Here is a 56,687-nt window from a genome sequence, read left to right as displayed (position 1 = left end):
GCCTCATTGATCGCGAGCTGCATCGTGACCGGGTCACCGAGGCCGATCCCCGCGGGGGTGCGTGTCACGAACCGTGACAGTTGCTTGGCGGCGAAAGACGGCTTGATTTCCCACACGAACCACGAACGGCCCTGCATGATCGCAATGATTTTCTCCGACACCGTGAAATTCCAGCGGCGGTTCTCGGTTGCGTGACGATCCTCGTTCGTGCCCCGCTCGTCAAGGTCCTTGAAGAACTGCTTGACGTAGCCCGCAATTTCCTCATCCATGCGCGAATCCTTGGAGAACTTCGCCGTCTGAATCGGGTAGCGGCGTGCTAGCGTCCCGTCGTTCAGCTCGAGATCGAGCTGTTTGCCCGCGTTAGCGGTGAGCGGGGTGTGCGGATCGGGCGGCAGCGACTGACCGTTATCGTCGGCCAGCACGTCGGAATCCTCATGCGCGTCGAGAGCCTCGAGGTCATCCGCGTCGAAGAAAACGCGCGCCCACAGTTCCGCACACGCGAAGCGCCACAACTGGGCGGCGCTGACGCTCGAACGGCCATTGATGTGCGCATCGAAAGCCTTGAGAACCTCGGCTTGGTCAAACCATCCGCGGGTGCCAAAGGTCTGCGACGAGAACAAAGAAAAGTACGTGCCTTTAATGCGCTTAAACCAGGCTGTTTCTCGCTCCTGCATGGAAAGCGACGGGGCTTTTTCGTGTGCCTGGTCGTAGGCCGCCTCGATGAGGGAGCGTGTCCCTGCGCCCCCGAAGGCGGTCTCCTCAAGCGACGCATAGAAACGGAGAACTTCGAGATCGGTGAACGGGGAGCGCACCATGACGTGACCGCCAAGCGCGTGCGCGGCTTTTGCGCGCTGCTCCGCTTCATGAGACCCGGAGGTCGCCAGGGGAGCGAGAGGGCCCTCGTATTCGGGAGAGGGTTCGAAGCCAATCGCCCGTTCCCTTTCGCCGCTTCGCAGCGAGGGGCCGAGGAGGGATTCGCATCGATCACGTGCGCTCCCTCGCGCAGCACCCATAACGCGGGACAGAAGTGTGGATCGAGTGTCGGAAGCCCTGTGGAGCGCCGAGGCGCCATAGGTATCGAGAGCGAGCTGCTGTTCACCCTGAATGCACGCGCGAAGGTGAAGCCACCCAAAGTAGGACTCAAGCGAAGCCGGAGGTTCTTCATACGTGCGAAGCACAAGCGGGAGATCCTTCTTCAAGCTTTGTGGCGTGCCCGTCACGACGCCCTGGTGCTCGCGGGCATCGCTGGATGGGCCACCCGCGCTAGGTACACAGCGCAGGACCTCAAGCGGCGAATCCGTTGAGCGAACGGCATGCTCGAGGGCTTGTGAAGCAACCGGATCGAGCTCATTCACGAGGGCCGCCCCCTCGCCGGTGGCGCGTCGCGTGACCGCATCTGTAAGCCGCGTCCGGAACTCTTCAATGCATGAGTGGTCGGCGCGGCGCGGGTTCGAGGGAGCAGCGAAAACGTCTTGATGCGCATCCAGGAGAGGAGTGCGCACGAGCCCCTCGCGTGCGAATTTCACCGACTCTCCCGGCAATACGCGAGCGATGCCAGAGAAGAATGTTTCACTACCGCGCTGAGTATCGCCGAGAAGGTAGCGGCGCAGCACGTCGGTGTTGGGCTCGCGCGGGATATCCGTGTGACGAAGGAGGTCGGCGATCGTGGAGGCAAACGCGATTCCCGTTGACGTGCGCGCGTAATAAAGAGGCCGCGATCCGAAAACGTCTCGCGCGAGGACGAGCGAGGAGTCAGCGTCCATGAAAGCCAGAGCAAACTCGCCGTTGAGCGTGGCGAGGCTGCCTACACCCTCCGCCTCGATGAGACGCGACGTAGCGTCGGACCCTTCGGAGCCCGTGAGAGCGCAGCGTGCCCCTGACGGCAATACGTACCCCTCGAGTGCACACCTCCCGCTTTCGATGACCTCTGGCCACGCCTTGATGTCCCCTTCGTGAGTCACATGACCGAAAAATGTGGGCATTGCACCAACCTCCATAAGCCTCATTTTGCTCTCGACTATAAGTCAGAGACATCGGGCGAAATACAAAGAAATGGGCGAGGCACCCGAAGTGCCTCGCCCATTGATCCGCGTCGGGCTGACAGGATTTGAACCTGCGACCCCACGACCCCCAGTCGTGTGCGCTACCAAACTGCGCCACAGCCCGCGGTTTTCGACTTGTCCACTATAGCCGAGGTGTTTGCCGAATCGCGAATTCACAAGGGTGAGGCGTGCCACGCTTGCCGCTTGGTCAAGAACAGCTAAAAGGTTCGCAGTGTTGGGCCAAAAAACGAACATATGCGCAAAACGCGGTGGCAAAATGGGATCGGAAGTTTTGGACTCTCATGCCGGTTCGCGGGATGGGGCGTGTGAAGAAAGAAGGTCTGCGCCATGAATGAACACGTGTTTGACTCCACCCCAGAGCAGACCACCAAACTTTCCCCCATCGACGGCAAGATTGAGTTCACCGAAGACGCCGAGCACGGTCTCTCTGCCCAGGATCGCCAGGCTGTTGAGGCGCTGCCCGCAGGCACGGCACTCCTGATCGTGCGCAAGGGTCCGAATATGGGGGCGCGCTTCCTGCTCGACTCGGAAAGCACCGTGGCCGGCCGTAACCCGGAATCGGAAATATTCCTCGACGACGTCACCGTGTCCCGCAAGCACGCGACGTTCGTGCGCACCGAAGGGGGCTTCCTGATTCTCGACATGGGGTCTCTCAACGGCACCTATGTGAACCGTGAGCTGACCGATGAAGCTCACCTGAGTAACGGCGACGAGATCCAGATCGGCAAGTACCGTTTCACGTTCTTCACGCTCTCGTGAAACCGTGGCGAGAAAAAATTCTCGCCACACTTCGGCGCGTTTAATCCCGCAAGCGTGCAGGGATGGGTATTCTGTCCTCGAGACTTTCTCCCTTCCCCGACACGAAAGTCCAACTGGAGGCACACGTGAGCAAGCGCGATAGCAGCACCTTTGGTGCGCAGAGCACAGTCCCGGCAACCGAAGCCCAGGGAGTCCTTTTCGACGATCTCGTCGACACCCCCGGCGAACTCGGCTACCGGGGCCCGGCGGCGTGCAAAGCTGCGGGCATTACGTACCGGCAGCTTGATTACTGGGCGCGCACCGGACTCGTTGAACCGAGCGTCCGTTCAGCCACGGGCTCGGGCTCGCAGCGCCTCTACGGCTTCCGCGACATCCTAGTGCTCAAGGTCGTCAAGCGACTACTCGACACGGGTGTCTCGCTCCAGCAGATTCGTGTCGCCGTCGATGCCATGCGTGCGCGCGGCGCCGACGACCTCGCACAGATCACTCTCATGAGCGACGGCGCCTCTGTCTACGAATGTACGAGTGCCGAAGATGTCTTCGACCTGGTCCAGGGTGGCCAGGGTGTGTTCGGTATCGCTGTTGGCCGAGTGGCGCGTGAGGTTGAAACCGATCTTGCGATTCTTCCGAGCGTCGACCCGCAGCACGATGCCGCTGAGGCTCTTCGCGACGAACTCGCCGCACGCCGCGCACGTAAAGCCAGCTAAGAGGGAAGCGCCGCTTCCGGTACTGAGCTGAACGTTAAGGCTTACTGACGCCCCTTTATACATGTCACGTCGGGATTTATCGACATGCGTAGAGGGGCGTTTGACATTGAGGCAACGAGGGGAACGGGCCCCGCGAAAGGCTGCGGCCCCTCGCGCCGGAAGCCCTAGGAGTTCTGACGCGAGTCCATGATCGTCGCGAGGAGGCGATCGAAATCCTCGGTGAGCTGCTTCGCGCTTGAACCTTCGTACGCGTGGAGGGGGATGGCCCCGCCCTGTGCCTGCTGAAGCCCCACGCGTTCTTCGAGAACGGGGTCGAGCACGCGATCCCCGAAGAGTTCGCGCAGCTCGTTGAGGCGAAACTGGTGTTCCACGCTGCGGGGGCGATAGCGGTTCACGAGGATCCCGAGCGGTTGCAAACGGGGAGCGATGCCGTTGTCATGGAGTTCATCGGCGAGCTTGAGTGCTCGGTCGGCAGCGGAAACGGCGAAGAACCCGGGTTCGGAGACGACGATGGAGCGATCCGAGGCTGCGAGAGCCATTTGCGTCAGGCCGTTGAGCGAGGGCGGGCAATCCACCAGGACGATGTCGTAGTGGTAGGAACGCTTGTTCAGCGCCTCCCGAAGGCGCCTTACGCTCCGTTGCGCGAGGGCGGGGGAGTCGAGCCTCGACGAGCGATGACTGCCCGGGATGATGTCGAGGTGGCTCGAGGCAGAAGCCTCGCCGTTTTCGCCAGCTACCCACGGAGATTGCACGATGGCACGGTCGACAGTCTCGGTTCGCCCTGACGCAATCACCTCGGCGATGTCGGGCTCACCTCCCGGGTGCCCGAGTAGGCCGAGAGTGGTATCGCCCTGAGGGTCGAGATCGAGGACAAGTGCGTTCACGCCCTGGTTGAGGGCCGCGGACGCGAGACCGAGAGTGACGGAGGTCTTTCCGACGCCGCCTTTGAGTGAATATACGCTGACGACAAACACGCTATTTAGCCTATCGAATCCGGGCCGGGGTCTTCGCCCTCCTCGCCCGTGTTTTCCGGCTCATCGAGGATTTCTTTGAGGAAGTCCTCGACTTCGGTCGTGAGGTTTTCGGCGCCGGGGAGGGGAGTGTCGGCACCGGGAGTGAGGTGCTGCACCATACCGTCCATGCGCGAATAGTTGTCCTCGAATCCCTTGATGAGTGAGGCAAGCTGCTCGTTCTCAGCCGCACTCTGGTCGAGGGCTTCGCGCACCTCGGCGATCTTCTCCTCAAGCTTCTTGTTTGGAGTGAAAGCCGGCCCGCCTTCAATGTCGAGCGCCGTAAATAGCGCTGGCAGGGCGGGGTAATACTCGATCTCGTGCGCATAGGACGGCACGTGCGCCGCGAGGCCGATGATGGGGTGGCCGGCCTCGGCCATGCGCACGATGAGCAAAGCCGGGAACGACGCTCGCATTTCGATGGTGCCCGGGAACGGGCTCGCGAGAACCAGGTCCTTGGGATCGCCCGCGTACCTGCTCACCGCGACGGGGCGCGTGTGCGGCGTAGCGCCGGGAAAACTCGTGGCGACGAGCGTGCGTGTCACGCCGAGCTGTTCAACGATGATCCTGACCGCGTGCGCCACGCGCTCCCACTGGAAATTAGGCTCGGGGCCGCTGAGAAGCAGGAACGGCGCTTCGCCTTCGGGCGAGACCTCGCGGAGGGTGAGTGCGGGGGAGGAGTACCCCGTGAGGTGATCCTGCTCGAGCGAAATGGGCGGCCGCACCGCCGTGTAGTCGATGACTTGATCGGAGTCGAACGTCCCCACGATGCGATTGGGAAAGTTGTCCGTGATGAACTCGTCGAGTTTCTCCTGGACACGCCCGGAGTCGACAAAAGAGCCGAGAGTCACGACGAGCGTGCTCGCGTGAAGGGAACGTGAGTCGACATCGCGTTCATAGCTGAAGAGCGTGGTGGGATCGAGCACGGAAAACCTCCTAGTGTGCACGGTTATACACCCTAGAACGCCCGGCTGGCGAAGAGTTATTCCGCTGCCGATTAGACTTGTGACGTGGCTGTTCACAAAATCGTTCTCTTTTATGTTTTTACTCCGCTCGCCGACCCGGAGGCAGTGAAGCTGTGGCAGTTTGCACTCGCCGATTCACTGGGTCTCAAGGGCCGCGTGATCGTCTCGAAAGACGGCATCAACGCGACGGTGGGCGGTGAGATCGGCGCGGTGAAGCAGTACGTCAAGCGTACGCGAGGTTACGCGCCGTTCCGAGACGCCGACATCAAATGGTCCGAGGGGACAGGCCACGACTTTCCAAAGCTCTCCGTGAAGGTCAGGGAAGAACTCGTGACGTTCACCGTTCCCGAGGAAGTCAAGGTGGGAGCTGAGGGCGTCATTGGCGGGGGAGAGCACCTGAGCCCCGAGGCTCTGCACGCCCTCGTCGACGCCCGAGGGTCGGACGTCGTCTTTTTCGATGGTCGTAACCGCATGGAGGCGGAAATCGGTCGTTTCCGCGGCGCCGTCGTTCCCCAGACGGAAACGACGCGCGATTTCGTCGGCGAGCTCGAATCCGGCATGTACGACGACCTCAAGGATCGCCCCGTGGTCACGTACTGCACGGGCGGTATTCGCTGCGAGGTGCTCACGGTACTTATGAAGAATCGCGGCTTTAGCGAGGTGTACCAACTCGACGGCGGGATCGTCCGCTACGGGGAAAAATACGGCAACGATGGCCTGTGGGATGGCTCCCTTTACGTCTTCGATGGGCGCATGCACATGGAGTTTGGCGACGGTGCCGAGTCGCTTGGGTCATGCGTCGCGTGCGGAGAAAAGACGCCGGTGTATGTCAATTGCGTGAATCCTGCGTGCCGCCAGCAGTTCTTGCGCTGTGAGGCGTGCACGAGCAAAGGTCTTGCGCCTGCGTGCGGTCAGTGCGAGCACTAGGTTGTGCGTCACTGGCGCGGTGAGGGTTGGTGTTGTTGTGCGGGGTGGGGGTCCGACGATTGCTGAGCATCCGTCGGACCTAGACCCGTGAGGCGCTTTCCACACTGACTTTACATAACGTACATTATCGGCGTAATGCATGTGGTGGGGCGGAACTGCGCCGATGCCAAACCCCCACAACTTCTATGCAATTCGCGTGAGGGCTTCTTGGTAGCTAGGTTCCGCTTTCTTGAGTCGTGCGATCACGTAAGCCGTGACGGGAATTGCCGCGTACTGCACGATGACCTTGTACAGGAAGCCGAAGGCCGTGTAGTTCAGCCACTGGCCGAATGTCGTAATCCCGAGCACCGGCGCGGCAATCGTGCAGAAAATGATCGTGTCGACGAGCTCGCCCGTGCCGCTTGACATGAGTAGTCGAGCGACGATGCCGGGCTCGCCCGTGCGGCGCTTCATTCGGCTCACAATGAACGAGTTCAGGCTCTGCCCGGCAAGAAAGCCGCACAGAGAAGCAAGAACGATCTGCCATACAGGCCCAATCGCGAGCTCGAGCGCTCCCTGTTTCGCAACTCCATAGTCGTCATAGAAGCCCGGGAGCCAAATGATGACGGCGTAACACACGACCGCAAAAACGTTGAGGGCGAACGACGTTAGGATGGCGCGGCGCGCTGCACTCGGTCCATACAGCTCGGTAATGATGTCGCCGAGGATATAGGCAAGAGGAAAAAGGAAGAACGCCGCGTCGGTAATCACGAATCCGATCGTGACGCCCTTGGCGGCGCCAATGCCGGAAATGACGACGACGACTGCCATGAGCGCGCTCAGGACGTCATAGTGGGAGTTCCCTCGTGTCGCATACACGGCCTTGCCGCGCGCAGAGCGATCTCCCGCTTGTGGAAGGTGTTCGTTCATTGCCTCACTCCAGAGATTTTTTCACGGAAAACGGGTTCCACGGCGTGCGGTGGCCGTGGCCATCATGCCCGTGCACAAACGTTTCGAGGATGGCCTCAATAATGGTGGAGGTTTCTTTCTCGAGCCTCTCCCCCGTGGCTAACTCTGCAACCATGCGATTGAGATATACGCCAAGGAGTGTTTCAGCAATTGCCTCAGGCTGTGCCGAAAGCGCGATGGGTTCCGTTTTTTCGAGCTCACGAAAAGTATCGGCGATTCCCGTGATAAGCCGGCCACGCTCGCGCGCGAGCCGGGGCCTCGCACTTTCGTCATGGAGCGCAAGGGCGACCGCCTCGGTGTGCATGAGGTACCAGGCGAGGCCGAGCGGGCGAAGCGCTTCAAGAGTTTCAAAGAGCCCCTGTACTTGCCTGTCGGTGTTTCATGGCACGGAGGAAGTTGCCTGCAGTGAACGACTCGTGACGACGGCGAAGGCCTCCCAAAAGACTTCCTCTTTGGACGTGAAGTTCGAGTAGAACGCTCCGCGCGTGAAGCCTGCCGCTCGCGTGAGGTCGTCAACGGTCGCGCCCTGGGCGCCTTTTTGGGTGAAAACCTCAATCGAGGCTTCAATCAGCTTGCGGCGGGTATGGGTTTTTGACCGCAGCTGTGGGGTGTCATTGGGTGTTGTGAGGTTCACAATAGGGGCTCCGCAGGGTCTTTGGATGGCCAGCTGAGACATTCTAATATCAAACTCGATACGAAATCGTATTGACGGACCTTGACCATGTGGAGGAGCCCGCGTGTCATCGACTCTCTATCGCCTCGGCCTGTGGGCCTCGCGTTCGCCGTGGAAGGTCATCGGTGCCTGGTTGGCCATCATTGTTCTTGCAGCGGCGGGCGCAATCACGGCCGGAAAGGGGCTCGACGACGCCTTCAGTGTTCCGGGCACCGAAGCGCAAGAGGGGCTCGACTCTCTCGCGACGCGCTTCCCGCAGCTCGGTGGTACGGGTGGCCAAATCATCTTTGTGAGTGAAGACGGCTCCCCCATCGACGCGCATGAAAAAGAGGTCGCGAATGCGATGGGTGAGGCCCGTCATGTCCAGGGGGTAGAAACAGCGACGAACCCCTTCGATAAAGATACGCCGGGCGAAAAAAGCGACGACGGCACAGCGATCATCGCGAACATTCAACTCGATCCTGACCTTGATGCCGTCCCCAAAAAGACCCTGGACTCTCTCACCGACATCGTCGATTCCACGACCGAGGCGGACAACGGCCTCCATGCCTACATCGGAGGCCAGGTCACGATGACCCCCGAAATGGGGATGAGCATCATGGAGGTTCTCGGCGTTATTGCGGCCCTCATCGTGCTCAGCATCGTGTTCCGTGCAGTTCGCTCCGCATTCATCCCGATCGTCACCGCCATCACGGGCATCATCGTTTCGATGATCGTGATGTTCATGGGTACGAGCATCTTCACCATTTCCTCGGCGACCCCGACGCTTGCACTCATGCTCGGTCTCGCCGTGGGCATCGACTACTCGCTGTTCATCGTGTCGCGTCACCTCGATCAACTGCGAAGCGGCCTCGACCCGTATGAATCCATCGCACGCGCGACCGCTACAAGCGGAAGCGCCGTGATCTTCGCAGGCCTCACCGTCGTCATCGCCCTCGTGGGCCTTTTCATCACAGGCATCCCGTTCATCACCGTCATGGGCGTTGTCTCCGCCGTCGCGGTTGCCTGCAACGTGCTCGCCGCGCTCACACTGCTGCCCGCCATCCTTGGGCTCTTCGGTGAGCGGATTCGCCCCAAACGTCAGCGTCAACGCACAGCCACGCAAGCGTCGGACCCCTCCGCACGCCCTCGCCGCACGCCCCTACTCGAGCGTTGGGTTCGTGCCGCCATTCGCTTCCCTCTCGTGACGATTCTCGTGGTGATCGTGGGACTCGGCGCGGTGGCCCTTCCCTTCAAAGATCTCGAGCTCGCGCTTCCCGACCAGGGCACGGAAGACCCGGGCTCCTACGGCCGCGAAGCTTACGACATTGTGACCGAGAAGTTCGGCGCGGGTCATAACGCGACGATCATGCTCACGGCAGACATCATCAACACCGAGGACCCACTCGGCGTCATGGATGAGCTCAAACGTGATGTTCTCGCGATCGACGGCGTTGATAGCGTGCAGATCGCCACGCCCAACATGGGTGCCGACATGGGGGTCGTGGTACTTCGACCGACGGAAGGCCCCACTTCGGAGCGCACGAAGAGCGTCGTTGATGAGCTCCGTGCCGATGCACCTCAGTGGGAAAAGGACCTCGGCATCTCCGACATCAAAGTCACGGGCTCCACCGCCGTTGCGATCGACATTGCCGACCGCCTCGACAAGGCGCTCTTGCCCTTCACGATCTTCGTTGTGGGGCTCTCCCTCGTGCTTCTCGCGATGGTGTTCCGAAGTATCTGGGTGCCCCTCAAGGCTGCGGCCGGATTCCTTCTTTCCGCAGGTGCTGCCTTCGGCGTGACCTCCATGGTGTTCACCTACGGATGGGGTGCGGACCTCCTTCAGGCGAAAGCCACGGGCCCCGTGATTGCGTTTTTGCCGATCATGACGCTCGGCGTGCTCTTCGGCCTCGCGATGGACTACGAAGTTTTCCTCGTGACCCGCATGCGTGAGGAGTACATGCACACCCGTGATGCCCGTCAGGCCATCATGAGAGGGTTCACGGCATCGGCGCCCGTGGTGATCGCGGCCGCGGCAATCATGATCTTCATCTTCGCGGGTTTCATTCCCGGGTCGATGTACATGATTCAACCGATCGCCCTCTCCCTTGCTGTCGGTGTCTTCGTGGACGCTTTCGTTGTGCGCATGACACTCGTACCGGCCGTTCTCGCGCTTCTCGGCGATCGCGCTTGGCACTTCCCCGCTGTGCTCGACCGCCTTCTCCCCCACCTTGACGTCGAAGGTGAGGGACTCGGGGTTGCCCTCGAGCACCGTGAATGGACGGCAGCGAAGGGCACCAGTGCGCTTCGGCTTCGCGACGTTGAAATTCCGCGCATGAGCGGCCGCGGGCAGCTCGGCCCTCTCTCGGGTGCAATCTCCCCGGGATCGATCACTCTCATCGCAAGCGAAGATGTGGACGCGCGCGCAAGTGTGCTTGCGCTATTCTCGGCGCGCCTCGAGCCCTCAGCAGGCACACTCTTCGTCTATGACCGTCAGGTTCCCGGCGAAACGGGAGCGGCCCAATCACACGTTGAGCTCTACCCCGAAGGCCGCGGAGGCGCAAGTGCCCACGCACTCGTGCGAGAACGAGACTCGCGGATTATTGTCATCGAATCCCTTTCCGACCTTCTTGAGGCCGATGACGCGACGCCGCAGCGGCTCGAATTGCTCGCTGCGCACGGGGCGACAATCGTGATTGGCCAAGACGCTCTTACCGCGAGCTTCACCGAACGCCTGCGGGATCCCGCGCGTGTACAGGTCCTGCCCCTGACAGCCCTCGTCACCGACCACACCGACCCCCTGCCATTGAATACAGATGCGGAGGCATACGCATGAAAACTCTCGCTCGCTTCCCAAAGCCCCTCCTCATCGTTGTGCTTTTGCCGCTCCTTGTCGCGAGCGTGGGTATTTGGGCGCTCAAAGACCGCGCGGAAGGCTTCGACAACGTCCCCGCTGCCGTGGTGAACCTCGATGAAGGAACGGAAATGGAGGTGGACGGCAAAACGCAGACCGTCCCCTTCGGAAGGCTTCTCGCGGGCGCACTCACGCAGCCGGGTACCATGAAGAACGAGAATTCCGACGGCAGCTTGGCGAACCTCGACTCCGCGGGCTTTGATTGGCAGCTCACCACCCAGAAAGACGCTGAATCCGGGCTTGAGAACGGCACCTATTCCGCGGTCGTGGTGATCCCCAAGGACTTCAGCGACGCTGTGGGAACCATGGGTAAGGCCGATGCTCGCCAGGCTACCGTGATCGTCAACACGAATGACTCCTCGGGCATGCTCGACTCGATGGTGGGTCAGGCCATTACTCAGGTCATCGCGAGCGAGTTTAACGGCACGATGGCGAAGCAATACCTCGATGGCGTGTACGTGGGCTTTAACAGTCTCAAGGACGGCTTCACCAAGTCCGCCGACGGCGCGGGGGAACTGTCCGATGGCGCCCACGAACTCGCGGACGGTGCGAAAGGGCTCGACGACGGCGCAGGTAAGCTCGCCACAGGAGTCGATGAGCTGAACCGCGGCGTGGTCGCGCTCGACGACGGAGCCGGGGAGCTTGCCAATGGCGTGCGCGGGCTTGATCAGGGAACGAAGAAACTCTCTGATGGAGCGCACAAGCTTACGGGCGGTACAGGCGCACTCGCTTCTGGAACAGATGATCTTTCCGGTGGTGCGGATGACCTTTCGAACGGTCTAGGTGCGCTGTCCGAAGGCGCGCACAAAGTTTCTGGAGGCGTTGCCCAGCTTGCCGACGGACTCAACGGCACCGACGCGCAGCCCGGGCTTCGCCAAGGCGCCGAAAAGCTCGCGTCGGGGGTCAACGGCGACGGGAGCGCGGAAAACCCCGGACTCGCCGAGGGCGCGCAGCAGCTGGCGGAAGGCCTCGATCAGTACGCTTCAGGACTCCCCCAAGCCCAAGAGGGACTCACGCAGGGTCTTCAGCACGGTATCGATCAAGCATTCGACACGGGGCGCGACGGTCAACCGGGCTTCGCGGAATCGATGAACACACTCGCCGCGAGCTGTACGGAACTCGAACAGGCCTTTAGCGTCGACCCACGCTTGAGCGGGGACCCGCGTGTCGCGGGACTGGAGGACATGTGTAGCGGGCTCACTCAGATGAGTGAGGAAGGCGTGAACGGAGTGCGGTCGGCACTGTCCGATCACGTTGTTCCAAAGGCCGTCGACACCGTTTTCGAGGGCGACGGATCACGCGAAAACCCGGGCCTTACACCAAGCGCGCAAATGCTCGCCGACGGTGCGATGGCCTCCGCCGACGCTGCACCTCAGCTCGTAGACGGCATCAATCAGCTGAACGGTGGGATCGCGAAGCTCGGAGATGGCGCGGCGCAGCTCGCCCCTGGAGCGGCGCAGGTCGCCGATGGCGTAGATGCCTCTCGCGGCGGGGCAGCGCAACTTGCTGACGGTGCCGCAAAGCTTTCGACTGGCGCCGCCCAGGTCGATGAGGGAGCCAAGGGGCTCGCAGAGGGCACGAGTGAGCTTTCCTCGGGCACGGGCCAGCTTGCCGACGGCGCCGACGAGCTCGCGAACGGTACCTCGAAGCTCGCCAGGGGCACTGCCCCCCTTTCAGAAGGTGCGCATGGTCTTGCCGAGGGAACAACTCAGCTTTCCGACGGCACTCGCCGCCTCGCGGACGGCAGCGGCGAACTCTCGACTGGACTTCGGGACGGTGCCGATCAGGTGCCGAGCTACTCCGAAAGTGAACGTACGCATCTCGCAGAGGTGAGCACGAAGGCTGTGACGCTTTCGACCTCGCGTGAAAACGAAGCCGATGGCGGCGCGGTGGCCACGTTCCCGTTTGTCGCGGCCCTCGGCCTGTGGCTCGGAGCATTCGGGATCTTCCTTGTATGGCCGGCGCTTCGCGAGCGGTTCCTCAATTCGGCTCGTCCCATGTGGCGGGTGGCGCTGCTCTCGCTTCTGTGGCCCCTCGTCCTTGCCGCTCTCCAAGCGCTTTTGGTGATCGGCCTGCTCGTGGTCTTTGGCGTCCCCGTTGCCTCGCTCGCTTCAGTTGCTGCCATCACGATTGCCGCGGCTCTGTGCTTCGCGATCGTGCATCAGATGCTCCTGACCGTGTTTGGCGCGCGAGCAGGCCGAGTTGTGTCAATCATCGTCCTCGTGCTCCAGGTCGTTTCCCTCGTGGGGATCCTCCCCCTCGAGAGCGCCCCCTCGCTCTTGCAATCTCTCACCGCGTTCATGCCGCTCACCGTTGCCTCCCAGGGCCTCGTGAGTGCTGCCCTCGGTGGTGCGATCGTCTCGACCGGAACGACACTCGCGGAACTCGCCCTCTTTGCCGCCGTAAGCTTCGCAGTGACGCTCGTGTTTTCGCGCGGGGCTCGCCGAGTGAAGCCTTCTTCGGCCCCCCATCAGTCGCCGAGCATAGGGGTTGCACGCACCGCGGGCTAGCAAAAGTTCCTCGAGGTCGTGGTCGCGTCGAGCGACTGTGATTCGACGGCATCGGCGAGGAAGCTTACGACGCCATCCTCATTGCGCTCCACGAGGCCGCGCAAACGGACCGCGGGCGCCGTGCGAAGGAGTGCCTTGTTGGCCCTCCAGAAGCCGTGTGAGCACACGACGTTGAGAATCCCGGTTTCATCTTCGAGGCCAAGGAACGTGATGCCCGTGGCGGTCGCGGGACGCTGGCGATGCGTGATGAGTCCTGCCGTCCATACCCGCGTGCCGTGCTCGACTTTCTTGGCGTCCTCGATGCGAAGCACGCTGCTTTCGAGGAGTTCCTCGCGAGCAAGCGTGAACGGGTGGCGCGTGGGAGAGACTCCCGTGGCCCACGTGTCTGCTGCCATGAGTTCGGCATCGCTCATTCCGGGAAGCGTGGGAGCGTTGTGCGCGAGGGCGAGGCCGGGAATCGTCCCGGGTTTCACGCCTCCCGCCGCACCCGCACTCCACAAAGCTGCGCGCCTTGAGGGGGCGAGTGAGTCAAGCGCCCCCGCCGTCGCAAGCGCCTCGAGCTGATGTGTGTTCACGCCCGTGCGATGCGCAAGATCGGCAATTGACCGAAAGGGAGCGCGCGCACGCTCCTCGCATATCTCCTTGGCGAATGCGCGCGAGATTCCGCGCACCGACTCGAGTCCAAGGCGAATCACCGGCCCGCGCGCGGCCTCGCTGCCACAGACCTGCGGTGGATGCCCGCCCTCGCACGCCTCTGCGCGCTCGGCGAAAGTTGCGGCTGAGTGCTCGGCATCGACCTCGAGATTTGCCCAGGCGTCGCTGTAGGCGATGTCCACTCCCCTCACCTCAACCCCGTGTCGGCGGGCGTCCGAGACGAGTGACTGAGGTGAATAAAACCCCATCGGCTGACTCCGCAGGAGCGCGGCGGTGAAGGCTGCAGGAAAGTGGCACTTGAGGAAAGCGCTCGCATACACGAGGTAGGCGAAAGAGTACGCATGCGACTCGGGAAAGCCATAGCTCGCGAATGCGAGAATTTTGCGGTAAACAAGCTCGCATTGCTCGGCGGTAAGGCCGTTTTTCGCCATTCCGTCAAACATTGCCTCGCGCATCGCCGCCATCTTTTGAGTTGAACGCTTCGACCCCATCGCGCGGCGTAGCTGGTCGGCTTGCGAAGGCGTAAAGTCCGCGAGGTCGACCATCATCTGCATGAGCTGCTCCTGGAAGAGCGGCACCCCGAGAGTGCGGCCGAGGGATTTCTCGAGAAGAGGGTGAAGATAGGTGACGTCCTCGGCGCCGGAACGCCTGCGCAAGTACGGGTGCACGCTTCCACCCTGGATGGGCCCAGGGCGAATGAGGGCGACCTCGACGACGAGGTCATAAAACTCACGCGGCTTGAGGCGAGGCAGAGTCGCGATTTGTGCGCGCGACTCCACTTGGAACACCCCCACGGCATCGCCCCTGCACAGCATGTCGTACAGCGCCGGGTCCTCTTGCGGGATGCTCGCGAGGGTCAACGACTCTTGGTGGGCTTGTTCGATGATCGAGAAAGCGTGGTCAATGGCCGTGAGCATACCGAGGCCAAGGAGATCGAATTTCACGAGTCCCGCATCCGCGCAATCGTCTTTGTCCCACTGCACGACCGTTCGGCCTTGCATGCGCGCGTGTTCGATCGGCACGACATCAATGACGGGCCGATCGCACAGCACCATCCCGCCCGAGTGGATCCCGAGGTGTCGCGGAGCATCCCGAAGCTGGGCGGCAAGGGTCTTCACGTCCTCGGGGATATTCGCCTCGCGTAAAGACGAAAAGGATCGTTCGATCATTTTTGCGTAGGCATCCTGCTGCCCCACGCTATAGCCGAGTGCTCGTGCCGCATCGCGGACCGCGAGCCTCGCCTTATACGAGATGACGTTCGCGACCTGCGCGGCGTTCTCGCGCCCGTAGCGTGTGAAGACGTATTGGATGACCTCCTCGCGCCGGTCCGCGGCGATATCGACGTCGATATCCGGTGGGCCATCGCGCTCGGGAGCGAGAAAACGCTCGAACAGTAGTCCGTGAAAGACCGGATCAACCGACGTGATACCGAGGCAGTAGCACACGGCGGAATTCGCGGCCGAGCCTCTCCCCTGGCACAGAATCTCGTGTGCGCGGCAAAACTCGACGATGTCGTAGACGATAAGAAAATAGCCGGGAAAGCCGAGCTCAGTGATGATGCGAAGCTCATGATCGATCTGTTCCCACGCTCCCTCGAGGCGCGGGTTCGCCCTCGGCCCGTAGCGCGCCTCGCCGAGACGTTCGGTGAGGGCCCGAAGCCAGCTTTCCTCGCTGTGGCCCTCGGGGGTGGGCGCAGGAGGAAGGTGTGGAGCGACGAGGGAGAGATCGAACGCGAGGCTCGAGGAGAGATGCGCGGCGGTCGTGATCGCGCGCGGGTAGCGCGGCACGAGTTGTGCAAGCTCCGCTCCGCTTCTGAGATGGGCCAGACGCGATGGGAGGAAAGGGTCCGCGTCAGCGAGGCTGCGCCGTGCGCGAAGTGCGGCGTGGACATCCGCGAGGTGCTTGTGTTCCGGGCGTGCGTAGTGCGCGTTGGAGGTGAGAGCGACGGGCAACTCGGCTTCGCTTAAACCGTGTTCTTCTCGCACGATGCGTGCACCTTGCACGAGCGCGTCGTGAAGTTCGGATTCGAGGGAATCGCCTGTGAGGGGAAGTTCCACGATCACACGCGGGGCTCCGCCATCGCGGGCGGGAGTACCCGCGGCTTCAAGCGTGCCGGTTGCGCGAAGTGCGGCCTCGATTCCGCGCGCGGCTGCATACGCCGATTGCTCTAGGTCGCCTTGCGGGAGGAGAGCAAGGAGCTCTTGCGTGAATGGGGATTTTCGGCACCCCGTGAGAACGACGATGTCGCCGCTTGTGAGCGCCTCGACCACGCCTGCAGCACTGTAGAGCGGCGTGCCCTTGCCGGGGCCGGCAAGGTGCGCACGCGCTATGAGGGACGAAAGCCTTCGGTACCCCGCCACCCCACGCGCGAGAAGCACGAGGTGTTCGCCCTCGGGATCAGCGCTGCCCGTGCGTGGCGCGCTTGCCGCAGCCGCACGAAGCGGAGAGGGGCATGCGGACGGCCCCGGGAGTCCGGCTGTAAACCCTGTGGGAAGCGTCAGTTCAGCGCCGTAGATCGTGGGCAGGCCGGCTTCCGACGCCGCCTTCATGAAGCGGATGGCTCCGTAAAATCCATCGTGGTCGATGAGTGCGAGGCCGCGCAGACCGAGCCGTGAAGCTTCGGCAACCATGTCCTCCGGGCTCGAGGCTCCGTCGAGAAAGCTGAAGTGCGAATGCGCGTGAAGCTCGGCAAAGGGGATGTCGAGCTCGGCATTGAGGGCTGGGGCATGCAGGCGTGAGCTTTGCCCTCGCGGGTGTTCCCTTTCGTGTGGAGTGCCCGCGTTCACAACCGTCACCGTGGGACGCACGGGAACCGGCCGATCGCTCAACACCGCCTCGAGGTCGCGCCACGATGGCGGGCCAAGAAACCACTTACTCATGCCTGTCCCTGCACTCATGTTCACCCGGCAAGACGCACAATCCACCACGTTCACGTGCGTCACATAGGACCCACGCAAAACAGTCGCCCGTCACGACACCCGCAGTCATCAAAACAGCCCTAGTCATAGAGTGCCTCCACCTCCCACGCGCGCTCGCGTGAGAGTAGGGCAAGTGCCTCCCCTCCCTCGAGCACGATCTGAAGCCGCGCGCTCCTACGGCTTCCCGCGCCTTCGGACCACCACCGCTGATCAAGGAGGATGGGAGGGCCGTAGTGCGCGATGGGGAGCAGCCTCTCGTAGCCGAGGTGGCGAAGCGCGGCGGGAAGCGGCGCAGGCTCCTCCCCTTTCCGGCTACGTCCAACGTCGCCTTTCGCGGCTACGGCTGCGCTCCTGGATCCTGCTGCATCGTGCGCGCAGGCGTTCGCGTGTGTCGCGCCCTCGGCGCTCACGCCATTTTCCGCATGCGTGAGAACGAGGTGTGCAGGGGTGCCGGTGAGCAGTCCCCGCGCACTCACGTAGACCGCTTGCCCCTCGCATAGGAGACGCGCGGTGATCCGCTCAGTAAAAACCGTGGCAGGCAAGGGGCGCGGAAAAGAGCCCACCCACGGCCCCTCGCGGTGCTCGCGTACGCGTACCGCGCGAAAGGGCAGCACCGTGATCGCCTCGCTCAAAAAACGGCCTGCCTTTTCGGCAGGGACAAGAACGGACTCCTCCCCCGCTAGTGATTGCACACGCGTGAGGGCCCGCGCGGCGCGCTTTTCGGCCGTGCTTGCGTGCCCCCACAGCCGCTGCGCGTACTCCCCCGCACTTTCGGTGTGCACGGGAATGAGTTGCACGTGAACGATGGGCGCAGCTGTTGTGCGGCCCTCGCGAGGATCGCCCGGGCGTGAGGCGCCCCGTTCGGCAGCGAGTATCCACCCGTCACACTGCCAACGCACGCGATCCACGACGTCATCGATGCTCAAGGCGCCCTCATGGCGCCACGTGCGCTCAACTTCGCTCCCGTTCTCACCGCGCGCGATAATGCGAAGCCGCGTGCACATAAGGCCGTGTTTTCGCAGCTTTTCGGCGAGCTCCTCGGCAAGGGGGCGCGCGATAAACGCAGCCTGATCGACGCGCTCGAGCGGCGGATCGAGGTGACGCTCGACGAGGATTGGCTGAGCTGGCCGCACGCGCTCCCCTTCGCCCGGTTCACCTCCGCACGCGAGGATGTGCAGGAGCGCGCCGAGCGGCCCAAAACGCTCACTCACCGAGGAGCGCGGAAGCTTGCTCAGCGCGCCGAGAGAGGTGATGCCGAGGCGGCGAAGCACGCTGATGAACTCAGCTACGTGCGCGGGCCCCTCGAAAACCCCGGGTGTGCAAAAGCGTTTCCCCGCCCCCACGGGGGCGTGCTCGAGCGCTTCTATGGGGAAGGGGGCGAGAAAACGCGCCGATTCTCCCGGAAGTATGATGCGCCCGGAGCGAGAGGCAAGAATGGCGGCGAGTGGGCCGTCGGCGATTCCCACGGAGCTCTCCCAGCCCGTATGATCGGCGACGGCATCGAGGAGAGCACGGACGAGAGCGTGTTCTCCCCCGGCGTGTCGAGATGGACCTCGCGCATGAAGCAAAAGCGTTCCCGGCCCAAGAGGTTCGATCCCCGAGGCAACCGTATCCACGGCGGCGCACACGCTTTCAAAAACGCGCCACTCGGCATCGAGATCGCGCTCTGCAACCGCGATGTGCGGGCACAAGGCCTCGGCAGAACGCTTCTTCATGCCAAGTGCGACACCGGCGTGCATGGCCGAGGGACTGGCAGCGACAACACGATGATGCTCCATAATCGCGATCTCGTTCGGCACTTTCTCGCCGGCGCGCTCGTACCTCTCAATCGCGGCAAGGACGGGCCAATTATCGATGTACACGCATGCGGTGCGCGTGGACTGCGCCATCATCGATTCCCCGATTGCACGAGTGTGAGCGTCGCGCGCGCCCGAGAGGGTGCTTTGCCCCTGCGTGAGGTGGGCACCGCCGTGCGCGGTGCGCTCGCGAGCACCCCGGCAGGCGTCGGAATACGAATCTCCATTGCTGAACCGGAACCCGCAGCACCCCTGCCACACGCCGCGACACGAGCGCTGCGAAACCTGAGCCTGCCCGAGCCGCGCGCAAGCCCCACCCAGCGTGGCGAGGAGGACTGCACGGCGAGGTCGCAGCGTGCTTCCCCCAGGCGAATGAGTAGGGACCCCTGTGTGCGCGCGCGATTTTTTGCCGTGCGCCACTGCGCGGGTGTGAGAGCGAGATCAGCACCGAGAACAATCACCTCGATGCCATCGATGAGCGCGGAGAGCACGGAAGAAAGTTGCGCCCCTGGATCGGGGATAAGAGCGGTGCGCCGCGGATCTACGCCGATATCGGCGCACGCGGCGATCCCCACGTGGGGCATACCCACGAGGGCACACCAGGACTCCTCCCCCATGGCGGCCGCCGCGAGTGCAAGGGCGAGCGACGTTCCGCACGGCCCCGTCACCTCGATGCTGCTACCCGCCCGCACCTCACCTCGCGAAATGAGTTCCTCGAGAGCCCGGGGAACGGGGAACGAGTGCCCGCTGCGCTCGAGTTCCTCCCCACGCACTGGGCCGCGCTCGCGCTGAGTTTTCGCCTCTGCCTGACCGAGGACTGACTGTGCGAGCGCGAGGCGCTGCGGATCCGCCGCGATGCGCGGCGCTACAGAAACCTGTACGGACATTGCCCTCTCCACTCACACAAAATAGAACGCGTGTTCGAATACTAGGGCGAAAAGGGTGCGGGATCAAGAGTGATCCGGGGGTCCTTGCGTCAGTATCGAACACATGTTCCCATTGTGGGGAGGGGTGAGACATTTAAACTTGCACGCACCTCACGCGCGCATAGATACCTCGCGCTGCCAGAACACGACTGCGCTCGCTGCGGCGACATTGAGTGAATCGACGCCACCGCTCATGGGGATAATCACGCTCTCATCTACGGCGCGAAGAGTCTGCTCGGTGAGCCCATGCCCCTCGGTGCCAAGAACGAAGGCCACCTTTCGTGAAGCCGAAAGATCAACCTCGTGCAGCGGGCGAGAATTCTCCGTGAGTGCAAGTGCGAGCGTATCGAAACCGCGCGCACGCAGGAGGTCCACTCCCCCGCGAGGCCATGACTCAAAGCGCGCCCACGGCACCTGAAAGACCGTGCCCATCGAGACTCGAATCGCGCGCCTGTACAGCGGGTCCGCTGCAGAAGGCGTGACGAGAACCGCATCCACGCCGAGGGCGGCCGCACTGCGGAACATCGCGCCGACGTTCGTGTGGTCCACGATGTTTTCGAGCACGGCGACGGTGCGCGCCCCCTCAATGACGGATTCGACGGAGCGCTCCTTCGGTCGCTGCATCGACGCGAGAGCGCCGCGATGCACGTGAAAGCCCGTCGTCTCCTCGAGCTCAGCTTCGCTGCCCACAAAAACGGGAGCATCAGGGAAGCGCGAAAAAAGAGGCGAGAATTTTTCGAGCCACTTCTCGCTCATCATGAACGATCGTGGCGTGGCGCCTGCCTCGAGGGCCCGTTCGATCACGTTGTAGCTTTCAGCCATGAACAAGCCGCGCTCAACCTCGAGGCACGAGCGCAGCTTGACGTCGGTCATCGACACGTAATCGGCGAGCAGCGGATGATCCGCGTGCGCGCTCATCGAGACGAGGCTCATTGCGTAAGCGGAACTGCCGTCGCGAAATAACGACCACCGCGCTCTTCAAGAGCGAGCGGGAGGCCGAAAGTGCGCGTGAGATTCTGCGAAGTAAGGGTCTCGGCGATTGGCCCCGAGGCGACAACCCGTCCCTCGCGCAGCAAAAGTGCATGGGTGAACCCCGTGGGGATCTCTTCAAGGTGGTGCGTCACCATGATCGTGACGGGGGTCGCGGGATCCTTTGCGAGAGCCCCGAGTGAGCGCACGAGTTCCTCTCGGCCTCCCACATCGAGGCCTGAAGCGGGCTCGTCGAGGAGAAGCAGCTCGGGATCGGTCATGAGCGCACGGGCGGAAAGCACGCGCTTCTTCTCCCCGGTGGAGAGAGAGCCAAACGTGCGCTCAGCGAGCGGGGCCACCCCAAACGCGCCAAGGAGCATGCGGGCACGCTGTTCATCCTCGCTCTCGTACGTTTCGCGCCAGCGGCCCACGACCGCGTAGCCGGCCGTCATAACAACATTGAGGCACGTCTCCTGTGCGGGAACCGTCTCGGCGAGCTCCTGGCTGGAGAGGCCAATCAGGGGTCGAAGCTCGAACACGTCAACGCGCCCGAGCTTTTCCTCGAGAATCTGCACGCTCCCGCTTGTGGGGTGCAATCGCGACGCGAGCAGGCGAATGAGGGTGGACTTGCCCGCACCATTCGGGCCAAGCACGACCCACCGCTCCCCCTCACGGGCACGGAAGTCGACGTGATCCAGAAGAGTCTTTGCGCCACGGCGCACTACAACATCGCTCAACGAGCACACAGCAACCATGCCTCCAGCCTACGGCAGGCGATGCTCACTACACTAAAACGGACCGTTATTCCAAGGAGTGAACTGTGCCCGTTCAACGCCTCTCAATGCCCGGCGACCGCAAGAAAGCGCCGCTCACCACAGTCGCGGCACGAATCGATGAGGCACTCGAAAAGTCTGGCATCGATACCACGTACCCCGAGGCCGCCCTCGCCGAGGCCGAGAGTGCAGCTCGCACCTGGAGAGAGCATGCGGCACAGCACGAGGACCTCACCGCAATCGAGTTCGTGACCCTTGATCCCGAAAGCTCAACGGATCTCGATCAGGCCCTCCACATTGAGCGTGACGGCACGGGCTACCGAGTGCGCTACGCGATTGCCGATCTCCCCCTCTTCGTCGAGCCTCACGGGCCTCTCGATGCCGAGACTCGTGAGCGTGGCCTCACGCTCTACCTACCCGATCGGCGCATCCCGCTGCACCCCGTCGTCCTCTGCGAAGACGAAGCCTCACTCCTACCGGGCAAAGACACTCCGGCCTTCGTCTGGGACTTCTCCCTCGACGAGCGCGCAAGCGTCACGCACGTGAACCTTACGCGCGCCATCGTGCGCAATCGTGAAAAGCTCGCCTACACCGAGGTTCAGCGCGCACTCGAACGCGGTGAAGCAGGCAGTGTGATGCAGCTGCTCGTCGAGGTGGGAGAGAAACGGGCGGCGCTCGAAATTGAACGCGGAGGAGCTTCGCTCAACTCGCCCGAACAGGAAGTCGTGACCGATGACGATTCCGTGCACCTTCAGTGGCGCCTGCCCGAGCCAATCGAAGAGCACAACGCGCAAATCTCCCTCATGACGGGGATGGCCGCCGCACAGATCATGATCGAGGGCAAGCTCGGCATTCTTCGCACGATGCCTCCGGCAGCTCCCGAGGCGATCGAGCGCTTTCGCGCGCAAGCTGCAGCCCTGAAAGAGCCGTGGCCACAGGACCTCCCCTATGGTGAATTCCTTCGCACGCTCGACTGGCGCAAGGGGCGCCACCTTGCCCTCCTTGACCAGGCGACATCACTCTTTCGAGGGGCGGGATACGAGGCGTTCGACGGCACGCTTCCGGAGGTTCTCGAACAATCGGCGATTGCGGCCCCGTATGCGCACACCACCGCGCCCCTGCGCCGCCTCGTCGACCGTTTCGTTCTCCATGTCTGCCACAGCCTCAAGACGGGAGCACCGCTCGATGAGCGTGTTCGTGCGGCGTTGCCGGAGCTCCCCTCGCTCATGCACAGCGCCCAGCAACGCCACTCGGCAGTGGAGAAGAAGGCGCGCGAAATCGCCGAAATCGGTGTTCTGTCGACGCTTGTGGGAAGTGAATTCGAGGGGACGGTGCTTGACTTCAGGCCCGCGACCGATGGCGGATCGAACCCCTCGAATGCTCGCCCCGATCGAATCGAGGTTCAATTCAGCAATCCCCCGGTGGCGCGGTGGATTGACGGGGAGAACCTTCCGATAGGCACGCGCGTGAAAGCGCGCCTTGAACGGGTGGAGGAGTCTCGGAACTGGGCGGAGTTCACGGTCGTGAGCGCAGGGCGCGCGCGTGGCACGGCCGGTGCGCAGGGTCCGACGCCCGCATGAGAATCATCGCCTCGACGTCCAAAGCGCCTACGTCTCTGCGCGACCTTATTCCGGCGCCCTACCTCGGTGCGCTGTCATTGTTTGCGGGAGCCGCACTGCGCCGGGACATGCCGATCGAGGAGGCCGCTGATCTCCTTGATGCGGGCGTTGGTCCTTTCGGTGGCGCGCACTTCGACACGCTCGCGTGGATTCTCGACGTGCGTGCCCTCGCCATCCCCACGCTCACGGTCGTCTTGCCCGAGCCCGGAAGGATCGCCGGAATCGCCGGCGGCCCGCGAGGTGTGATGGCAGCGCTCGCGGGCGGGCAGGCCCTCACGGTTGGAGACGGCGCTATCGCACAGCACCTGCTGACCGTCGCCCCTGCCCGGCATGCTGAGGCGCGCACTCTCGACATCGCAAGGCTCGACGTGTCGCCGACACCGATTCCCGTTGCGGCATCGGATGCGGCAAGTGCACGTGAGCGCCTCTATCGAGCCCTTTCACACACCCACGAACGGCTTGTCGAATACGACCTCATTCCCGAGGAACCCGTAAGGCCTGAGGCGCTCCCTCAGGGGTTTGTTTTAGTCGAGCCTCCACGGGGCATGCCCGATACACATGCGCACGCTGCGAGGCTCGCCGGGCGCATGGTGTCTCTTGCCGAGGTCGCGATCGCGCAGGCAACGACCTCGTCAGATGCAGGAGCGCAGAAGGCTTTAGAGGAGTTGCGAATTCTTGCACGGGAGGGGCGCGAGGTGCTTGCCCTCACGCTCAGCTACGCATCTACGCCAAGAACGGCGTTGTAAACCTCAACGGTGCGATCGGCGATGGATTCCCACGAGAAGTGATCGCGTGCGCGCTTTTGTGCGGCAGCGCCCCACGTGCGGGCGCGCTGCGGGTTCGAGAGGATCTCGTTGAGGGCGTCGGAAAGGTCCCCAACGAACTTATCCGGATTCACGGGCGCGCCGGTGCCGTCATTCACCTGGTCGATCGGCACGAGAATGCCGGTTTCGCCATCGACAATCACTTCGGGGATACCGCCGGTGGCGGTGCCCACGACGGGGATACCGCAGGCCATTGCTTCGAGATTAACGATGCCGAGCGGCTCGTACACAGACGGGCACACGAATGTGGTGGCGTGCGAGAGTACCTGCGTGAGTTCGTGACGCGGGAGCATCTCCGAAATAAGGAAAACGCCCTCTCGTTTAGATTTGAGCGTGGCGACGAGCTGCTCGACTTCGGCGGCGATTTCCGGAGTATCTGGAGCGCCGGCACACAGAATGACCTGGACGCTGTGATCGAGGGTGGCGAGGGCGCGCAGCAGGAACGGCAGCCCCTTTTGGCGCGTGATTCGTCCAACGAAGATGACGGTGGGGGCATGAGGGTCGATGCCGTATCGCTCGTGAACATCGGTCGAGGGATTCGGCTTCCACGCGGTGACATCGATGCCGTTATGCACGACGTGGACGCGCGCCGGATCTACTTTCGGGTACGAGCGGAGGATGTCCTCGCGCATTCCTCCGGAGACGGCGATGATGCCGTCGGCGTTCTCGTAAGCGGTTTTTTCCGCAAAAGAGCTAAGCCTGTACCCGCCTTGCAGCTGCTCGGCTTTCCAGGGGCGCAGTGGTTCGAGGGAGTGAGCAGATAGCACGTGCGGAATCGCGTGGAGTTGCTGCGCGGTGAACCCGGCAAAGTTTGCGTACCAGGTATGGGAGTGGACGAGGTCCGCACCAGCGCAGTCTTGCGCCATGGCGAGGTCGACACCGAAGGTCTGGAGGGCGGAGTTAGCGCTGGCGAGGGTTTCGGGGACGGAATAGGCCTGGACGCCGGCTTCGCTACGTTCCTCGCCGAAACAGCGTACGCGTACGTCGATGCGGCTTCGAAGAACCTTGCTGAGCTCATCGACGTGAACGCCGGCGCCTCCATAGATCGCGGGTGGGTATTCCTTCGTCAGGATGTCAACGCGCATTACGGAACTGCCTACCTAGGTGAGACGTCAAGGGCGAAACGGGCTGGGCGCTGCACCTGCTGGCTGTTCGCCCTCCGCATTGTCATGATAGTCACACGTACGAAAGCTCGCATGGCCGGTACGTTCCCGCGAAACAAAAGCTAAGCGGCTCCGAAATGAGCACGCGGTAAACGAGGACGTGATGCACCTAACTGTGCAGTACGATTGAAGCATGGTCGCAACGAAGGTCCTCGCAATTGTTCTCGCCGGCGGTGAAGGCAAGCGCCTCATGCCGCTCACACTCGATCGCGCAAAGCCCGCCGTGCCGTTTGGAGGCTCCTACAGGCTAATCGATTTTGCGCTTTCCAACATCGTGAACTCCGGTTATCTCCAGGTTGTCGTCCTTACTCAATACAAGTCGCATTCGCTTGACACACACATCGCAAAGACATGGCGCATGAGCTCACTGCTCGGCAATTACGTCGCCCCCGTGCCTGCTCAGCAGCGCATGGGTAAGCACTGGTACCTCGGGAGCGCCGATGCGATCTATCAGAACCTCAACATCATTGGTGATTCCAAGCCCGACTACATCGTGGTGGTGGGTGCAGACCACGTCTACCGGATGGATTTTTCGCAGATGGTAGAGGCCCACATCGAATCGGGTCGTTCGTGCACGGTGGCAGCGATCAGGCAGCCCATCGAGCAGTCCGATCAGTTCGGCGTGATCGAAGTCGATCCCGAAGATCCCACTCGCATTGCGCAGTTCGTCGAAAAGCCCAAGGAGACCCAGGGCCTGCCGGATGATCCGAACTCGGTGCTTGCCTCGATGGGGAACTACGTGTTTACCGCCGACGCCCTCGTTGAGGCCGTCACGAGGGACGCAGACAACGGCGAGTCAAACCACGACATGGGGGGCGACATCGTGCCCCACTTCGTGAACCTCAACGACGCGGGAGTCTACGACTTCATTCGCAACGACGTGCCTGGTTCTACGGACCGCGACCGCGACTACTGGCGAGACGTCGGAACGCTCGATGCTTTCTACGAAGCACACATGGATCTCATCTCGATCCACCCGATCTTCAATCTGTACAACACCGCGTGGCCGGTGTTTACGGAATCGCGATCGGCCCTCGCACCCGCGAAATTCGTTCACGCCGGCCCGGGTCGTGTGGGAACCGCGGTCGATTCGATCGTCTCAGCGGGCGTCGTGGTGTCGGGCGCGCAAATCTCCAACTCCGTCATCGGGCCGGGGGCCCAACTCCACTCGTGGTCCTCTATTTCCGATTCGGTGATTATGGACAATGTGACAGTTGGCCGTCACTCGCAAATCCACCGCGCGATCATCGACAAAGACATCGTGATTCCTCCGCGGACCCAAATCGGCCTCAACCGCGAGGAAGACCTCGCTCGCGGATGGACCGTGACGGATTCAGGAATCACGGTGATTGGCAAGGGCACAATCATCGCGCCGCAGCACTGACCTGAAAGAAAAAGGGAGGGTGCCCGTCGGGGCCCCTCCCTTTTTGCGTGAGCCGCGCTAGCCCCGCACGAGGGTGAGCAGATTGAGCTCCTCTTCTGCGACGTCTTTCCACGAATCGACACTCGAGGTAAGGACGCTCATGGAGCCGGTCGGCACACCGATGCGCACCTGGGCTAGGGAGGCGGGATCAGAGTCATCGTCATTGCCGAGGTAAGCAGCGAGTTGGCTCATGGTGGGCTCGTGCCCAACGACGAGGAGAACCCGGCAAGAATCATCGACGTCCCGGATGAGTGAGAGCACATCCCGAACACCTCCGTGGTACAGCTCGTCGAGCACACTCACGCTGCATTCAGGGCTCCCGAGTGACGCGTGGACATCGCTCCACGTTTCTTGCGTACGCGCCGCAGAGGAGACGAGCACACAGCTCGGCCGTACCCCCTGCGCGCAAAGGTAGTCACCGATGAGCCTGGCCTGCGAATGCCCTCGATCAGTGAGCACGCGTTCCATATCGCTTGCGGCATCCGATTCTGCTTTTCCATGCCGCATCAAAAGAAGGATGCGACTAGGAGGTTCATCACTCACGCGATTTCACCCGTTCTGCGCCCAAGGCGCGCTCGACATTAATTCTCGTTGTGGAAGTGCGCAGTTTTAGTGTCCCATGCCGAGGCCGCCGTCGACAGGAATGACGGCGCCCGAAATGTATGACGCATCGTCGCTCGCGAGGAACGCCGCAACTTTTGCGACCTCAGAGGGTGCTGCGAAGCGACCGACGGGAATCTGCGAGAGGTACTGCTCCTTGCGAGCCTCGTCGAGCCCGCGCGTCATTTCCGTCTCGATGTAGCCGGGGGCAATGACGTTGGTCGTGATGCCGCGCGAGCCAAGTTCGCGCGTGAGCGAGCGTGCCATACCGATGAGGCCAGCCTTCGACGAGGCATAGTTCACCTGGCCGGGCGAGCCGAGGAGGCTCACCACTGACGACAGGAGAATGATGCGGCCCTTCTTCTTACGCATCATGGCCCTGATGGCCCGCTTTACGGTGCGGAACGTACCGTTCAGGTTTGTATTGACGACATTGTCGAAGGAGTCGTCGCTCATGCGCAGCATGAGCTGGTCGTCAGTGATACCCGCGTTGGCAATGAGGACCTCGACGCTCCCGTGTGCTTCCTCGACTTCGGCAAAGGCCGCATCGAGCGATGACGGGTCGGTGACGTCCGCTTTAACGGTGAGCGCACCTTCGGGGCCGCCCTCCCCCGATCGCGAGGTGACGGCCACCTTGTCGCCGAGAGAAAGGAAGTGTTCGGCGAGCGCGTAGCCAATGCCACGGTTGCCGCCGGTAATCAACACGCTTCGAGAGGTCACAGTTGCCCTTTCACGCTGTGGAAGAATGAGGTTCGGCCCAAGCCTATCGCTAAAGATTGCGCGGCGGCGCATAGCCTACGATGGTAGGACGGCACGTCATAAGACACGATTGGCACGCGGGAGGAGAGCACCGGTGACGTCACGCTTTAATCCGCCTCCGTCATGGCCCGAGCCTCCCGAGGGTACCGGGACGCTTCCGCAGTCGTGGCAACCGAACCCTCAGTGGCCGGAAGTCCCCGCGGGATGGCGTCTTGACTATGACACTTCCACCGTCGGACCTTCCCCCACTGTTCCCGCTCCCGTTGTGCGCAGCGAAAACGTCCACGCAAGTGCGATCGTGGCTGAGCGTATCCGGCAGTACCCCGCGACCGTTGAACTTCCTGGGCACGTGAGTGCAAGCGAAGCCGGCTCTTCGCTCATCAATGGCTTTCCCCCGGAGAAGCCGCGAGCGTTTGGCCCCTACGATCCGCACGCTCGCCGCAGGCGGATCATCGTGAACGTGTGCCTGTGCGTGGTGGGCGCGCTCCTCGTGGCTGCCGCGGTCTATGGATTCTCGGAACTGTTCTCCTTTGCGATGAACGAGCTGCCGAAGGGTGAAAGCGCCGCGGCATCGTTGCTGCACTCGTCTTCGCTGTCAGGCGTTCATGCCCTCTGATCCCCTCGAGAACTCCGTCCCTCCCGCGAGCGTTCACACGTCTTTTTCGGCGCCACCCGCGGCGATTCCCATTGCGCGCTCTGCCGATGTGTCGCGCCGTTCACGGACGTACATCCTCGCCATGGCGATACGCATGGTGTGCCTCGCCCTGCTGATCGTTGTGCCTGGCGTATGGAAGCTTGTCGCGTTGATCGGAGCGGTTGTCCTGCCCCTTTTCGCGGTCCTCGTTGCCAACGACCAGGCGGTTCCCACACCACCGAACCGGGAGCAGCGCCTCGATGATCAGCCCGTTCCCTTTGTTCTTACGGCAGAGCCTTCTCAGCCGTTCATCACGGTTGACGAGGACGGCACGGTCCGCGAGACATGGGGCGGTGAGCACCTGTGAGGCGCGTCGATCTTCGCCCAATTGTGACGTGGCGGTGGGCGCTCGCATTCCTTTTTGTCGCGCTCGCGACGCTTACGTGCGTGCGGCTTGGCATCTGGCAATTGAATCGTTTTGAGGAAAAGCGGGCCCGGGCGGCGGTGATCGAGCAACACTACGATGCCGAGCCGATTGCGCTCGCTGACGCGCCCTCCTCGGCTCGGTCGAAATTAGCCGCAGCCGATGACTACACCGTCGTGCGCGCCCGCGGCCACTATTGCTCGCGCCCCGAATGTGTGCTGTACGTGAGAAACCGTGTTGAGGGTTCGAGCGTGGGGTTTTGGCAGCTCGTCCCGTTCGAGACGAACGACGGCAGTACTTTTCTGGCCGTACGCGGCTGGGTCACGACGGGGCAGACGGACTCGGTTCCTGCGTCCCGACCGAAAGTTCCCTCCGGCGAGGTCGAGCTCGTCGCGCGCTTGAGGCCGCGCGAACCCCGGCTCTCCGACAGACCAGAAGTCCCGGGGCAGCTCCACTCGGTGAATGCGACTGACGTCCTCTCTCAAGTACCGCAGCTCGAGAATGTCCTCGAGGGCGCCTACGGCGAAGTCGTAAGCGAGAACGGGGTAGCTCCGGAAGGGCTTTCCGCCCTGGAAAAACCCTCGACCTCGCTTGGCCCGCATTTGTCCTACGCGTTTCAGTGGTGGATTTTTTCGGCGTTTTTCGTGCTCGGTTTTGTGGTGGCGGCACGTCGTACGCTTCGCGACTACGAGGGCGAGGAGGAGTCCGACGCCGCCTTAGCCACCACCGTTGCCAACGATGTCGCCGCGGCGCCTGCTCGCGGTTCTGTGCGGCGGTACGGCGCCACTCGTCACACCCGACACCGCTCGCGCGGCACAGATGAGGACGAGGAAGATTCGCTGCTCGACGAAGGGTACGGGTCGTGAGCTCGCCAGTGCGTCGATACTTTTCGGGACCTCTTCCCCGCGCGATAGCCCACCGCGGTTTCGCGCCTGAAGGTGGAGAAAATACACTTGAGGCCTTTGCAGCCGCCTGCGCGCACGGGGCGGACGTCATGGAAACCGACGTACGCGCGAGCAGTGACAACGTGGCGCTGACCTTCCACGACCCTACGCTTGCGCGAGTCGCGGGCGGCGACCCACGCGCGATAGCCGAAACCCCGTGGTCGCGTCTGAGCACGGTCCGTGTGCACGATCGTGGCACGATCGCACGCCTCGATGATGCACTCGCGTCGTTCCCCGACCTCCCCTTCAACATCGATGTGAAGGCGGCCTCTGCCATAGAGCCCACCGTCGCAGCCATCGCGCGAACGGGCGCTGGTCGGCGGGTGTGCCTGACAAGCTTTGATCCCGCGGTCGCACATGAAGTCGTGTCACGAGCGAGCAGCGCCTGCGGGCATCAGGTCATGGCTAGCGCTTCTCGCACGACGGTCGCGGCGTTCCTTGCAGCCTCGTGGTTGGGGGCCGAGCGGCTGAGCACAAGGGTGCTCGCACGTTATGCGGCCCTCCAGGTCCCCATTCGCTATAGGGGGCTCCCGATCCTTACGCCCCGTTTCGTGGCCGCCGCACACCGGGCTGGGTGTGAGGTACACGCGTGGACAATCGATGACGAGCCGGCCATGCACGCCCTCCTCGACATGGGCGTGGATGGTATCGTAAGTAACCGTGTTGATCGGCTCGTGAAGGTTCGCGAGGCTCGTGCCAATCACCGCACGGGGCCCGGAAGGGAATAACACCACCGGCCGAGGCGTTCATAGGTCGTGAATGCTGGCGAAGATTCGCCAAAGGCGCCCACAACGGACAATGTAGGGAAGAAGGTCGCTCGATGAACTCTCGCTCACTGCGAGGCACCCGACTCGGTTCGCTTTCGATGGAAACGGATGACGGCGTTCTCGCCGCTCCGCGCCAGGAAGCAAAGTATGACTGCCCCAACAAGCACATCATCATCCTCCCGTTTTCGGTAGAGGCCGATGTGCCGCTCGTGTGGGAGTGCCGCTGCGGTGAGACCGCCGTTCTTCGCGATCACGAAAAGCCCGAAGGCAAGCCCGGTAAGCCTCAGCGCACCCACTGGGACATGCTCCTCGAGCGCCGCTCAGAAGAAGAGTTGCAGGAACTTCTCGACAAACGCCTGGAGCTTCTTCGCGCCGGTAAGCTCCACTCGAACCGCCACTTCCTGTAGTGGCCGTGGCGGCGGCCCTGTCCCCCGCCACCGTAGATCTTAGAGAACGTCGCCCTCGTAAGGGGGCGGCGTTTTTCCGTTTCCGCCCTCACTGCTTGAGCGATCATTCTCGGGGGCAGGCGGGAGCTGGCCGCTCGGGTGTGCGGTAGTGCCAGGGTGGGAGCCTTGGGGGTCCGACGCTTGCCCGGTCGTATCGATCACAATCTCGCTTTCAATGACCGATCCCCGATGCGAGGTGAAAAGAACTCGGCGCGAAGACTTTCCGGAGCCAAGCCCTACGGTATCGAGCGTCTTTTGCTGCACGGGCGTGAACAAGAGGATGAGTCCCGCGATGTCGGTGAGGACGCCGGGGAAAAAGAACAGCATGGCGGAGATCAGCGTGAAGGCTGGGCGAGACAGGTGCTTCTTACGTTCGCCGCGGCCGGTGGCGGCGCGCCACAGAGAGATGATTCGCGTGATCGACTGCTGTCCAGCGGACAGTATGAGAGCGAAGCCGACGACCCACCCGAGGGCAATAAGGAGCAGAGGTACCCACCAGTGAGTCGCAGAACCGATCCAGATGAGGATCGCGATCTCGACGATGCCGAGCAGGATTGCGCCGACGGGCAGCAGCCATGCCGGAAGGGAACGAGAGAGGCGAGCGTCGTTCATCATGCACCCTTTTTCACGAGCGAACGGGCTTGTGAGAGACGGTGGTGAATACCCCACTGCGTCACTCGAAGCATGGCCTCTTTGATGATTGCGGAACTCATTTTGGATTCACCGTATTCGCGTTCGTCGAAGTCAATCGGAACTTCCCGGATCACGAAGCCCGCGGCACGAACCCTGCGCGTCATATCGACCTGGAAGCAGTAGCCTTGGCTTGCGATGTGCTCGCCCGCGAGAACGCGTGTGAGGACGTGAGCGCGAAAGGCTCGAAAGCCTGCCGTTGCATCTTTCACGCCTAGCCCAAGAGCGAGATTTACGTAGGTGTTTGCGCCACGCGAGAGAAGCTCGCGATTGAGGGGCCAATTGTGGACCAATCCCCCAGGGACCCAACGCGAGCCGATCGCGAGGTCGGCGCCACGTTCGAGCGCCGTGAGGAGCGTTCCGAGTTGCTCGGGCCTATGGGAGGAATCGGCATCCATCTCGCACAGCACGTCATAGCCGTGCTCGAGACCCCATGCGAAACCCGCGAGGTATGCGGGCCCGAGACCGCCCTTTTGCGTACGGTGCAGGACGTGGACCTGCTCATCGCATTCGGCGAGGCGATCGGCCCACTGGCCAGTCCCATCCGGCGATCCATCGTCAACAACGAGTACGTGCGCCTCGGGGACTGCAGACCTGAGGCGCTCGAGCGTGGGCGGGAGCGCGTCGATCTCGTTGTAGGTGGGAATGATGACGAGCGTTGTCACGGACGGGAACGCCTTTCCTTGATGGTACGCGGCGGAGCAATAATGCTCCCTAGTAAGACAACGCCTGCACACGCCGCGATGATTCCGCGAATCGCGACACCGTGCTGCATGGCGGGGGTGAGCCCCGTGCGAACGGGAACGTCCGCCGTCATGGTGCCTGCGGTCCAGTGGCCAAGGCCCGCAAGCTTGCGACCTTCGGGAGTAAAGATCGCGGAATCTCCCACGGTGGAAATATGCACGACACTCCGTCCCGAAATGACGGCGAAGACCTTCGCTTGTGCGAGCTGCTGAACGGACTCGTGAGAATCGAGGAAGAGCGCATTGTTGGATTGGACGACGAGCAGTTCAGCCCCCGCGTTCACGGTATCGGCGACACTTTGCTCGTAGGCAATCTCAAAGCAAATGAGCACGCCAATTTTCGCTCCCGAGAGGTCGATTATTCCGGGCTTATCCCCCGGTGTCATATCGCGCTCGACGAGCGAAACCTTGTCGGTAATCTTTGCGAAGAACTCTCGTTGAGGGATGTATTCGCCAAAAGGCACCGGGTGGCGTTTCGTGTATTCCTGGCCCGTGAGACCGTTGTCGTCAACCAAAACTGACGTGTTGAAGCGCGCTTTCTCACCGTTGGGCCGCTGAGTGCCCACGAGAATTGGCGCTCCCGATTCGCGCGCGAGGTCCTTGAGCGTCGCCATGCGTTCCGGATGAGCGGTCACGTCCCATCCGGTTGAATCCTCTGGCCAGACGATGAGGCGTGCACTCTCATTCGTGGCGAGGAACTCGCGGGTGCGTTCGACGTGATTGTCGAACATGGTGTCGGGAATGTAGTACGAGCCGGCCTTGGGGCGCTCGATATTGCCTTGAATACCGGCGATATGAATCGAGTGATGGCCCGAGTCAACGGAATTGGCTGGCCGAGGCGTGACAAGGGCGCACAGAACAATAATGATCGCCACGGATGCGGGCCACACGGCGTGCATGCCGTTTCGCCCCCTCGCCCGCCGAAAAGTCAGCGCACACAGGGCGCTAAACACGAGTGCGCCCAGCAACCCCGAAACAGCGCCAAGCCCGGTAATACCGAGCCACGGGCCGAAGTTCAAGAGAGGGGAGTTCGAGAAGGCAAACGCGCTCATTCCCCACGAGAGGCCGCCCCACGGAACACTTGCACGCACGAATTCCATGATCGCCCACAGGCACGCGATCCCCACGCTGCTCGAGAAGCGAATGCCGCGGCGGACGAGTATGAGCCGAGTGAGAAAACTAAATACGGCGATGTAGAGAGCCTCGAAGGCGGCGAGGGCGAGCCACGGCCCGAGTCCCGCATAAATATTGGCCCAGGAAAAAAGCGGGATGAATGCGCTCACGCCGAAGGCGAGGCCCGCAACCACAGCCGTGATCCAGCGGCGCGTGAACGATGCAAAAATAAGCCCGCCAAGAGCAACGGGAAGCAGCCCCCAGAGCCCGTAAGGATCAAAAGACAAGTGGAACAGAAACCCGCCGGCGATGGCACTGAGGAGCGCGATAATCGGCGGTGTAAATTTCTCTCCCTCGAAATGAGGGACGAGGACCTCACGAATGTCGTCGGCCGCCGAGGGGTTATCCTTCACAACGGTCTCCTTGCACCGGCAAAGCGCAGAGTCGGCGGCGTGGAGTGGACGCGGAAATCACCGCCACATGCGTTTGCTGTACCGACATTCCTCGCCTTCACCGATCACTCGACCCACACTGTTTCTCCAAACAGCACTTTTACATATCCTGGGCCACGATCCCGCGCAAAAGCTGAAGGCGAGCCTTCCGCGCTGTCGCCGCAACGCCCGCGTGGGACTGCCCGGGGACATGAGCAAGATGATCGAGAAGATCGATGACCTGACGCACGTGACGAACGAAATCGCCAGGGGCGACGGCCGCGTTTCCGATCGACTGCGCGAACCCCTCCCCCTTTGCCCAGCGGTACACCGCCGAGCACAGACCGGGATGGGGGGCGGGAGTTTGATCGAGTCCCGCCCGCCTTTCCTGCACATTAATGTCGTCGGCCAGAACGGACAGCGCGTACAGGGCGCGGGAGACGGAACGGTCGTCGTGGTCTTCGCTTCCCCCCTCTTCGCGGCGCGGCTCGTAACTGAGCGCGCTCGCGACAGCCGCAAGTGCTGCCGGCGAGAGCCCGTCGAGCACTCCCTGGTCGAGGGCCTCGCACACGATGAGGTCACGCTCCGAATAGATGCGCTTGAGCAACTCGCCTTTTGCGGTGACGGTGACGTGCCGGCTGGCGTCGGATTCTCCCACGTACCCGAGTGCCTCAAGAACCGCGCGCACCCGATCGAACTGCCGCACGAGCTGCGACGTGCGCTGCGCAATTGTTCGCTCCGCCCGCGCCGCCTCGCGAGCGGCTTTCCGGTACCTCGAGATCCACCGCATGTGCTGTTCGCGATCGTCGCAGTGGTGGCACGGATGCTCTCGCAGCGCCTCGCGGAGCTGCACGAGGAGAGAGTCATGGTTTGGGTTCGCGCTCTTCTCACTCGAGCGGGCCCTCACCGCCGCGCGAGGAGAGTCCTCACCTCGGAGCTTTTCCCGCAGAGCGGATGCCGTGTCCTTTCGCACCCTCGCACTACGTACCCGGTCGAGCGAGGGCACCCGCATGGTCGTGAGCACCATGGGACTCGCGGTGAAATCTTCGGTGTAGAGATCTCGAAGCTGGCCCTCACGCGTGATGACCCACACGCGTGGCCCGCGAACCGTCTTGTCATGGTCAATGACAACCGCGAAACCTGAGCGGCGTCCCCCTGGGATGGCAATGACCTCACCCCGACGGAGCTTCCCGACGATAGAGCGAGTACGCTCGCGCTGTTTATCGGCACGCGTTCGGCTCAGCTCTTTTTCGCGAGCCGAGATCTTTTCGAGGATGTCCGCGTACTGCGCGATATCGCCCTTCGAGCAGTGCATCGCCTCGCGGTATTGCTCGGCCACCTCTTGCTTCTCGCGCGCCTTGCGCGCCTGCGCCACGACGCTTCGGTCCGTATGAAACTGCGCGAAGCTGCTTTCAAGGGTCTCGTACGCTTCGTCAAGACTGAATCGACCAAGGAGGTTCACGGCCATGTTGTACGTGGGCCTAAAGGCAGAGTGCAGTTTGTACGTTCGAGTCGAGGCGAGGCCGGCGACGTCCTGTGCCGCGATCGAGGAGCCAACAACGACGACAGCGTGCCCTTCGACGTCAATGCCGCGGCGTCCCGCCCGCCCCGTGAGCTGCGTGTACTCCCCCGGCGTGATCTTCGCGTGCTCAGTCCCGTTAAACTTCGTCAGCTTGTCCAGGACGACGGTGCGCGCCGGCATGTTGATGCCGAGGGCGAGGGTCTCCGTTGCGCACACGACCTTGATGAGTCCACGAGCAAAAAGATCCTCGATCACAGCCTTAACAGCGGGAAGCTGACCTGCGTGGTGGGCCGCGAGGCCGTTCATCGCCGCCCGCTCAATCCTGCCAATCCCGAGCGCGTCGTAATCGTCAGCACGCAAATCCCCGAGCGCGGCGCGAAAGGCTTCTTTGATCTGCGAGCGCTCCGCGTCATCCGTGAGCCGCACGTTCGCTCGCATGAGTTGTGCCACTGCCTGATCGCAGCCGCTCCGAGAAAAAATAAAGAAGATCGCGGGGAGCATGCCGCGCTCCTCGAGGAGATAGACGACGTCGGCTCGGCTCATCGCCCGTGGCCGCATCCTCTGCTCGTGGCGATGCGAACGATGCGGACCACGCTGATCGTTGCGCCGATCCCGATAGCCCCGGCGGCCCGACCTGCCACTCTTCCGCCCCCGCCCGTGACGTTTGCCGCCGTAGCGGTGATCGTCTGGCACGTCGTCCCATGTCCCCTTACCGATTTCGGCGAGCATGGGATTGACCTCGCGATAGCGTCGATGGGCAAACGGCCCGTGCGAGGGGGTTGCCCGCCCGTCTTCGTCGAGAAACACGTCGATGAGCTCGTGGTCGTTGAGCACGTGCTGCCACAGCGGGATCGGGCGGCGCTCGGAAACGATCACTTCCGTACTCCCGCGCACTTCCTCTATCCACGCCCCAAATTCTTCAACGTTCGAAACGGTCGCGCTCAGGGCAACGAGCTGCACGCTTCGCGGCAAGTGAATAATGATCTCTTCCCACACTGGCCCTCGCATTCGATCCGCAAGATAGTGGACCTCATCCATCACGACATAGCCGAGCGAATGAAGAGTCGGCGAATCGGCGTACATCATGTTGCGAAGGATCTCGGTCGTCATCACGACGACCTGGGCTTCCGAATTGACGTTCACGTCGCCCGTCACAAGCCCGACCGATTCGTGCCCAAGCCACTCCACAAGCTCTTGGTACTTCTGATTGCTCAGGGCCTTGATCGGAGTCGTATAGAAGACCTTGACGCCGTGCGCCATGGCCCGGTGAACGGCATACTCGCCAACGATGGTTTTGCCAGCGCCCGTGGGAGCGGCAACGAGAACGGAGCTTCCTCGGTCCAGCGCGTCCATGGCGCTCAACTGGAACGGATCGAGATCAAACGCAAAGCGCTCGGTAAAGTGCCCGCGAAGGCCGGTATCTGGAGCGTCGTTCATGCTGCCTCCTGAATCTGGTCGTCGTGAAGCTGCGGGGCGAGGATGCTCACCACCCCGGGCAAAACTCGAGCGCGAAGTGGGAGAAAGGCGCGTGTTTCCCCATCGCTGCACACCTCAATAGGATCGTCCGAGCCGATCGTGAGCGAAGTGCAAGCAGTGACCGTGTAGTGAGGCAGGGACACGTGCGTGCCCGAGAACACGCGAGGGAAAAAGCGCACGAGCCCGGCTCTACTCAGGCCCGAAACGGTGACGAATTCGAGCACCCCGTCGTCGACCTTTGAGACGGGGCAGTACTTCATCCCACCGCCGAAGTAGCCAGCATTGCTGAGCGTCACGAGTGAAGCGTCGATGTACTGACGTTCGCCGCCGTCGAGTTCGATCCAGTATCGGCGCGGCCTGTACGAAAGGAGCTCTCGCGCGACGGCACCTGAATAGCCGTAGCAGGAACGATTCGCGCGAGCATTCACAATCGCGTCGAAGCCCATGTTGAGATTGCCGAGGGCGATGACGCTGCTACCCTCCGGCCCGCCTTCAAAGTGTGCTTCGATCGCGTCAATTCGTTGCTCGCCCCGTGCGAGCGCGGAGACGATCACGCGCACGGCGGCGTCGGCATCATCAAGGGGAAGCCCGATCGCGCGTGCAAAGTCATTCCCAGAGCCTGCCGGCACGATGCCGAGGCGAATATTCGTGTCGCACACGAGAGAGGCCCCGAGAGCCACGGTGCCGTCACCCCCGACGACCACGAGAGCGTCGAGGGTGTCGATGACGGCTTCGGCACGCCGCTTCGCCGTGAGGGCATCGGGGGCAGAAAGGTCGATCACCGACAGACCCGCGGCGCCGAGCAGAGCGCAGACGTCGTGGCCGATATTCCCTGAGCGGCGCTTGGCTGCGTAGGGGTTCGCAATAACACCTACTCGGAGGCGACTCATGATTCTGAGGAACCGCCGGTGTCCTTGTGGGAATCGGCGTAGGCGTCATCGAGCGACTTGGGAAGCGCAATTTGGGACGGCACGTATTCGCCGGATTCCGTGAAGGCTGCCTGCTTCTTGAGGCGCTTCTCCCGCCGCGTCTCAAGGATGTAGGAGACGAGCACGGCACCAAAGAAGAGAATGAGGAAGGGCGAGGTCACAAGGAGAAGTGTGATCGGCTCCGGCGTCGGAACCATCGCGGCGGTGAAAATGAAGCTGAGGAGGATAGCCCAGCGCCAGGCCTTGAGGATTGTGCGCCACGGAAGAATCCCCACGATGTTGAGCGCGACGAGGAATACCGGGTAGATGAAGGCGACGCCGAAAACCATGCAGGTCTTGACGACAAGCTCGATGTAGTCGCGAAACTCGACGAGCTGAAGAACTTCCTTGTTAGGACCGAAAGTCATGAGGATCGGGATTGCTCTTGTGATCGCGAAGTACCCGAAAATGGCGCCTGCGAGAAAGAGCGGCCCCGAAGAGAACAAGAACGACAGTGCCCAGCGCTTTTCATTTTTCTTGAGGCCGAGTGAGATGAACGCCCACGCCTCGTACACGATCACCGGGATGCTCAGCGCCACTCCGATGTAGGCGGCGAGCCTCAAGTGCGTTTCGAACGTGCCGGCGACACCACCGATATTGATCGCAACGTTGTATCCGAGCCCCTTGAGCTCTCGGAACGGGACGGCGAGTGCTTCGTAAAGCGGGTAGTAAAGAAACCAGCCGGCGATGGAAAAGAGGACCACGAATACCGCGACGATGAAGATGCGGTCACGAAGTTCGGCGAGATGCTCGCCAAGACTCATGCGCCCTTCTGGGTCGCGGGGGCGTTTCTTCTTCTTTGCCACGTGTGTCGTCCTAGCCCTAATCTCAGCCCGGCCCTCGTGGGCAGAGGGCCGGGCGTGCTACTTGTGTGTCGCGTCAGTCGCGGCGGTAGAGATCGTCGGAACGATCCTCGCTCAGGAAATCTTCTCGGTCGCGGGAGTCGTGCACGCGTTCTTCGCGGCGGAAGTCGTCGCGGTCGTCGCGGCGGTACTCGCGATCGTCACGTCGGTAGTCGCGGTCGCGATCATCGCGGGCGTCGTAGGAACGGTCGTCGCGACGCGCACCTTCGCGATCGCGCTTGACGTTGATGGACGCCTCGGCATGGTCGTCGTCCTCTTTGCGCATTTCAGAAACTTCGTTCTTGAAAATGCGCATGGATTCACCCATGTTGCGTGCAAGGCCCGGAAGCTTGTTCGCGCCAAAAAGCAGCACGACAAGAACGAGGAGAATCAAGATCGGCCAAGGGCTCCGAAAGAAACCTGTACCCATGTGTAATCACCATCCAAAGCGTGTGATGTGTGTGTCGAGGAAATCGACACTATACAAAATTTTCGCATAGACACCACCGGTCAATCCGGATCGTCTCGGCCGCTCCAGCCTACTCCCCTAGACGCGCGACCTTGGTCTCAGCCACGCCCCTGATTGCGGATCGAATGTGATCCGGGTCAAGAACTTCTGCTTCGCCGTCGGTTTCGAAGATCGCGGCGAGGAGTGCATGGCTCGACGAAGGCGTGATGCGCGCGATCACTCTCGCGGAGTTGGGCTCGACGCGAAGCTCGCTCGCGTTGAAGACATCGAGAATCCATCTCGCTTTGGGGCCGATGGCGAGAGTGACAGTCGGCCAGTTTTCGAGCGCGACATCAAGCGGTGTCGTGAAATCACCGGTTGCGGGAGCGGCGGGATCGGTGCATTCCCACGAGTCGACGATGCGGTCGGAGCGAAACTCCCTTTCGGCCCCCGCGAGCCGGCAATACGCGCGTACATACAGAGCGCCGTACTTTGATGTGACCTCGCGTGGCTCGATGTCGCGAACGCTGATGCCGTGCCGAGCGGCAGGCGAATACATGATGCGCACGGGGTGTTTCGTGGCGTGCGCATCGAGGATGCGCGTGAGGGTGGGATTCTCGTGGTCACGAGGGGCCTCCGAGGGTTGCCCGCCTTGAGCGGCTCCCTCGGGCACCATCGCGGCAAGCTTGGCCCTAAGGGCTTCGATCGCGGATACCGAAAGTCCGCCGCGCGAGTCGGCGACGGCCTCGAGGCCGATGAGGAGTGCGCTGATTTCACTAGCGGTGAAGGTCATGGGACGCGCGAGCGGGTCGGCTCCAGCGATGGAGACGTATCCGTCAGCGCGCGTGACTTCGACGAGTTCGTCGTACCCTCGCGAGTAGTCCCCCGCGTTGTAGATGATGTCGAGGTCGGCATTGAGCTCGTCTACCGTGAGCCCAAAATCGCGGGCCATGTCGGCTACGGCAACGTCTCCGAACGAATGGAGGTAGGCGATCTCTGCACTCAGTCGTGTCAGTTCGCCATCGCCCGTGCCTACGTCGCGTGCGCGTTTTTGTTTGACGGTGTCGAACGTGGAGGCGTGCTCCCAGGTCAGTGAGGCGGGCCCGGTATGGAGGGCGGCGATTCTTGCTCTCGTCAGCGCCCACGTCGTAGCGAGAGAGTGGTCTCCTTCCAGTGCCACCCATAGAGGCTCGGCCCATGCTGCGCTGAGGATTCCGTCGGCCTTGCTCGGTGGGACCTCGGCAAGCGGACTCCCAGCGTCCATGCCGAGTCGAGAGCGCAAGTCGAGCGCTTTGTAGGGCGCGATGCGCACGCGCAATTGTTCGGCGCTCTCGTTCGACTGGCCGGCGCGCGTCCGATCGTTCGAAAGGAGCGATCGGATCGGCGGATGCGGCTCACGCGCGTGCTTCGCGGACGGCCCTTCAACAGGGATCGATTCGATGCGGCTGACGCGAAAGAGTCGAGGAGCCTCCCGGTCGAGATCATAGCCGTAGAGATATTCGCGCCCGCGAGCCACGTCGAAAGCCCACGGCTCCACGCGTCGTTTATGGGCGGCCGCCGCCGCCGAGGAACGATAGGCGAAGGTGACGGTTTTGCCGGACTCAAGGGCCTCGAGGAGCGGGGTGCTTGCGGGCGAGGAGCCGAGCGCTCCGCGCGCAATGCCCGAGACTGGCGGAACTCCCAGCGAGGCGAGCTTTGCGCGAATGCGGGCTCCGAGGCTTCCCGCGGACTGAGTGCTCCACATCGCTGCCGCAGCGCCGAGCATGAGGCGCTCGTGTGCGTCAAACGTGCCGGTCGACGACGCAGCATCGCGCACGGAGGCCGTATACCTGAGCGTGGAGGGATTGACGAGGTCGGGGGTGGAATCGACGTCGATTCCGAGCTTGGCTAGTCGAGCGAGATCGCGGGTGAATTGACGGCGGACACTCGTGGGATTCATGCGCTCGTACCCCGGCACAAGCTCGGTCACTTCCTCCCGCGTGAGGCCGCGTGTGCTCGACGTGAGGGTCAGTGCGAGGCTCAGGAGTCGCTCGACATTCTGCGTAGGTGGCACATCTCAACCCTAGCGTCCCGGCTCGGTAAGCTTGGGACCATGATCGCGCAGGAAACGGGCACGGTGCTGGAGTACCGAGATGCATGGCCGGGTGTCTGCCGCGTGTGGGCCGCGCTCGATTCCGACGGTACCCGCGTGAGCGCCCTCGCCTATCTCGACATGGTCGCGGCGCCGGCGGTGGGCGATCGCCTCCTGCTCAACACCAATGCCCTTCGAAAGAGCCTCGGAACGGGAGGCGACGCTTTCATCATCGTCAATCTTGATGCGTGCGAGTGCGGAGAGCTTCCCGCGGGCCACATGATGAAGGCCCGCTATACCCCGCAGCAGATGATGGTCGATGCCATCGACGACCCTGCTTCCCCGGCCCACGAGGCGATTGACGCCGTGGAGAGCCTCGACGGGATGAGCGTCATCGTCGCAGGTTTGCATTCAGCCGTCGGCCCCATCGCCGCGGGCTTTCACGCGGTGCGGCCGGGGGCGCGGCTCGTGTATGTCCACACGGATTGGGCTGCGCTACCCGTGGCCTACTCGCGTGCTAATGCTCGCCTTCGCGAGGAAGGAATTCTTTCAGCCACCATCAGCGCCGGGCAATCATTCGGGGGCGACGCCGAAGCGGTGTCCGTGCCCTCGGCTCTTGCCGCGGCACGCGCACACTTCGAGGCCGACGCCGTCATCGTTGCGCAGGGGCCCGGAAACCTCGGGACCGGTACACGCTGGGGCTTTGGTTCAATCGCCGTCGCGGATGCCCTCCACGCCGCTGCTGCAATGGGGGCGCGAGCCATTTGTGCGCCACGCGTATCCGAGGCTGACCCGCGCTCGCGCCACGTGGGCCTCTCCCACCACTCGAGGACCGTGCTCGAGCGCATGCTTTTTGCGGGAGTCGAGCTACCGAGCCTATCCCCATCCGAGCGCAGCGATATCGATCGCGGGATAGCCGAAAGCTACGCACACATGAACTCGGTGCGGGCCGCCCGCCGGTTGCCCGCCCATCGAATCACGGCCATGTCTGGCGAGGGCCTCGAAAACGCGGTACGCGCGCTGCCGATTCGCGTGTCGACCATGGGCCGCGGGCTCGAGGAGGATCGGGCGAGTTTCCTTTACAGCGCTCTGGCGGGCCGGCTTGCCGCCGAGGTGCCTACGGTCTAAGCGAGTGCGTGTCGATGAGCGCGTTGAACTCGCGCGCCATGGCGACGCCTCTTTCGCCATCGGCCCGTTGAAAGGCCATTACGGCACACGTGTCGCCATCGGCCACATCCAGGTGTGCCCACGGGTCTCCTTCGGGGAAGCTCACCCCGATGAGTTCGGCCCATTCGAAGCGGCGCGTCGAAAAAGCATTGCGCACCGTCACGCAGGCGGCGTCGGCTCGCACGTGGACGCTCGCGTGCCGGTGGCAAAACCACCCCACTGCGAGCGCTAGCAGCACGAAACCGAGCGAATCGAGAACCGTGTGGGTGAGAAGCGGAAGCGACACGGCCATCACGAGGCACGCAAGGGCGAACACCGCGGCGACGATGTACCCCCACCTGCGTACGGCACGGGGGCGATATGTGAGCGGCAGTTCTGGGATGTGCGAAGCGGCAGGCATGGGGGATTAATTGTGACGATGCGTGCGCGCGAGTTCACGCAAGGCGTCGATCTCAGCCGCCGCATCGGCTGCTTTATAGACCGCGCTTCCCGCCACGAACACGTTCGCCCCGGCCTCAGCGGCTCCCTCGATCGTCGCGCGTGAGATGCCGCCGTCAACCTGAATCGACACTTCGAGGTTCTGCTCGCTGATGGCGCGACGCGCTCGTCGAACCTTGGGGAGCATCGAGTCGATAAACGATTGCCCACCGAAGCCGGGCTCGACCGTCATCACGAGGAGCATGTCGAACTCCCCAAGGATGTCCACGAGAGGCTCGACCGGTGTCGCTGGGCGCAGCGCAACGCCGGCCTTCACACCCTTCGCTCGAAGCTCCCTCGCGAGTCGCACGGGAGCACTCGAGGCCTCAAGGTGGAATGTCACCGACTGCGCTCCAGCCTCGGCGTACGCCACGGCATCGCGGTCAGGCGAATCGATCATGAGGTGGGCATCGAGCGGGATCGGTGAGCGCTTCGCGATCTGCTCAACCATGCTGACGCCGAACGTCATGTTGGGCACGAAATGGTTGTCCATGACGTCGATGTGGGCGGCCTCGGCATTGGAAATCTTGTCGAGTTCGGAACCGATGTGCATGAAGTCGCTGTTGAGAATGGACGGGTGGATGCTCGTTGACGACGTCGAGTACACGGGAGGCTCTCCTATCGTGGTGGAAGGTCAGGATTCTGGATCGATTTTGCGAAACAGCGCGAGGAACATGGCGTCTGTGCCGTGCACGTGCGGCCACAACTGCACAAAGGGGCCGTCGCCGAGGTCGATGTCACCCGCATCACTACGAAGCCCGGCACGCAGCGCTTCACGAGCGTCGAGAACTTCGAGATCCCCGTGCCGGCGCTGCGCCGCCTTTGCCACGAGGAGCGTCTCATTAGCGTGCGGCGAGCACGTGACGTAGGCAATCACGCCACCTACCTGGGTGGCCGCTATCGCGCTGTCGAGAAGCTCGCGTTGCAAACGCCCAAGAGAACCGAGGTCACCGGGCTGCTTACGCCACCGCGATTCTGGCCTGCGCCGCAGCGCGCCGAGGCCCGAACACGGGACATCGGCGAGGACGCGCGAAAACTGTTCGGGGAAACGTTCGCCGATTGAGCGGCCGTCGGCGGTGAGCGTCTCGACCTCGGCACCCGCTTCCACGAGCGTGTGGACCGAACGCTCGACGAGGCGCGTGCGGTGTTCCTGTAGCTCGACCGCCAGCACCTCGGCGTCGTGGGTGATGCTCGCACCGGCGAGAAGCGTGGTTTTGCCCCCGGGCCCCGAGCAGAGATCAAGCCAGTGATGGTCGGGCTCCACGACGAGGCTATCCGCACCGAGGGCAAGCGCGAGGGCGACAAGCTGCGAGCCCTCGTCCTGAACAGCGGCGCGTCCCTCGTTGACCGCCGAAATCGTACCCGGATCGCCGCCCGGCCACGCCATCGAAAACAACGACCATCGGCCGGGCTGTGCACCGGCTTGGGCAAGCTCGTTTTCGTCGGTCAGACCGGGCCGCATGACGAGGCTGACCGAAGGCGCGTCATTGTGGGCGGCCAGCAGGGCGTCGATCTCGCGTGGATCCCGCCCGTGAGCTTTGAGGGCCTCCCGTAGCGCGCGCACGATCCATTCTGGATGCGAATAGGTGATCGCAAGGAAACGGTCCTCGTCGTCCTCGCGGGCCGGAACGAGAATGGCAAGCCATTCCTCGAGCGTTTTTTCGCCCACGCGGCGAAGCACGGCATTGACTAGGCTTGCCGAGCCTGCCCCGGTCACCTCACGTGCAAGGCCCACCGTCTCAGAGGCAGCAGCGTGCGCCGCGACCCCCATATCAAGCATCTGGTACGCGCCGAGGCGAAGAACGTCAAGAACGGCAGGCTCGATTTTCGAAAGCGGGCGATCCACGCATTCCGCAAGAACTGCGTCGAGCCGACCCTGTGCCCTAAGCGACCCGTAGAAGAGCTCCGTGGCAAAAGCGGCATCGCGTCCCTCCACGCGATGGCGACGAAGAACGGTGGGGAACACGATGTTCGCGTAGGCATCCTCCTCGCTCACGCGTCGGGCTGCCTCGTATGCGGCCAACCTTGAGGGGGTCGTTTCGCGGCGGCGTTCGCTCGGGCGCTTGCGCGAGTAACCGCGTCGAGGGCCGCCCCTGCCGCGCGAACCGCTCCGCTCGTGACCCGCGTCGTTCCGGTGACGCTGGGTATGTCCCCCGCGACGCTTCTGTCGCTCCTCGCTCATGACGCGCTCTCCTCTTCCATGCGCTCGCCCGTTTCCAGTCGTACGCCGCGCGCCCAATCAGCCGCGGCCATGTGCTTCTTTCCCGCCGGCCCCACGAGCGTCAGCTCAAGAGGCTCGGTGGCGGTGCCGAGGAACACGTGCTTCTTCGTGACACCGAACTCGCCGGGAGCGAGGCTCATGCCTTCGGGGGCCTCTGTGTTTCCTACGCCGAGAACCTTGAGCCTCGAACCTCTCACGCTCGTGAATGCGCCAGGATTGGGAGCAAAAGCGCGAATGTGAGCGGCAACTTCCCGTGCGGGGCGCGCCGGGTAAATCCGTGCTTCGTCGGCACGAAGTTTGCGCGCGTAGCTCGCTCCCTCCTCTTCTTGCGGGGTGAGAGTCAAAGTACCGCGGCCGAGTTCATCCATGACCTCGACAAGAACCCGGGCGCCATGCTCGGCCATGTCCTCGAGGAGCTCTCCCGCAGTCGCAAGCGGGGCAATCGAGTGCGGCTCCTGGCGCGCCAACGCGCCCGTGTCGAGGCCTTCGTCAAGTTTGAACACGCTAAGGCCGGTCTCCTGAAGGCCCTGCTCAATCGCGCGCTGTACCGGTGCCGCGCCGCGAAGCGCGGGAAGCAGCGAAAAGTGAAGGTTAAAAAATCCGCCGGGAAGGGACTCGAGCACGGGGCGCTCGAGAATCTGACCGTAAGCGACGACGGCCGCTACCTCGGCACCGCTCTCGCGGATCCACTCGCGTGTTTCGGCACTTCGCGCGTCAGCGGGTTTGAACGATGGGATTCCCAGCTCTTGCGCGAGGACCGCAACGGGAGAGGGCACCAGGCTCTTCCCCCGCTTGCCGCGGGCATCGGGCTGCGTGAGTACGCCGACGACTTCGTGGGAGGAATCGGCGAGGGCGGAGAGGCAGGTAGCGGCAACGTCGGGCGTTCCGGCAAAAAGAATTCGCATGATGCCCAAGTCTAACGGCCACGCCTAGAAGACATGCGGGGGGTCAACCTGAAGGCGAAGGGAGCCCGGATGCTTCTTTGCGCTACGCACGAGCATGACGGCTCGCGCCGCCTCCACCAATGCAGGCGCGTGCTTGACGGGGCACCGGAGCACGACGCGCGCTTCGGCATCAATGGTGGAAGACTCGACCTCCGTGGGGCCAAAAATGTCGACGCCTCGCGGCGCATCGAGCCGTTCGAGGAAATCGGTGCACGCTGTTCGGTCTCCTCGCACCTCGAGGACCTTAAACGCAGGGGGAAGCCCGAGTTCGGCGCGTTCTTCAAGCACTCGGTCAATAAATGCGTTCGAGCGCACGAGAACGAGCGAACGAAGTGCGGGGTGCTGATCGGGTCCAACGATCAGCACCTGCCCGCCCTTGTCGAACGTGCGGGTCTGGCCGATCACATGGGAATAGCGGCGGATTGTTTCGCAGTCGGCGTTGTAGGCGGCTCTGCCGAGGGAGGCGGCCGCGTCGATGATCACCGCCGCCGCGTATCCGCCCTCGGGCTGCGGCTCTGCGCCCGGCGTTGCAATCACGAGGTCGCCGTCGCGAACGTCAGAATCCTCCACAATTCCGGAGGCCCCGCCCGATACGTGAAGCGTTGCGTTCGGGAAGGAGCGCTTCAAATCGGCAGCGGTGCGTTCTTGGCCGAGGACTATGGGGCGCAGATCCGCTCCCCCGCATTCCTGGCACCGATAGTGGCCGTACCGACGAGAACACACGCTGCACGATAGTTCCCCTCTTCCGGGCGCAGCGAGCGTCGCGTGGCAATGCACGCACGTCGCCTTGGTCCCACAAAATCGACACGCGAGTGCCGGGGCGTATCCCGCCCGCGGCACGTGGACCAGAACGGGCCCTTCCGCGAGCCCTCGGCGTATAACCGCGTGGGCGTGCGACGGCAAACGTGAAAACCCGCTTGCCCCCTCTCTCTCACGCAAGTACGCGTCCATGAGCTCGATACGTGGGTGAGTATGGGCATGGGCGGCGGGCACGGGTTCAAGAGCCGCGAGAGTGCCGGCCAGGGTGAGGTAGCGGGCGAATTCCGACGGTGCCCGCGAAACGAAGAGCAGGGAACAGCTTTCGTGGAAGCTTCGCGTGAGGGCGACCGTGCGCGCGTGGGGGTATGGCGCTCGTGGTTCTTCGTAGAGGTCGTCATCCGGATCCCATACAAGGATCATGCGGAGGTTTGCCACGGGAGCAAAAACAGCGCTGCGCGTCCCGATGACGAGGCGTGAGCGCCCCTGGAGTGTGGACAGAAACGCCGTGTACCGCGCATGGGGGCCCTGTGCGCTACCGAATTGGACGTGGTCGATCGCATGCGCCGTGAGAGCCTTTGCCAGTCGATCGACGTCGCGCTGATCACTCGCGAGGATGATCGCTCCCGCATCATCCTCAAGTCCCGACAGGCATTCGAGCACGAGTTCAATCCACGAATCCACCGGATCGAGAACGATCGACGCTCGCGGAGTGCGGTCTCCACCGCATGAGTGCTCGAGGAAAGCCCCGAGCCCCGCGAATTTGGAACGGTACTTCTCACACTGAGGGTTAGCGTCACCGGTCGAAGCAGTTTTCTTATCAGGTGCGCCAGATTTTTCGCATGCATGGCGTTCCATGCGCGCCCGGTGTGCCTTTTCCGCGCCTGCGCTGCGCGCGGGAACGGCGAGTCGCAGCACGTCGCTGAGCGATCCCGCGTACCGCTGCGCAACGTCCTCGCACACCCGAAACATGTGTTCCGAAAGGAGAACGTCCTCGCTTACGACGGACACGAGCGGTGCGAGCGGCCGGATAGTGTCGGGTCTTTCGTAGCGTGCCCGTACGAGCGCCTCGTGCTCGCGGCCGGAGAATCGCACACGCACCCTCATCCCGGGCTCAACAGCATCGAGAGCCGCGGGGACCGCGTATTCGAAGAGGCGATCGAGGTGCGCGAGAGTACCGAGCACGTGAACAGAGACGACCGGCCGATCCGTCGCGAGCGAGAAGCCCGCGGTGGTTTCGAACGGTCGTCCGTTGCGACTGCTGTCCTCGCTCTTGGGTGTCGCGGAGTCAAAGAGCGCCGGTGGCTCTTGGGTCAGCGCCCGGTCACCCCAACGAGATCGCAGACGAAGATCAAGGTTTCCCCGCCTTTAATAACGCCCGGGATACCGCGGGGACCGTACGCAAGCGACGAGGGGATTTCGAGACGTCGGCGCCCGCCCACGCGCATTCCCTGCACTCCGCGGTCCCAGCCGGGAATGACCTGGCCTACGCCGAGCGTAAAGCGCAGCGGCTCACCTCGATCCCACGACGCATCGAACTGTTTGCCATCGCTGAGGCCTACCCCCACGTAGTGGACGTCGACAACGTCGCCGGCCTTGGCTTCGTCACCGTCACCGACCTTCTCATCGATGATGACGAGTTCCTCGGGCGCCTCGCACCCTTCAACGCTCACAACTGGTTTTGACATGATTCTCCTGAGATTTAGTGCTTAGGCCTCGGGCGAGGCCACGTACAGAACATCGGCGACAAAGAGCAGGGTCTTGCCGGCGAGATGGTTCTGATTGCCTTCGCCGGCTTCCCCGTAGGCCGACGCCGGCGGAAGAATCAGAGCAATCTGGCTACCTTGCGTTGCACCCTCGAGCCCCTCATCCCAGCCCTTAATGACCTGGCCGTCGCCTAGCTTGAACGAGAACGGGGTGCCACGCCCCCACGACGAGTCGAACTCTTCTCCGGTTGCCCAGTCCCAACCGCGGTAGTGCATGATGAGCGTGTCGCCCTTCTTCGCGGCCGGTCCGTGGCCTTTGATCGCGGGGGCGACAACCTGCTTAGTGGGAGCGGTACCGTTCGGTTTGGCGGTGAGATTTGGAGCGCCGTCCTCACCGAGGGCGAAACCGGGAACCTCCGCGGGAAGCTTCTGTGCGTCGCCCTCAGCTCGCTTCAATGCAACGCCGACGACGTCCCCGACCTGGAGCACCTTTTGTTTTTGGGTCCCGGCCACGCCGGCCATGAGAAAGCGCGAATGGGAGGTCAACCCCGTAAAGAATTCGGTCGCCGTTTGGCCCACGGATTGCTTATCCACCTTGAAAGGAGAGAACGTCCCCTCCTTCCACTGCGAAGCAAGCACTTCCGCGCTTTCCGGATCAAAGTAGGCGGAACGGGTCACGATGAAATCGCCCTCGGCGATTGCAGGGCCGTCGCCCTTGCTCACCACGGTTGAGTGGAAGTTAGAAAACTTCAGCGGGGCGTCGAAATCGACAGTCGGATCCTCACCAAACGCACTTGTGACCTTCACGCGGTCAAGAACATTGGCTTCGTCGGCCGCACTACCGCCGCCATCCGAGGCCGTGGATGCGCCCGAGTCCGATGCTTGAGCAGCGCCCTTCGCCGTAGGTGACGATTTTTTCGCGCACGCCCCAAGGGTGACAAGGGCGGAAGTGGAAGCAGCTGCAGCGAGCAGCGAGCGACGGTTGATCACTGGAGTCCTTTCAGCTCGGCGGGTGCCGATGAATACTCGTCAAGACTATCGAGCAAGCGGTCGATTTCCGGGTTTTCGACCTCAAACGGATCGAGCAGTGTGATGGGAAGAGCGCCGGGTGTGTTCGGTCGCACGGTTGTCCAATCCACCGCAACGTCGATCCCCTTTTCCCGTGCGAGCGTCAAGACTCTTGAACGCAAGTGCGCGCGAGTCGTAGCCGGACCCACTCGACGGGCGGCCTCAATTCGCTCGTCGCTCAGGACGCTCGTCGCAAGTCCGCGGCGCTCGAGTGCATAGAACACGCCTCGATCAGGATCAATATCGTGATAGGCCAGTTCGAGGCGCTGAATCTCGGGCGCGTTGAGCGCGAGCCCACGCCGATCCGCCACCGTCGTAAACAGCTCGTGCTTAATCGCCCAGTCAAGTTCGCGATTGACGAGCGAGAAATTGCCCGTTTCGAGCGCTCGCAACCCTCGGTCCCACGTGTCCATCATTCGAGGGTCGAGGTCATCGTATGTGCGTTCGAGAGCGGAGAAATAGGCGCGCTGAATCGAAAGCGCCGTGCTTACGCCGCCGTTCTTCAGCTGGAGTGGTTCGCTCGCCGTGAGGTCTCGCGCAATTCGGCGAATATCGCTGATCGGGTCTGCGAGCTCGAAGTCTGCAAAAGCGTGCCCGTCTTCAATAAATCGCAACACGGCGAACGTCATCGCGAACCTCAGCCAGGTGGAGACTTCACTCATGGTCGAGTCTCCAGAAATGACGTGCAGTCTCCTGTAGCGCGATGGATCGCCGTGGGGTTCATCGCGCGTGTTAATGATCGGGCGTGCACGGGTCGTCGCGGACGAAACCGTCTCCCACATGTGGTCGGCCCGCAGCGAGAAGCCGAAAACCGGCCCGCCCTCGCCTTCGAGAACTCCCCCGGCCCCCGTGACGATTTGCCGCGTAATGAGGAATGGCAGCAGCAATGCTGGCAGGCGTGTGAATTCGCCTTTGCGCTCCACGAGGTAGTTCTCGTGGCTTCCGAAGGAATTGCCCTGAGAATCAGCATTGTTTTTAAACAGATGAATGCGTGCGTCGCGGCCATCGGATTTCAATCGCGCGTTGGCCTCGTGGACGAGGGCGTGAAGCTCCCGCTCGCCCGCGCGCTCCTGGGCGACAATGTCCCACGGGTCATCGCATTCCGCGGTCGCATACTCGGGATGGGAGCCGACGTCGAGATAGAGCCTGCCCGCGTTCGTCAGAAACACGTTCGAGGAACGCCCCCACGCGACAACCGGCCGGAACAGTTCCCTCGCGGCGGCTTCAGGTTCGAGGGCTTGCCGCCCATCGGCGGTTACCGCGAGAAGCCCAAATTCTGTCTCTAATCCGCCTACGCGCCGTTTCATAGATGCGACCTTTCCACCCTGGCCATACTGACAGGAGTGTGCCTCTCAAACGAACGCAACTCAACTCCACGTCGAAGCAGGGCAATCTCGGCATGAATGCTGTCATCGGCGTGGGTTCGCGCAAGCTCGCGTACGCAAAAATCGATCACGGCCTCGGCTTCGCGCTCATAAAGAGCGCTGTCGAAGGCGCGTTGTGCGAGCCCATCGGGAACACCGCCGATCGCGGCGAATGTGCCGTGATCGCTCAAAGATCCATCGAAACTCAAAGAGAAAATACGATCCAACTCTGGCGCCTGCCCGACTTCCGGCAGCAAGAGCGCAATCTCCAGCGGTTTTGGTGCGGAGACGAACGCCTCGCCAATGGCGTGGGCGAGAGCGTTGGCGAGGGAGGAAGCCGAAACATCACGGCGGGAATACTGGTAGGCGCGAGTATCGGCCCACCGCACGGCCGCGAGCCTGAGCGCCTCGTACTCGTGGAACTTTCCTGCGCCGGCAAAGGCGATGTGGTCGTGTACCTCGCCAATTTTCATGAGAGACGTCGATGAATTGAGGGCGATGATGACAATGCCATCGGCGCTGCTCGCGGCGATAACCGGCAGACCACGCGACACTCCGCGACGAGAGAAGTCGGCCCGATCCTTCGTCAGCTGTTCGGGATCGACGTAAAACGGCATGCTCATGAAAGCTCCTTAGCGAGCTCAAGGATCCGATCCGCATCCACGAAGCGCGCGCCTTCAGCATCGACGTCGACAAGAACGGGAAGTGACTCGCCGCGAAGGCCCGATGTTGCCGAGTCTCGACGGGAGGCGGAGGCGAGTGCCTGAAGGGTAAGGCAATGGGCTTCTTCGCGGTCGCAGTCGAGAATGTTTCGCCGTGCATCGAGAACCGCCCGCGCGATGTCGCTGCCCGAGCCGATGGCCGCCGTCTCCTCCTCCTCGTAGGATCCTCCGGTTGCATCGAAGGTGTGCACACGCACCAAGCCCAGGCGCTCATCGAAGCCAGCGAGCAGCGGGACGGCGGCGAGGCCCTGCAGAGCAAGCTGGAGGTGCGCGCGCACGAGAATACTCAGCCTTCGAACCTTGCCTTCGTGACTAAGCGCGTGCCCTTCGATTTTCTCGACGTGCTCGAGTTCGAGGGCGAACAAGCGCGCGAACTCAATGCCGAGTCCGGCGGTGCCCGCGATACCGATGGCCGAGTGAGAATCGGCAAGGAACAATTTCATCATGTCGTCCTTGACGATCCGGTGGCCGGCGCTCGCACGTCGATCAGCGGCGAGCGTGACGGCCTTCCCACCCGTATGGCGGACGGCAATGATCGTCGTCGCCTCGGCAACAGTCACATGAGCGTTGCTTACGCCTGAAAGCTCGGGGGCCAGAAGGCCCTCCGCCTTCAAATGCGCCGAAAGCGAGGTGAGGGGGTCGCCAAGGTTGGTCACTGACCGCCCTTTTGCACGAAGGACTTCACGAAACTCTCCGCGTTGGATTCGAGCACAAGGTCGATCTCGTCGAGGAGATCGTCGCTTGAGGCGATCGACGCTTGAATCTGGCCGGAGTTCTGGTCGATAAGCGGCTCGTCATTCTCATCGCCGCCACCGGAACCGTGAATCTGCGACTGTGTCATGCTGCGACGTCCTTTCTCTTCATTCGTGTCCACGCTACATGCGCCCCGCGGCGGGGCGCGCCATCACCGCATCTCATCAGCGGCCTTCCGAAAACTTTCAAGGAGAGTCTCAATCGCCCCGCTTGGATCGACCCCGTGGGCCTCGCACCACTGTTTCGACGCGACCGTTGGATCAGCGAGACGCACGCGCATGGCCGCACCCTCATGTCGCACCGTAACGACGTCCCACCCTGCCGAGTCAAGATCGTCGCGGTGGTGCGTGACAAGGCCGCCCCGTATGTACGCTCTGGTCGATTCGGGAGCGTGTGTCACCGCGTGCGAGATCTCGTCATCGCGCACGAGCCGGCGCACGCGCCCCGCCTTCGCAAGCTTCTCGTAGATGGATTTATCCTCGCGGACATCCGTGAACTGGAGATCGAGCGCCGCGAGCCGAGGGTCGGACCACTCCAGTCCGTGCCGCTCCCGAAACGCCTTAACGAGGGCGTACTTGCCCACCCATTCGATGCGATCCGCGGCGTCCAGTGGATTACGCTCGAGCACCTCCAGAAGCTCGGTCCACAGCGCGATCGCCTCGAGGGTCTCTGCATCGGCCTCGTCTCCCTCGAGCGAATTCTTCACGGCGCTCAAGTAGGCGCGTTGAATATCCAAGGCCGACGCTTGCCTACCATCCGTGGTGGCATAGGTTTTCGCGAAGCCCAGATCATGCGAAATCTCGTGGACGGCGCTGACAGGATCGACGAGCTGAATGTCCGGAAGGAGCGACTTTCCTGTCGCGTGTTCCCGTTCCGCAAGGCTCAAAACGAGGGAAGTCATCGCGAGCTTGAGGAACGTTGAGGTCTCGAAGAGGTTCGCATCGCCAATAATGACGTGCAGCCGGCGAAATCGCGAGGAATCCGCATGGGACTCGTCGCGAGAGTTAACGATAGGCCGATTGAGTGTCGTCTCGAGCCCCACCTCGTTTTCGAAAAAGTCGGCGCGTGAGCTGATCTGAAAGCCGTCGATCTCACCGCGGGTGCCGATCCCGACGCGTCCCGCCCCCACGAGAATCTGGCGCGTCGCGAAAAAGGGGATCAGAATTTCGCAAAGGCGCTCAAAAGGGACACCCCGGTCCACGAGATAGTTCTCGTGCGTCCCGTAGCTTTGGCCCTTGCCATCGGTGTTGTTCTTGAACAGCGCGAGGGCCGGGATACCGTCGGCCTCCTCGATGCGAGCCATGGCGAGCCGAGCGATACGCTCCCCCGCCTTATCCCACACGACCGCTTCGCGGGCGGTCATGACCTCTGGCGAAGAGTATTCGGGATGGGCGTGATCGACGTAGAGTCGAGCACCGTTGGTCAGTACCGCGTTTCCGATCGCACGGCGTTCCGCAAAATGCAGGGTCGCGGCATCGTCGAGGTCGAGCGGAATATCGTCACCGACCGTGATCTCGAAATCCGCGTCGACACTTGGGACGTGCGCATCGTGCGCTTCATGGGTGAGCTGAGTAGGGTGTGCGGCAGCGCGCTGAACTTCAAACCCACGCGCGTCACGCAAAGGGGTTTCGTCGCCGTAGTCCCAGCGAACACGGCGCTTCGGTGAGTCCTCGAGCAGGGCATAAGCTGCGACGGCATAGTGCGAGAGGCGAATTGACGCGTTCGCCCCGGAACGTTCACGCTCGGAATCAGACGTGTGAACGATGCCGAATTCCGTTTCAATGCCCATTGGGCGCCGAGTTGTCAGGGACGGAATGACCGAGCTCATGGTGCCGCGACCTCCTCGCTGCTCGCCGCGCGGCGCGGCGTCATGCGGGTAATACGCTGGCCGCGACGACCCGAAACTCGAGCCCAATCATCAGGGTTTGCTGTCGAGGGGAGATCCTCATTTTCCTTGAACTCAGTGTGGATTGCTTCGAGAAGGTGAGCGCGAGAAATCCCCCGCTCACCGTCGGAAAGCTCCGCCTTAATCGCGAGCTTCTTCGCGCGATCCACAATGTTGCGAAGCATCGCACCGGACATGAACTCCGAAAAATACAGCACCTCGGTTGTCCCATCCGCATACTCGAGGTCGACATAGGCCATATCGTCGTCACGCGCGTAAATACGCTCGATAGCGAAATCCACGAGAACGCCGAGTTCTTCGGCAAGCGGGACGTCATGCGTGAGGTAGAGCCGCAGGATTTCCGCGCCCGCCTTGGGGCCAGGGCGTTCGATGCGGATCTTGACGTCGAGTCGCCCGGGCCGAACGATCGCCGGATCGATCATGTCCTCGCGGTTTGAGGCCCCGATGACGATGACGTTCTCGAGACTTTCCACACCGTCGATCTCGGCAAGAAGCTGAGGCACAACCGTTGACTCGACATCCGAGCTCACCCCCGACCCGCGCGTGCGGAAAAGCGAGTCCATCTCGTCGAAGAACACGACGACCGGATTGCCCGAGCTCGCCTTCTCACGGGCGCGCTCGAACACGAGCCGAATGGAGCGTTCCGTCTCGCCCACATACTTGTTGAGAATTTCCGGTCCCTTGACATTCAGGAACCACGAGCGGTTAACAACCTCACTCGGATCCTGGCCGCGTTGACGTGCCGCTTTGAGAGCGAGTTCGTGCGCAACAGCCTTGGCGATCATCGTCTTTCCGCATCCGGGCGGGCCATACAGGAGCACGCCCTTTGGCGGGCGAAGACCATACTCATGAAAGAGCTCCTGGTGCAGAAACGGCATCTCGATGGCGTCGCGGATCGCGTCAATCTGGTCGCCAAGGCCACCGATATCGCTGTAGGACACATCCGGAATGTGCTCGAGGATGAGATCCGCAACTTCCTTGCGTTCAAGAACCTCGAGAACGAGGGCGGATTTCGGGTCGACCATGAGGTGATCGCCCCTATTGATACGACTGTCCAGAAGTTTCGGAACGACGTTCATGACACGCTGTTCATCGGCGTGAACCTGAACGAGCACACGAGAATCCTCAAGCTGCTCTACGGCGGTCGCGACAAAACCCGTCGTCTCGTGCGTCAATGCTTCCACCGCTATGAGGTTCTCATTGAGGCGCACCTCTTGGCCCTGTGTAAGCGCTTCGACGTCAATGTCGGGGGCAACGAGTACGCGCAGCTTTCGACCATTGTGGAGGATATCGATCTGGTTGTCCTCGACTTTCGCAACGAACGTGCCGAAAGACGACGGCGGATCCGCGAGTGACTCGAGATCACTTCGCAACTGCACGATCTGTTCGCGCGCTTTCGACAGCGACTTCACGAGCTGCTCGTTACTGCGAGCAAGCTTCGACAGTTCCTCGTTCAGCTCCTGATAGGTCTTCACCGCGTCCTCCCCTGCCTAATGTCTCGAAGTGCCCGCTTCGTCTTGCGTGGCGCAACGTTGCGTTCGTGGAAGTCCTCGCTCGTCCATTCATGACTCGAGCCACCGAAGCCCTCGTTTGCGGGGCCGTTGAGCTCCGCCTCATCCCGCGAACCAGGGGCCGGGCGCTGCTTGCGAAGCAGTGCCTTGCAGCCGCGAGCCGTGCGGCGGGACGTCAACAAGAACCCTGTGTGGGCGTTCATGCGGTGCTCAGGGCGCACCGCAAGGCCATCGAGATGCCACGGGCGCATCATCGTTTCCCACGCATAGGGCTCGGTGAACTCGCCGTGATCCCTAAGCGCCTCGACCGTACGAGACAGCTGCGTCACCGTCGCGACGTACGCGAGAAACACGCCGCCGTCTTCAAGCACCTCTGCCGCACTGTCCACGCACTCCCACGGCGCGAGCATATCGAGCACGACACGGTCGACGCGCTCGCCCTGCTGCGCGAGCTCATGCGCGCCGTCCTGGAAATCGCCGATGCTCAAGTCCCACCACGAGGGCACGGAACCGAAGAAACTTTCGACATTAGCCTTCGCGACCTCGGCGAAATCTTCGCGGCGTTCGATGGAGCGCAAAGAGCCGTCGGGCCCAAGCGCCCGCAAAAGCGCAATCGTGAGCCCGCCCGAGCCCACCCCTGCCTCAAGAACGCGTGCCCCCGGGAAAATATCCCCGTACATGAGGATCTGCGCGG

Annotated in this window: 50 protein-coding genes and 1 tRNA gene (2 of these 51 running past the window's edge); 14 read left to right on the top strand and 37 right to left on the bottom strand. The window is 62.6% G+C overall.

The genetic code is table 11. The annotated features are described in order from the left end of the window. Positions 1-1,982, bottom strand: partial view of a hypothetical protein gene (locus tag HMPREF1484_RS08280; RefSeq protein WP_016664589.1) — the 5' portion only. 412 nt of this gene lie to the left of the window's left edge; the window shows 1,982 of its 2,394 coding nt (coding positions 1-1,982); its start codon is at positions 1,980-1,982; its stop codon lies beyond the left edge, outside the window. Between the two features lie 110 nt (positions 1,983-2,092). Then, positions 2,093-2,166, bottom strand: a tRNA-Pro gene (locus HMPREF1484_RS08275). 224 nt (positions 2,167-2,390) lie between these two features. On the opposite strand from HMPREF1484_RS08275, the gene HMPREF1484_RS08270 reads away from it, so the two are divergent. Then, positions 2,391-2,822 carry an FHA domain-containing protein gene (locus HMPREF1484_RS08270; RefSeq protein WP_016664588.1) on the top strand — a complete coding sequence of 144 codons (432 nt, stop codon included), beginning with the start codon at positions 2,391-2,393 and terminating at the stop codon, positions 2,820-2,822. Between the two features lie 62 nt (positions 2,823-2,884). Then, a complete protein-coding gene (locus tag HMPREF1484_RS08265; protein WP_051120654.1) occupies positions 2,885-3,529 on the top strand; it encodes a MerR family transcriptional regulator in 645 nt (214 codons plus the stop codon). 164 nt (positions 3,530-3,693) lie between these two features. On the opposite strand, the gene HMPREF1484_RS08260 is transcribed toward HMPREF1484_RS08265, so the two are convergent. Then, positions 3,694-4,503 (bottom strand): ParA family protein, encoded by an 810-nt coding sequence (locus HMPREF1484_RS08260; RefSeq protein WP_016664586.1) that lies wholly within the window; start codon positions 4,501-4,503, stop codon positions 3,694-3,696. Between the two features lie 5 nt (positions 4,504-4,508). Next, positions 4,509-5,465: a PAC2 family protein gene (locus HMPREF1484_RS08255; RefSeq protein WP_016664585.1), complete on the bottom strand. Its 957-nt coding sequence runs from the start codon at positions 5,463-5,465 to the stop codon at positions 4,509-4,511. A gap of 84 nt (positions 5,466-5,549) precedes the next feature. Here HMPREF1484_RS08255 and HMPREF1484_RS08250 point away from each other — a divergent pair, with 84 nt between their 5' ends. Continuing rightward, positions 5,550-6,431: a rhodanese-related sulfurtransferase gene (locus HMPREF1484_RS08250; RefSeq protein ID WP_016664584.1), complete on the top strand. Its 882-nt coding sequence runs from the start codon at positions 5,550-5,552 to the stop codon at positions 6,429-6,431. 183 nt (positions 6,432-6,614) lie between these two features. On the opposite strand, the gene HMPREF1484_RS08245 is transcribed toward HMPREF1484_RS08250, so the two are convergent. From HMPREF1484_RS08245 to HMPREF1484_RS08235, 3 genes are all read right to left on the bottom strand, one after another. Beyond that, the gene (locus HMPREF1484_RS08245; protein WP_016664583.1) at positions 6,615-7,340 is read right to left on the bottom strand and encodes a queuosine precursor transporter; all 726 of its coding nucleotides are present in this window, start codon (positions 7,338-7,340) and stop codon (positions 6,615-6,617) included. A gap of 4 nt (positions 7,341-7,344) precedes the next feature. After that, complete coding sequence (locus HMPREF1484_RS08240; RefSeq protein WP_016664582.1) at positions 7,345-7,683, bottom strand: hypothetical protein; 339 nt, start codon at positions 7,681-7,683, stop codon at positions 7,345-7,347. A 75-nt stretch (positions 7,684-7,758) separates the two neighbouring features. Beyond that, positions 7,759-8,013 (bottom strand): TetR/AcrR family transcriptional regulator, encoded by a 255-nt coding sequence (locus HMPREF1484_RS08235; protein ID WP_016664581.1) that lies wholly within the window; start codon positions 8,011-8,013, stop codon positions 7,759-7,761. Between the two features lie 103 nt (positions 8,014-8,116). On the opposite strand from HMPREF1484_RS08235, the gene HMPREF1484_RS08230 reads away from it, so the two are divergent. Then, a complete protein-coding gene (locus HMPREF1484_RS08230; protein WP_016664580.1) occupies positions 8,117-10,867 on the top strand; it encodes an MMPL family transporter in 2,751 nt (916 codons plus the stop codon). Then, positions 10,864-13,455, top strand: a complete 2,592-nt coding sequence (locus HMPREF1484_RS08225; RefSeq protein WP_016664579.1) for a YhgE/Pip domain-containing protein — start codon at positions 10,864-10,866, stop codon at positions 13,453-13,455. The genes HMPREF1484_RS08230 and HMPREF1484_RS08225 overlap by 4 nt, the downstream gene beginning before the upstream one ends. Here the strand turns inward: HMPREF1484_RS08225 and HMPREF1484_RS08220 are convergent. From HMPREF1484_RS08220 to HMPREF1484_RS08200, 5 genes are all read right to left on the bottom strand, one after another. Continuing rightward, complete coding sequence (locus HMPREF1484_RS08220; protein WP_016664578.1) at positions 13,452-16,988, bottom strand: error-prone DNA polymerase; 3,537 nt, start codon at positions 16,986-16,988, stop codon at positions 13,452-13,454. The two genes, HMPREF1484_RS08225 and HMPREF1484_RS08220, sit on opposite strands and share 4 nt — an antisense overlap. 119 nt (positions 16,989-17,107) lie before the next feature. Then, positions 17,108-18,916, bottom strand: a complete 1,809-nt coding sequence (locus HMPREF1484_RS08215) for a DNA polymerase Y family protein (RefSeq protein WP_016664577.1) — start codon at positions 18,914-18,916, stop codon at positions 17,108-17,110. Next, on the bottom strand, positions 18,916-19,710 hold the full coding sequence (locus HMPREF1484_RS08210; RefSeq protein WP_016664576.1) for a hypothetical protein: 795 nt from the start codon (positions 19,708-19,710) through the stop codon (positions 18,916-18,918). Before HMPREF1484_RS08210 ends, HMPREF1484_RS08215 begins: the two co-directional genes overlap by 1 nt. Positions 19,711-19,860: 150 nt before the next feature. After that, the gene (locus tag HMPREF1484_RS08205; protein WP_051120653.1) at positions 19,861-20,682 is read right to left on the bottom strand and encodes an RNA methyltransferase; all 822 of its coding nucleotides are present in this window, start codon (positions 20,680-20,682) and stop codon (positions 19,861-19,863) included. Beyond that, positions 20,679-21,473 carry an ABC transporter ATP-binding protein gene (locus HMPREF1484_RS08200; RefSeq protein ID WP_040386545.1) on the bottom strand — a complete coding sequence of 265 codons (795 nt, stop codon included), beginning with the start codon at positions 21,471-21,473 and terminating at the stop codon, positions 20,679-20,681. The genes HMPREF1484_RS08205 and HMPREF1484_RS08200 overlap by 4 nt, the downstream gene beginning before the upstream one ends. Before the next feature lie 65 nt (positions 21,474-21,538). On the opposite strand from HMPREF1484_RS08200, the gene HMPREF1484_RS08195 reads away from it, so the two are divergent. Both HMPREF1484_RS08195 and HMPREF1484_RS08190 read left to right on the top strand, forming a co-directional pair. Then, positions 21,539-23,071, top strand: a complete 1,533-nt coding sequence (locus HMPREF1484_RS08195) for an RNB domain-containing ribonuclease (protein ID WP_016664573.1) — start codon at positions 21,539-21,541, stop codon at positions 23,069-23,071. Continuing rightward, positions 23,068-23,856, top strand: a complete 789-nt coding sequence (locus HMPREF1484_RS08190; protein ID WP_016664572.1) for a hypothetical protein — start codon at positions 23,068-23,070, stop codon at positions 23,854-23,856. Before HMPREF1484_RS08195 ends, HMPREF1484_RS08190 begins: the two co-directional genes overlap by 4 nt. Here HMPREF1484_RS08190 and glgA read toward each other — a convergent pair. After that, positions 23,826-25,019 (bottom strand): glycogen synthase, encoded by a 1,194-nt coding sequence (glgA, locus tag HMPREF1484_RS08185; RefSeq protein WP_016664571.1) that lies wholly within the window; start codon positions 25,017-25,019, stop codon positions 23,826-23,828. The two genes, HMPREF1484_RS08190 and glgA, sit on opposite strands and share 31 nt — an antisense overlap. A gap of 211 nt (positions 25,020-25,230) precedes the next feature. Between glgA and glgC the strand changes: the two genes are divergently transcribed. Beyond that, the gene (gene glgC / locus HMPREF1484_RS08180; RefSeq protein WP_016664570.1) at positions 25,231-26,481 is read left to right on the top strand and encodes a glucose-1-phosphate adenylyltransferase; all 1,251 of its coding nucleotides are present in this window, start codon (positions 25,231-25,233) and stop codon (positions 26,479-26,481) included. 57 nt (positions 26,482-26,538) lie between these two features. On the opposite strand, the gene HMPREF1484_RS08175 is transcribed toward glgC, so the two are convergent. Both HMPREF1484_RS08175 and fabG read right to left on the bottom strand, forming a co-directional pair. Then, the gene (locus tag HMPREF1484_RS08175; protein WP_051120652.1) at positions 26,539-27,027 is read right to left on the bottom strand and encodes a histidine phosphatase family protein; all 489 of its coding nucleotides are present in this window, start codon (positions 27,025-27,027) and stop codon (positions 26,539-26,541) included. Between the two features lie 102 nt (positions 27,028-27,129). Further along, on the bottom strand, positions 27,130-27,912 hold the full coding sequence (gene fabG / locus HMPREF1484_RS08170; protein WP_016664568.1) for a 3-oxoacyl-ACP reductase FabG: 783 nt from the start codon (positions 27,910-27,912) through the stop codon (positions 27,130-27,132). Positions 27,913-27,973: 61 nt separating this feature from the next. Here fabG and HMPREF1484_RS10990 point away from each other — a divergent pair, with 61 nt between their 5' ends. From HMPREF1484_RS10990 to HMPREF1484_RS08145, 5 genes are all read left to right on the top strand, one after another. Then, positions 27,974-28,495: a hypothetical protein gene (locus tag HMPREF1484_RS10990; RefSeq protein ID WP_016664567.1), complete on the top strand. Its 522-nt coding sequence runs from the start codon at positions 27,974-27,976 to the stop codon at positions 28,493-28,495. Beyond that, complete coding sequence (locus HMPREF1484_RS08160; protein WP_016664566.1) at positions 28,485-28,880, top strand: DUF3099 domain-containing protein; 396 nt, start codon at positions 28,485-28,487, stop codon at positions 28,878-28,880. The genes HMPREF1484_RS10990 and HMPREF1484_RS08160 overlap by 11 nt, the downstream gene beginning before the upstream one ends. Next, positions 28,877-29,803, top strand: a complete 927-nt coding sequence (locus tag HMPREF1484_RS08155) for an SURF1 family protein (protein WP_016664565.1) — start codon at positions 28,877-28,879, stop codon at positions 29,801-29,803. Before HMPREF1484_RS08160 ends, HMPREF1484_RS08155 begins: the two co-directional genes overlap by 4 nt. Then, positions 29,800-30,609 (top strand): glycerophosphodiester phosphodiesterase family protein, encoded by an 810-nt coding sequence (locus HMPREF1484_RS08150; protein ID WP_040386541.1) that lies wholly within the window; start codon positions 29,800-29,802, stop codon positions 30,607-30,609. Before HMPREF1484_RS08155 ends, HMPREF1484_RS08150 begins: the two co-directional genes overlap by 4 nt. A gap of 92 nt (positions 30,610-30,701) precedes the next feature. Further along, positions 30,702-31,055 (top strand): RNA polymerase-binding protein RbpA, encoded by a 354-nt coding sequence (locus tag HMPREF1484_RS08145; RefSeq protein ID WP_016664563.1) that lies wholly within the window; start codon positions 30,702-30,704, stop codon positions 31,053-31,055. 39 nt (positions 31,056-31,094) lie between these two features. On the opposite strand, the gene HMPREF1484_RS08140 is transcribed toward HMPREF1484_RS08145, so the two are convergent. The 8 genes from HMPREF1484_RS08140 to HMPREF1484_RS08105 all read right to left on the bottom strand — a co-directional run bounded on the left by HMPREF1484_RS08140 (position 31,095) and on the right by HMPREF1484_RS08105 (position 41,380). Next, a complete protein-coding gene (locus HMPREF1484_RS08140) occupies positions 31,095-31,709 on the bottom strand; it encodes an FxsA family protein (RefSeq protein WP_084813952.1) in 615 nt (204 codons plus the stop codon). Beyond that, entirely contained in the window at positions 31,706-32,449 is a 744-nt protein-coding gene (locus tag HMPREF1484_RS08135; protein WP_016664561.1) for a polyprenol monophosphomannose synthase, read from the bottom strand. The genes HMPREF1484_RS08140 and HMPREF1484_RS08135 overlap by 4 nt, the downstream gene beginning before the upstream one ends. Then, a complete protein-coding gene (gene lnt, locus HMPREF1484_RS08130) occupies positions 32,446-34,053 on the bottom strand; it encodes an apolipoprotein N-acyltransferase (RefSeq protein WP_016664560.1) in 1,608 nt (535 codons plus the stop codon). Before lnt ends, HMPREF1484_RS08135 begins: the two co-directional genes overlap by 4 nt. A 139-nt stretch (positions 34,054-34,192) precedes the next feature. Further along, positions 34,193-37,030 carry an RNA helicase gene (locus tag HMPREF1484_RS08125; protein ID WP_016664559.1) on the bottom strand — a complete coding sequence of 946 codons (2,838 nt, stop codon included), beginning with the start codon at positions 37,028-37,030 and terminating at the stop codon, positions 34,193-34,195. Beyond that, a complete protein-coding gene (locus HMPREF1484_RS08120) occupies positions 37,027-37,959 on the bottom strand; it encodes a diacylglycerol kinase family protein (protein ID WP_016664558.1) in 933 nt (310 codons plus the stop codon). The genes HMPREF1484_RS08125 and HMPREF1484_RS08120 overlap by 4 nt, the downstream gene beginning before the upstream one ends. Further along, positions 37,956-38,843 carry a twin-arginine translocase subunit TatC gene (gene tatC, locus HMPREF1484_RS08115; RefSeq protein ID WP_016664557.1) on the bottom strand — a complete coding sequence of 296 codons (888 nt, stop codon included), beginning with the start codon at positions 38,841-38,843 and terminating at the stop codon, positions 37,956-37,958. Before tatC ends, HMPREF1484_RS08120 begins: the two co-directional genes overlap by 4 nt. Positions 38,844-38,916: 73 nt before the next feature. After that, positions 38,917-39,309 (bottom strand): twin-arginine translocase TatA/TatE family subunit, encoded by a 393-nt coding sequence (gene tatA, locus HMPREF1484_RS11940; RefSeq protein WP_016664556.1) that lies wholly within the window; start codon positions 39,307-39,309, stop codon positions 38,917-38,919. A 109-nt stretch (positions 39,310-39,418) separates the two neighbouring features. Beyond that, positions 39,419-41,380, bottom strand: coding sequence for a WYL domain-containing protein (locus HMPREF1484_RS08105; RefSeq protein ID WP_016664555.1), 1,962 nt, complete (start codon positions 41,378-41,380; stop codon positions 39,419-39,421). A 39-nt stretch (positions 41,381-41,419) separates the two neighbouring features. On the opposite strand from HMPREF1484_RS08105, the gene HMPREF1484_RS08100 reads away from it, so the two are divergent. Then, positions 41,420-42,526 carry a DUF3866 family protein gene (locus HMPREF1484_RS08100; protein ID WP_016664554.1) on the top strand — a complete coding sequence of 369 codons (1,107 nt, stop codon included), beginning with the start codon at positions 41,420-41,422 and terminating at the stop codon, positions 42,524-42,526. On the opposite strand, the gene HMPREF1484_RS08095 is transcribed toward HMPREF1484_RS08100, so the two are convergent. From HMPREF1484_RS08095 to HMPREF1484_RS08030, 14 genes are all read right to left on the bottom strand, one after another. After that, a complete protein-coding gene (locus HMPREF1484_RS08095; RefSeq protein ID WP_016664553.1) occupies positions 42,516-42,965 on the bottom strand; it encodes a PH domain-containing protein in 450 nt (149 codons plus the stop codon). The two genes, HMPREF1484_RS08100 and HMPREF1484_RS08095, sit on opposite strands and share 11 nt — an antisense overlap. Positions 42,966-42,971: 6 nt before the next feature. After that, positions 42,972-43,649, bottom strand: a complete 678-nt coding sequence (gene rpe, locus HMPREF1484_RS08090) for a ribulose-phosphate 3-epimerase (protein ID WP_016664552.1) — start codon at positions 43,647-43,649, stop codon at positions 42,972-42,974. A 27-nt stretch (positions 43,650-43,676) separates the two neighbouring features. Beyond that, positions 43,677-45,224 carry an RsmB/NOP family class I SAM-dependent RNA methyltransferase gene (locus HMPREF1484_RS08085; RefSeq protein WP_016664551.1) on the bottom strand — a complete coding sequence of 516 codons (1,548 nt, stop codon included), beginning with the start codon at positions 45,222-45,224 and terminating at the stop codon, positions 43,677-43,679. Then, on the bottom strand, positions 45,221-46,168 hold the full coding sequence (gene fmt / locus HMPREF1484_RS08080; protein ID WP_016664550.1) for a methionyl-tRNA formyltransferase: 948 nt from the start codon (positions 46,166-46,168) through the stop codon (positions 45,221-45,223). The genes HMPREF1484_RS08085 and fmt overlap by 4 nt, the downstream gene beginning before the upstream one ends. A gap of 24 nt (positions 46,169-46,192) precedes the next feature. Then, on the bottom strand, positions 46,193-48,148 hold the full coding sequence (locus tag HMPREF1484_RS08075) for a primosomal protein N' (RefSeq protein ID WP_016664549.1): 1,956 nt from the start codon (positions 48,146-48,148) through the stop codon (positions 46,193-46,195). Positions 48,149-48,276: 128 nt separating this feature from the next. After that, the gene (locus tag HMPREF1484_RS08070; RefSeq protein ID WP_016664548.1) at positions 48,277-48,651 is read right to left on the bottom strand and encodes an FKBP-type peptidyl-prolyl cis-trans isomerase; all 375 of its coding nucleotides are present in this window, start codon (positions 48,649-48,651) and stop codon (positions 48,277-48,279) included. 21 nt (positions 48,652-48,672) lie between these two features. Next, positions 48,673-49,659, bottom strand: a complete 987-nt coding sequence (locus HMPREF1484_RS08065; protein WP_016664547.1) for an FKBP-type peptidyl-prolyl cis-trans isomerase — start codon at positions 49,657-49,659, stop codon at positions 48,673-48,675. Beyond that, positions 49,656-51,044 carry a Pup--protein ligase gene (gene pafA, locus HMPREF1484_RS08060; protein ID WP_016664546.1) on the bottom strand — a complete coding sequence of 463 codons (1,389 nt, stop codon included), beginning with the start codon at positions 51,042-51,044 and terminating at the stop codon, positions 49,656-49,658. Before pafA ends, HMPREF1484_RS08065 begins: the two co-directional genes overlap by 4 nt. Beyond that, positions 51,041-51,724 (bottom strand): proteasome subunit alpha, encoded by a 684-nt coding sequence (gene prcA / locus HMPREF1484_RS08055; protein ID WP_016664545.1) that lies wholly within the window; start codon positions 51,722-51,724, stop codon positions 51,041-51,043. The genes pafA and prcA overlap by 4 nt, the downstream gene beginning before the upstream one ends. Further along, the gene (gene prcB, locus HMPREF1484_RS08050) at positions 51,721-52,479 is read right to left on the bottom strand and encodes a proteasome subunit beta (protein WP_016664544.1); all 759 of its coding nucleotides are present in this window, start codon (positions 52,477-52,479) and stop codon (positions 51,721-51,723) included. The genes prcA and prcB overlap by 4 nt, the downstream gene beginning before the upstream one ends. Next, positions 52,476-52,664 (bottom strand): ubiquitin-like protein Pup, encoded by a 189-nt coding sequence (locus HMPREF1484_RS08045; RefSeq protein ID WP_016664543.1) that lies wholly within the window; start codon positions 52,662-52,664, stop codon positions 52,476-52,478. Before HMPREF1484_RS08045 ends, prcB begins: the two co-directional genes overlap by 4 nt. 63 nt (positions 52,665-52,727) lie before the next feature. After that, a complete protein-coding gene (dop, locus tag HMPREF1484_RS08040; RefSeq protein ID WP_016664542.1) occupies positions 52,728-54,404 on the bottom strand; it encodes a depupylase/deamidase Dop in 1,677 nt (558 codons plus the stop codon). Continuing rightward, on the bottom strand, positions 54,401-55,957 hold the full coding sequence (gene arc / locus HMPREF1484_RS08035; protein WP_016664541.1) for a proteasome ATPase: 1,557 nt from the start codon (positions 55,955-55,957) through the stop codon (positions 54,401-54,403). The genes dop and arc overlap by 4 nt, the downstream gene beginning before the upstream one ends. After that, on the bottom strand, positions 55,954-56,687 hold the 3' portion of the coding sequence (locus tag HMPREF1484_RS08030) for a tRNA (adenine-N1)-methyltransferase (RefSeq protein ID WP_016664540.1). Its footprint extends 304 nt past the window's final position; 734 of the gene's 1,038 nt are visible here — the last part of the coding sequence; its start codon lies beyond the right edge, outside the window; it ends in the stop codon at positions 55,954-55,956. The genes arc and HMPREF1484_RS08030 overlap by 4 nt, the downstream gene beginning before the upstream one ends.

This window comes from Dermabacter sp. HFH0086, assembly GCF_000413375.1.
GTDB classification, from domain to species: domain Bacteria; phylum Actinomycetota; class Actinomycetes; order Actinomycetales; family Dermabacteraceae; genus Dermabacter; species Dermabacter hominis.
The sequence above is the reverse complement of the archived record's forward strand: the minus strand, read 5'-3'. Positions and strand labels throughout refer to the sequence as shown.

What these genes read in the sequence shown, in the direction of transcription:
- HMPREF1484_RS08225 (WP_016664579.1), top strand. Translation starts at nt 10,864, where the DNA reads ATGAAAACTCTCGCTCGCTTCCCAAAGCCCCTCCTCATCGTTGTGCTT.
- HMPREF1484_RS08085 (WP_016664551.1), bottom strand. Translation starts at nt 45,224, where the DNA reads ATGAGCGAGGAGCGACAGAAGCGTCGCGGGGGACATACCCAGCGTCAC.
- HMPREF1484_RS08045 (WP_016664543.1), bottom strand. Translation starts at nt 52,664, where the DNA reads ATGACACAGTCGCAGATTCACGGTTCCGGTGGCGGCGATGAGAATGAC.
- HMPREF1484_RS08190 (WP_016664572.1), top strand. Translation starts at nt 23,068, where the DNA reads ATGAGAATCATCGCCTCGACGTCCAAAGCGCCTACGTCTCTGCGCGAC.
- HMPREF1484_RS08160 (WP_016664566.1), top strand. Translation starts at nt 28,485, where the DNA reads ATGCCCTCTGATCCCCTCGAGAACTCCGTCCCTCCCGCGAGCGTTCAC.
- HMPREF1484_RS08125 (WP_016664559.1), bottom strand. Translation starts at nt 37,030, where the DNA reads ATGAACGACGCTCCAGATACCGGCCTTCGCGGGCACTTTACCGAGCGC.
- HMPREF1484_RS08220 (WP_016664578.1), bottom strand. Translation starts at nt 16,988, where the DNA reads ATGAGTAAGTGGTTTCTTGGCCCGCCATCGTGGCGCGACCTCGAGGCG.
- HMPREF1484_RS08215 (WP_016664577.1), bottom strand. Translation starts at nt 18,916, where the DNA reads ATGGCGCAGTCCACGCGCACCGCATGCGTGTACATCGATAATTGGCCC.
- HMPREF1484_RS08265 (WP_051120654.1), top strand. Translation starts at nt 2,885, where the DNA reads ATGGGTATTCTGTCCTCGAGACTTTCTCCCTTCCCCGACACGAAAGTC.
- dop (WP_016664542.1), bottom strand. Translation starts at nt 54,404, where the DNA reads ATGAGCTCGGTCATTCCGTCCCTGACAACTCGGCGCCCAATGGGCATT.
- HMPREF1484_RS08095 (WP_016664553.1), bottom strand. Translation starts at nt 42,965, where the DNA reads ATGCCTGCCGCTTCGCACATCCCAGAACTGCCGCTCACATATCGCCCC.
- HMPREF1484_RS08145 (WP_016664563.1), top strand. Translation starts at nt 30,702, where the DNA reads ATGAACTCTCGCTCACTGCGAGGCACCCGACTCGGTTCGCTTTCGATG.
- tatA (WP_016664556.1), bottom strand. Translation starts at nt 39,309, where the DNA reads ATGGGTACAGGTTTCTTTCGGAGCCCTTGGCCGATCTTGATTCTCCTC.
- glgA (WP_016664571.1), bottom strand. Translation starts at nt 25,019, where the DNA reads ATGCGCGTTGACATCCTGACGAAGGAATACCCACCCGCGATCTATGGA.
- fmt (WP_016664550.1), bottom strand. Translation starts at nt 46,168, where the DNA reads ATGCGAATTCTTTTTGCCGGAACGCCCGACGTTGCCGCTACCTGCCTC.
- HMPREF1484_RS08070 (WP_016664548.1), bottom strand. Translation starts at nt 48,651, where the DNA reads ATGTCAAAACCAGTTGTGAGCGTTGAAGGGTGCGAGGCGCCCGAGGAA.
- glgC (WP_016664570.1), top strand. Translation starts at nt 25,231, where the DNA reads ATGGTCGCAACGAAGGTCCTCGCAATTGTTCTCGCCGGCGGTGAAGGC.
- HMPREF1484_RS08240 (WP_016664582.1), bottom strand. Translation starts at nt 7,683, where the DNA reads ATGCACACCGAGGCGGTCGCCCTTGCGCTCCATGACGAAAGTGCGAGG.
- HMPREF1484_RS08210 (WP_016664576.1), bottom strand. Translation starts at nt 19,710, where the DNA reads ATGTCCGTACAGGTTTCTGTAGCGCCGCGCATCGCGGCGGATCCGCAG.
- HMPREF1484_RS08245 (WP_016664583.1), bottom strand. Translation starts at nt 7,340, where the DNA reads ATGAACGAACACCTTCCACAAGCGGGAGATCGCTCTGCGCGCGGCAAG.
- HMPREF1484_RS08270 (WP_016664588.1), top strand. Translation starts at nt 2,391, where the DNA reads ATGAATGAACACGTGTTTGACTCCACCCCAGAGCAGACCACCAAACTT.
- HMPREF1484_RS08100 (WP_016664554.1), top strand. Translation starts at nt 41,420, where the DNA reads ATGATCGCGCAGGAAACGGGCACGGTGCTGGAGTACCGAGATGCATGG.
- HMPREF1484_RS08205 (WP_051120653.1), bottom strand. Translation starts at nt 20,682, where the DNA reads ATGAGCCTCGTCTCGATGAGCGCGCACGCGGATCATCCGCTGCTCGCC.
- pafA (WP_016664546.1), bottom strand. Translation starts at nt 51,044, where the DNA reads ATGAAACGGCGCGTAGGCGGATTAGAGACAGAATTTGGGCTTCTCGCG.
- HMPREF1484_RS08120 (WP_016664558.1), bottom strand. Translation starts at nt 37,959, where the DNA reads ATGAGTCGCCTCCGAGTAGGTGTTATTGCGAACCCCTACGCAGCCAAG.
- prcA (WP_016664545.1), bottom strand. Translation starts at nt 51,724, where the DNA reads ATGAGCATGCCGTTTTACGTCGATCCCGAACAGCTGACGAAGGATCGG.
- HMPREF1484_RS08140 (WP_084813952.1), bottom strand. Translation starts at nt 31,709, where the DNA reads ATGATGAACGACGCTCGCCTCTCTCGTTCCCTTCCGGCATGGCTGCTG.
- fabG (WP_016664568.1), bottom strand. Translation starts at nt 27,912, where the DNA reads ATGCGCCGCCGCGCAATCTTTAGCGATAGGCTTGGGCCGAACCTCATT.
- HMPREF1484_RS08175 (WP_051120652.1), bottom strand. Translation starts at nt 27,027, where the DNA reads ATGCGGCATGGAAAAGCAGAATCGGATGCCGCAAGCGATATGGAACGC.
- HMPREF1484_RS08200 (WP_040386545.1), bottom strand. Translation starts at nt 21,473, where the DNA reads ATGGTTGCTGTGTGCTCGTTGAGCGATGTTGTAGTGCGCCGTGGCGCA.